This window comes from Lysinibacillus sp. CNPSo 3705 (assembly GCF_028674935.1).
GTDB lineage: Bacteria > Bacillota > Bacilli > Bacillales_A > Planococcaceae > Lysinibacillus.
Map to the genome: position 1 here is coordinate 1 of NZ_JAQZSD010000006.1, position 57,671 is coordinate 57,671.

Below are 57,671 nucleotides of genomic sequence, written 5' to 3' on the forward strand. Positions count from 1 at the left end.
ATATACGAGTAATCAAAAAGAGTCGCTTTCTTGCGGCTCTTTTTGTCTAAAATGTTTTTTCGAAACTTTTCATCGAATCACTCGTATACTAATTATACGCATCATGCATTTATACTATTATTTTGGAGGTAATTTAATGGATGACTTTAATGAAAGATCACAAGAAAGGAAAAAGGTTAATCCATTTTTGTCTATTTGGTTACACCCAAAGCAAACAACCCGTTACATGATAGAAGAAAAATCAATTGGTTTTGCTCTTCTTCTTTTGTCAATTGGTTATATTGGTGTTACACTTTCAGACCTTATTGATAAAATATCCGTGATAGACTTTTCTCCTTGGCTTATCTTACTATTTTGTGTTATTGCAGCACCGATTTCAGGAATAATCGGTACAGCTTTTCTTGCACTAATCGCTTGGCTGTTCGGTAAACTTTTTAAAGGAACAGGTACATACTCACACTTATTCAAAGGGTTAAGTTTAACTGCTATTCCATCTATAGTACTTATTCCTTTTTATTTAATTTGGTTATTTACATCACCTGAGTCTTTAATGGATCCTGACTTCGCCGGGCCTTACCCTTGGGTTATTTGGATTGCAATTTTATTATCGATTGTGGTTGCAATTTGGAACCTTATTATTACAGTAGGAATTATTGCAGAGGCACACCAAATAACCAATTGGAGGGCCTTCTTTACACTCTATATTCCAGGCATTCTTCTCATTGTCCTTATTATTCTGATAATTGTTCTCTTTGCAGCTATCGGCATTTTAGCCGGAACGTAAAAAATCTCCCCTCTCTCAATGAGAGTGGGAGATTTTTTCACGTTAAACAGAAAGCACTGTATTTTGTTGGAATAGCTCTGACACACCAGACTCCACAGCTGCTCCACTTACAGCTTGGGAAACAATTTCAACCACCCGCTCATCTAATGATTTAGGTACAATATATTCCTCCGTTAATTGCTCATCACTTACAAGAGCGGCTATCGCTTCCACTGCAGCTATTTTCATAGCCTCATTAATATCTGTTGCTCGAACATCCAATGCCCCACGGAAAATACCAGGGAAAGCAAGCACGTTGTTAATTTGATTTGGATAATCGGAGCGTCCTGTCCCCATAATACGTACACCCCATGCTTTCGCATTTTCATACGTAATTTCAGGATTTGGATTTGCTAGTGCAAACACGACTGGATCATCATTCATTGAAGCAATATGTGCTTCTGTTAATAAATTAGCAACCGATACGCCGATAAAGACATCAGCACCTTTAATGGCATCTTCCAATGTTCCATGTATTTTTTCAGGATTTGTTAAATGGGCCACTGTTTCTTTAATTGGATTCATACCTTCTGCGCGACCTTCATAAATGAGGCCTTTTGTATCGCACATATAAATATTTTTATAACCCATTTGCACAAGAATACGCAAAATAGCAATACCGGCTGCTCCTGCACCATTAATGACAACCTTCATCGTTGCCACATCTTTCTTCACAATACGATTAGCATTAACCATCCCTGCACCTACTACAATCGCCGTTCCATGCTGATCATCATGGAACACAGGAATATCACATTCTTGGCGCAGACGATCTTCAATTTCAAAGCATCTTGGCGCTGAAATATCTTCTAAATTTACAGCACCAAAAGTGGGAGCAAGCGCCTTCACAATGCTGACGATTTCATCCGTATTTTTCGTATCTAAACAAATAGGAAAAGCATCAACATTGGCAAAACGCTTTAATAAAATAGCCTTCCCCTCCATTACTGGTAATGCTGCCTTCGGACCAATATCCCCTAACCCTAACACCGCCGTACCATCTGAAACAACCGCTACCATATTCCCTTTCATTGTATAGTCGTAAACAAGCGATGGATTTCTTTCGATCTCTACACAAGGCGCAGCTACCCCTGGCGAATATGCGAGACTTAAATCATATGAATCTTGCACAGGTACTTTCGAAATCACCTCTAATTTCCCACTATAATACTCATGCATTTCTAAAGCCTTTTTCATAATATCCATTCAATCCCATCCTTTTCTTTTCGAATTATTATATATTCCAGAATCATAATACTTTGTGAAAATAAAGTCAACGAATTTTCTGTTAATTTTAATTTTCCTTCTAAATAACGCCATTTATTATTAGCTCCACTCATTTCACGCCTTGTTATCAAGTTCACAATCAATTATTTTAATATAACATTTACATCAATCAGCTTTGTAAAAAATGTACAAATACCGCCACTAAGCCTGTTCAACTTTTCACATAGTATTTTTCTTGTGTAAATGAGAAATTTTTCACAAACTAATGTAAGCGTATCCATTATTCCAGCTAGTTCCGTCACATTTTCTTCACATTTTTTCACAAAGTTTTTTATGATTCATCCTCAAGTATGAATCACTCGATTTCAAAGCCAAAAAAAGAGCCCTTATTTTAAGGACTCTTGCGTAAACTTATTTATAAAAGCAGTAATAATATGCTTGGAAGACCACTGTTCTTCCGATACTTTGGTAATCGGGTAATCACGAGAAAAGATTGATTTTGTTATTTCTTCTACCGAATAACCTTTATCAAATAATTGCTTTATATTGTGCTCCATTTCTTCTAAATAAGCAATTTTTTCTTGTATTCTCACCCGACCATCCGCTAAAAAGCCTGCATGACAGCAATAAACTTCTTCAAAATCATAGTTTAATATTTTCTTCAATGACGCCAAGGTATGTACGATATTTTCTTCATCAAGGACAACCTTAGTTTTCGTCTGTATATACAGATCACCTGTAAACATAGCACCTGTTTCTCGATTATAAAATGATACATGATCTGTCGTATGTCCTGGTGTTTCGATTACATCCCATGTAGCTGATTTCGTTTGTAATGTATTGCCTAACGGTTGTGCAATAAACGCTGGTCGCTCACCCCATAATGCCTGCCGATAAAAAGGATACTCGCCATCCTGTGCACAAAGGCCCACCGAATCACGATGAACATAGATAGGTACACCCTTATGTTGCTGAATCCATGCTGCATTTCCTGAGTGATCCTCATGAGAATGTGTGAGCGCCAATTGTTCAATCGGTATTTCGTTAAAAAAGGATTGGAACTCCTGTGAAAGTGAATATGAGCCTGTATCAATTAGTAAACCATCCACAAAAAAACTATAAACACTCATTCCTATCCCATGAACTGCCACTTTACCGTGAGCACATTGCACATCACGATTTTGTTGAATCTCAATACTTTTCTCTCGTTTAATCATCCTTTTCCCCCTTTGTAAAAAGAGTGTAGCATAAAATGAATAGCCAGTCATTTTATGAATACATCACAACTCGTATTGTTATTACTCGCTCTGACGGGGCTATCCACGATTTTGACGATTCTATCCACGATTGGGGGGCTATCCACGTTTTTGACATTTCTATCCACGATTTGAGCGGGACTATCCACGTTTTTGACGATTCTATCCACTTTTTGGTGGGACTATCCACGTTTTTGGATTTCTATCCGTCGCTCTTGCCTTTCTATCGTCGCTTCGACTTTTCTTTCCATCGCTCTGACGGGTCTATCCACGTTTTGGTGGGACTATCCATCATTTTGACAATTCTATCCACGTTTTGGGCGGGGCTATCCATCATTTTGACGATTCTATCCACGTTTTGGGGGGCTATCCACGTTTTGGGGGGCTATCCACGACTTTGGATTTCTATCCGTCACCTCGGCTCTTCTTTCCGCCGCTTCAGCTTTTCTTTCCGTCACTCTGATTTCTATCCGTCACCTTGGCTCTTCTTTCCGTCGCTCTTACCTTTCTTTCCGTCGCTTCGGCTTTTCTTTCCGTCGCTCTGATTTCTATCCGTCACCTCGGCTCTTCTTTCCGTCGCTCTTACCTTTCTATCCGTCACCTCGGCTCTTCTTTCCGCCGCTCCTACCTTTCTATCCGTCGCTTCAGCTTTTCTTTCCGTCACTCTGATTTCTATCCGTCACCTCGGCTCTTCTTTCCGCCGCTCCTACCTTTCTATCCGTCGCTTCAGCTTTTCTTTCCGTCGCTCTTGCCTTTCTTTCCGTCGCTTCAGCTTTTCTTTCTCGTCGCTCTGATTTCTAACCGTCACCTCAGCTCTTCTTTCCGCTGCTCTTGCCTTTCGTTCCGTCACCTCGGCTCTTCTTTCCGTCGCTCTTGCCTTTCTTTTCTTTCCGTCGCTCTTGCCTTTCTTTTCTTTCCGTCGCTCCGCCCTTACTCCCCTTTCCACTCCAATAAAAACAAAAAACGCCCACAAAAGTGAGCGTTTCTTCCTCAATCATTTATTCATTAGTTCCTTTTTCTACATCATATTGTGTAATCCAGTCGCTAAAGCTACCTACATACAGTTGAATATTTTCATATCCTTCATCTGCTAGTACTGCATACAATGGCGATGCTGTAACACCGCTGCCGCAATACACAACAACGTGCTCGTCTTGAGAAACCTTGCTGCGTAACTCATCATTCGCTTGTAGACGACCATCTGATTTTAATTGTTCCCAGTCAAAGTTTTTTGCCGTTGGTATATGCCCAGCCACCATATCAAGAGGCTCTACGTCACCACGGTAGCGAGCTGCTGCACGTGCATCAAGCAACGTTGCTTTGACTTCTCCATCGACAATGGCTTTTACTGCTTCACGTGGAGCATACAGTTCATCTCGCCAAACAAATTCAATCGTAGACGGTGGGTATTTTATAATGTCTTTTGTAAAAGATATTTTTTCCTCGAGTGCAGGTGCACCACCATTTACAATCACTACATTTGGAAAGCCCGCATATGTCAGCATCCACCAGGCACGTGGTGCAAATGGTGCAGCGCCTTGATCGTAAACGACAATTTGATCTTCATAATGTAATCCTAATCCCTGAAATAATGCCGATAGCTTTTCTTTATTTGGCATAGGATGGCGGCCATTGTTAGACCCCATATCTGATAGATCCTGCTCTAGATCGATATAAATCGCTCCTGGTGCGTGTCCCTCTTCAAACAGTTTATTCCCCGCCTCTTTGTTTTGTAAATCAAAGCGAGCATCTACGAAACGGACTTCATCTAACTGAATTTCCTCAACTGATTTGAATACTTTTCCCAAACGAATCACCTCATGCGTATTGTAATTGTTCGTAAATAGCTTTCCAAGAAGCTAAACGACTTTCTTCTTGAAGTGCAAGTCTTTCTGTTGCAATTTGTTCAAGTGCCTGATGGTAAATATGCAGACGTAATTGCTCTGCCTCCTCAGCAATATAGGTAATAGCCCATGTCATAAGGGATACTTTCTGTGAATCTAAATAGTTTTGTGCATCTGGTTTTGTTAATATTTCAAGCGCCTCACTTAGCTTCACTTTTTCATTCTTCTCAAAGAATGCCTTTTGATTGCGGAAGTGTGATTTAACACCCGAATATTTTGCGATATCTGTAAATGGTCCTTCAAAATCAAGTAAATCTGGCTCGGAAGATTCAAACGCTAGGAACGAGAAGCTACGGTTTAATTCTTTCAGCTCACGTACTTCATCTTTAAAGCGTAATTGCATCTTCTTATTAATAAACTGTGATAAACGGAAGTTTGTTACTCGCATTTCTTGTGTAAAGTCAAAGCGTAAACTTTGCATGACTTCTTTTAAAGCATGCTCTAATGCTTGCTGAGCTGGCATTGCTGCAAATGTTGAAGGATTGTAGCCTTCCTTAAAGAACTCTGGGTAACGATAATACACACGCTGAAGAACATAATATAACAATTCATCAAGTTCTTGCTTCGTTTCACTTTCTAACATACTTGTATTAAGTGAATTAAACTTCGAAGTTATATGCTGTTCAAGAGTTGTTAATTCCTCTAAACGCTCATCCTTACGCTTTAAGTTCTCTTCAGTCTGCGCAATTAAATCACCTAAACGTTGCTCCGTTTTATCAACTTCCTCTGCAAGTGCCTGAACAGCCAATGCACTTAATTCATCATTTAAGAATGTGTGGAAGGCATCTTCGAAAGGTAGCATACCTGATGTTAAATCAGCACCCTCTACTTTTTCCTTCAATGCTAATAAGCTTGATACACCGTAAAGTCGAGGGAAGCGAATGCCAAAGCGTTGTAGCTCTGAACGTACATAGCCTTTTACATCTTCCTGCTCTTCTTCTGTTGTCGCTAAATCAATCGCGTTAACAATAAAGAACATCTTATCAAGTTCGAAGGCATCCTTCACACGTCCTAGCTGAATTAAAAACTCACGGTCAGCTTTAGCAAAAGCATGATTATAATAAGTAATAAACAAGATTGCATCAGCATTACGAATATATTCAAACGCAACTCCTGTATGACGCGCATTAATAGAATCTGCTCCTGGTGTGTCAACGAGTGTGACACCCATGCGTGTTAACGGACTATCATAATAGAAATCAATATTATCGACAAAGCATGATTTATTTTCCTGCGCAACAAATTTTTCGAACTCTTCACGGTTAACACGTAATACTTTTCCAAGCTCAGACTTAAATGTTGGGAATCCTTCTTTATATGCACGAATAAATGATTTATGCACATTTAAGCGTTCGTCCGATAGCTGTACCGCAAGCCCTTCATCTGCACGAGTAAATGCCTCTTCTAAAGAAGAAACTGATAAACCAACTGCTGCATATGAAGCTTGAATATCCTCTAGCATTTGGTCAGCTGTTTTTAACAGTACATCGGCTGTTTCATGCGGATGCTCTGGTGTCACAGGACGAATTTTATTAATAGCCGCTGTAGTTGGGTTTGGTGATACTGGTAAAACTTTAGCACCCATTAACGCATTAGAGAATGAAGATTTCCCTGCACTAAATGCACCGAAAAGCGCGATTGTGAAATCTTTTTTCTGTAATCGTTCTACTTTATTTTCTAAGTAAGTTGCTACTTCCGCAAAGCCTTGTACATCCTTTACCGAGTTTGCCGTATGAAGTGCACGCTTCACTACACCCTCAATAGGTAGGCTTGTTGCACTTACTGCTTGCTGTGCCTCTTCCTGTTGTAACGCTTCCTCTTTTGGCTTTAACATCGATTCATCAAACAATCGAATATCTGCTAAATCTTGTTTAAAGGCTTGATTCCATTTTGTAAGTTGTTGATTTGCTAGCTGACGTATTTCATTGCTTGCCTGATGCATAATACTCGCACTATATTGTTGATAACCCTCGATTTCAAGCACTGCCTGAATAGCATCAACTTTCGCTTGCATCCCAGCCATTTTTAATTTAGATGGTGCAGCTATTTCAGTAGCCACTGCTTCTAAAATTGTCGCTTGTGCATCCTTCCAATTATCTGTTTCCTGGATGAAGTAGCGTTTTGTTGCCTCTGCTACACGGTTTGCGAAGTTTAGAACGGCATCTCCAGTTAATAGAGCACCAACTTGTACCTGTTGCTCAATAAGGGAGAATGGCAATTCAAAGGCATAGGCATCAATAGCGGTAGCACGTTCTTCATTTAATGCACTAACATCCTTTAAAACCTTTTTCATTAGCCCTTTTAAATGTCCAGTAATTTGTGCATGCACAACATTTTGATAGGCACTATAGGCATCCTCTTTGCGGCGGTTACGCTCTTCCTCAGTTTTTTTCTTAGCAGTAAATAAGCCTCCTACCTTGAAACCCTCTTGCTGACTCTCTAAATATAGACGTAATTTATCGCGTAAATCAGCCGGCATAATGGCAGCATTTGTAAGAAGTTCTTTACGCTGGTCCTCGAACGTTTCATTCCATGCCTCAAACGAGAACAATTCAACTTGACGATTTAGCTTATTGTACTGCTCTAAAATATCTTTATGGTTTGCCCAGTCATCGGCACTTAATACATCTTCATCGATGTCTAAACGATCTTCTCTTTCTTCTGATAAATAAGTGTCATGTTCACTTTGTAATAAACGCAGTGTATTTGATGCTGTCTGTACAAGTTGATCCTGCCAATCATTCATACTATCCATAACAATTTTTTTAACAGCTTTAAAATCGTTATAAGGGTGCTCAGGCTCTCTTAATGAAGTGAAAAATACACCTTTAGGAACTACTCCCCAAGCTGCAAAGGAATTGTGAACAGTTGCTTTAAATTCCTCGAAGCTTAATTCATTTTCATTATGCTTATCAATCATATTTACGATTAAATAAACGTTTGGATTGTACTTCATTAATTGCTTTGTAAATTGAAAATTCAATTCTGATTGCACGTGATTGTAGTCCATTGTATAAAATACGATATCAGCAATATGAAGCGCTGACTCTGTTGACATACGGTGTGCATCATCTGTCGAGTCGACACCTGGCGTATCCATCACTGTGACGCCTAACGGTAATGTCGATGTACTATGACCAATTTCAATTTGAGAAACTAGGTCCCCATTTTTACTAAGCTCTTTCACTGTTTTAAAATCATAACCCGCTTCAAATTTTACAGGTTTTTCATTGTGCATATAGACAATCGCAAAGTCTTCATCTGATTTATGGACTTTGACGATATTGGCACTCGTTGGAATAGGACTTGACGCAAGTAAATCTTCACCTGATAGCGCGTTAATCATACTAGACTTACCAGCAGAGAAATGGCCAGCAAAGCCGATAACATATTCTTTTTGCTGTATTTTACGCGCAAAAAGTGATGTCTTATCCATACGCTCTGTATCACCATTATGCTGATAAATTATGTATTGTAACGAAGCTTGCTTTAATAGCGCCTCCAACTGTTGTTCAAAATCATTCATAAAACCAGTAACCCCTTTATTCATATTAATCAATTTCGCCTTGGCGTAATTGCCGCTGTCGCGCCGATCAACAATGCACAATTTCATTCCTTTAAAAATCCATGACATCCGCAGGAGAAAGCAAGTGCTAACGCAACGGCAACAACACGATGTTGGTCACTCAGTCATTGCTATAGGACGTGACGTTCTTAGACTGAGTTCCTCTATTACAGTAATGTTTAGAAAGTAACAATATCCGCATTCATCTTACCACTTCAGAGGTGGTATTTTTCAGAATGAAGATAGTCATAATTAGTATTCTACCTTATTCGACAAGCAAAGTATAACACTAATTTACTTTGAAAAGCATATATATAAAGGTTTCAGACGCCATATTCATCCATATCGTCCTGTTTAATCAAAAAAATGCATTATTCAGGTTCACTCTCAAAAGGTGTGGTTGATTTCCGTTCCAACTGGGCGCTTTGTTGCTGTCGCTTCGCTTTCGCACAGGTAAAACATTGTTGCTGTCGCTTCGCTTTCGCACAGGTAAAACATTGTTGCTGTCGCTTCGCTTTCGCGCAGGTAATACATTGTTGCTGTCGCTGCACTTTCGCACAGGTAAACCATTGTTGCTGTCGCTGCACTTTCGCACAGGTAAACCATTGTTGCTGTCGCTCGCTTTCGCATAAGTAAATCATTGTTATTGTCGCTCGCTTTCGCACAGGTAATACATTGTTGTTGTCGCTGCACTTTCGCAGGTAAACCATTGTTGTTGTTGCTACCGAGCAAACCTTCTTGGGGGCGTCCGATAAGCCGCTTCGCTCCAGAGTCTCTAACAAAGGTAGGCCATTTATTAAACTACTAGTTTCTATTCCACAATGGTTGCACAACTCAGTAAATAATAATTTTCTCCATATTTTAAGGTAAGGAAAATTAAAAAGAGATATTATGCGATTGCTATACTAAAATTTCTAAATGCAGTGGAAATTATAACTACAAAACGAAATGAGGGACAAACAATTAAATGAGGTGATAAAAAAATGGTGAATTATAGGGGTCACGGTAAAATCGAGCAAGAATGTAAATGTGGGTGTGAAGATCGGTTTATTTGGCCTCGAATAAAAGCTAGTACCATTCCTTCGGTAGAGCCTCCCCCGGTTATTAAACCTATTGGAACTATCATTCCAACAGTAAATAGATATTTCTTTATTGCTACATCAGATATTCATTTAACGAATGGGGCGACTCTACCTGCTAGCCAATTTTGGGATGATGATGGAAACCTAGCAACTGAATTTAAGATTTTTAATCCGAATGGTTACGTTAATCTTTATATTAATGCCGTAATGCAGGAAGGTGGCATTTATACTATAATCCCAACCTCATTAACCTTAAGTCCAGATAAATCGACAATTTATAAAGGAACTCCAATCATCATAGAATCATTAGGATTTACTGCAATGTAAGAAACAAACCTGAAAGGGGGTGAAAATAAGTGGCACTTTCTATTATTAATATTCATGTCAATGTTACAGGTACTTCGACTAGATTTTTCAATGTTTTAGCTACACCTTTAACGATCTCTGATGGTACAACGGTTGCAGCTACTACCTTTTTAAATGATAGCGGTTCTGCTGCGACTACTTTCCCAATCGTAACAAACGGGTACTATAATTTATATATAAATGGGGTGCTTCAGGAGGGTGGTTCCTATTCAGTTTCTGCAACAGAAGTAACATTCCAAACTGTTACAGGCACTTTACCAGCAGGAACACCAATTATTGTTGAGGCTGTTGAATTAGTGACTACACTTTAATCAGCTTGGGGAAATTAGGAAGAGAAAGAAATGGGTTGTTATACGAATCTAAAATAAACTTCATATAATGACAATAATGGATGCTTTAAAAAATTTAAGAGCATCCATTATGTTCATTTTGATAATCCAGTTCACTCCGCAGCAATAGCAATTTTAATTTCCTTTTGCTATACTGACATCACTTATGACATGTACAAGCCTGATTGAATCTATGCATTTGATTGAAATAGAATCACTAATAAGAAAGTCAATCATTTGTTGCACGAATTGTCTCCTCGATACAGAGCCTAATAGACGTTATTAAATCTTGAATATTCCATCCCGGGATTTTTCCATGCTGAATCGCCAAATCAAATGACGCAGGAATATGAATAAATCCAGCGCGGACTCCTTTATGTTGCTTTGCGTAAACTAGCCCTTCATACATAATATTGTTGCATAAATAGGTACCCGCCGTATTTGATATTTCCGCTGGATACCCCTCTTTGCATAATCGATTCACCATATTTCTAATAGGTAAATTCGTTATATACGCGTCTTCACCGCCATCATAAATGCTCTCATCTGTTGGTGTATAACCATTATTATCCGCTTCGCCATCTTTAATATTAATCGCTATGCGCTCAGGTGTTATTTTAAAACGTCCTCCAGCTAAGCCTAATGAAATAATGATTTCTGGCTTTATCTCAGCAATATATTGTTTTAGCTGCTGAGCAGATTGCTGAAAATCTACTGACAAAATGCGTCCTATAATTTCATAGCCATCCATCATTTCTCCATGTAAGTTTTCTACAATTTGCATTGTTGGATTAATTTTATACTCAAGAAATGGTACAAACCCTGTTAACAATATTTTTGTCATGTTATCTTCACCTTAATTTCTATAGGACGTCGCTTGATTGCCCATCCTTTTTTATTATTGTTATTTCTAGTGCGAATTCTGTAACCTAAATAACGATTGTATTCATCAATGACCCACATTGCACCATATAACTAATTTTTTTAATTCTACAAAAAGCGACTTCCATTTACAATATATTTCAGAAAAAACAAACAACTCCCCCTTGTTATGAAAGATCAATAAAAAAAGCATGATCTCAAAATTACTTAGACCATGCTCTACCTATATAATAATTGTCTTAATTGATATCCTCTTACTTCAAATGTGCAGTCGCCTGTTTCATAACGTGTTTTCCCACTCCAATATAGATAACCACTGCCGCTCCAATAAATACGAATGTCATCGCTAACCGCTCCTTTTAATAAATAAATATTTGTATTCGAAAAGACTTAACGTTCATTTATTGATTTTGAAAATCATTCTCATTAATATAATATAAATTTCCCATTAATTCGTCAAGACATACTTTCATCTTACCCATTTAACATGGTAAGATGTAGAAAAGTCGGAAAAAGGATGCGGTAAAAATGAGTAATTCGAAGTACTTTCAAACTATTTTAAACGGGACAATTCACGCTTTAAAATCGATCCTTCCTATGGATATAGAGGTGAAAACACCTAGTATTATTTCTGAACCATTTCAACAACAGGAAATGGGTGTTTTAATCGGTTTAATAGGAGATTTAAAGGGCCGTGTAATCATTGATTCCTCTCCTGAAATTTTTAGTGGTATCGGCAATATAATGTTTGGTATGCCTCTTGAAGGAGAAATGTTGGAATCCTTTACAGGGGAATTCGGAAATATGATTGCTGGAAATTTATGCACTACTGTAGGACAAGAAAGCTTAGAAATTGATATCACACCGCCAACAGTGATGGTTGGCAACACGAAGTTATACGGCTTTGAAAAGGCATTTATACTCCCTGTTACAATTCCAAGTGTTGGTCCGCTGACAGTTCTTTTAACAATTGAAGGAGAATAGAGTACTAGAATATCAAACTATTCCAAATGATATATCCTATGCCAATTCATTAAACATTTATGAACACACTTTGTCATTCTCTATAATTAACAGTGGATACCCCATTAGGCTTAAGTCCAAAATACAATTAGTAAATTTTCTTGAAAATAAAGATATTTTAATAATAATTCCTCTAATTTTAACCAATAAGTGGCTATCTCAATGACTATTGAGTTAGCTATTTTTTATTCCACCCTCAATTCTTCACATTTTTTTCACATATTTCGGCAATATATGTGATTTTTTTCACATCTAAAAGAAATTTATTTATATATCATGGCAATTAGAAAGACACAATAAAAGCGTAGGAGGAGCAAAAATGGCAAATAAAAAAAAGTCAGATGAAAATTTAAAAGGTTCACTCTATGCGGTATTTGGAGTAGGAATCATCATTATCTTGCTTTGGGTGTACTGCTTCGATTTGTTCATCAATCGTTTTTAACTTCTTTCAGCAATTGTTTTTTGTAGCAAAAACGAAGCGTCAGGTACAGAAGTCTTCACCTCTATAAGTGGTGGATGAATGCGGATTTTTCAGCGAGTATTCAAACGCCCGCTGAAAGAAGTTAAAGCCTCCGGCGGATGTCACGGAATCGTTTGTGCAAGCACAAAGCCGATTTCAGAAGCATTGTTTATCTGCGCGAAAGCGTAGCGACAGCGGCAATTATGCCGAGGCATAATGATTATACTAAGAAAGGACAGAGACATATGCACTTACATAAGTATGAAAAATATTGGCTTGTGTTTGGAGTTACTACTTTAGTAGCATTCCTTATCATTCTAGGCATCGGTGCATTCCATCAAGGCTCACATCCGAACAATGGTAAAAAAACACTAGATTATGAGAAAGTAAGAGAATTTGCACCCTTCGATAACCCAGGTGTACATAAAGTAGAAGGTAAAGATTGGGATTACGAAGTAGTTGTTTTAGCATCAGCATTTAACTACAATCCTCCAGAAATTGAAGTGCCACTTGGAGCTAAAGTGAAATTTATTGCAACGAGTGCAGATGTAATGCACGGTTTTGAGGTTGCAGGTACAAATATTAATATGATGCTTGAACCAGGTTACATTTCTGAATATGTAACGACCGTAAATAAAGAAGGAGAGTTTTTAATCGTATGTAATGAATACTGTGGTACAGGACATACGATGATGCACTCTATGCTAAAGGTGGTGAAACCAAATGAGTCTCAACAATAATTTGACAAAAGTGGATCGTCGTGATGCGAAGCTAGCGATGGCACATATTTATGTGGCATTCATCGCATTGTTATTAGGGGGTCTTGCTGGTTTATTACAAGTTTTCGTTCGTTCTGGTCAATTTACATTACCAGCAGGCATTGGTTACTATCAAGTTTTAACCGTACATGGTGTTTTACTCGGTCTTATTTTAACAACATTCTTTATTTTTGGTTTCCAAATTGCTAGTGTTAGCCGTACGTCAGGGACTTTTTCAGACGGTCAACGTCGCCTTGGCTGGATCGGCTTCTGGTTAATGACTATCGGTACAGCAGCAGCTGCAACAATGGTTCTACTTAATGAGGCATCTGTTTTATATACGTTTTATGCTCCATTGAAAGCTCACTGGATATTCTATTTTGGTCTTACATTAGTCGTTGTTGGTTCTTGGGTTGGCGGCGCGGGTCAAATATTACGCTATACACAGTGGCGTAAAGAAAACAAGGGAAGCGGACAACGAAGCCCATTACTATCATTTATGGTTGTTGTCAATAATTTAATGTGGTTTGTAGCAACTCTAGGTGTAGCTGCTTCTGTTCTATTCCAGTTACTACCATGGTCCTTAGGTTTTGTTGAACGTGTCGACATAGCACTATCCCGTACATTATTCTGGTATTTCGGTCATGCGCTTGTTTATTTCTGGTTATTACCAGCATATATGGTTTGGTATGTTATTATTCCGAAGGTTATTGGCGGGAAAATTTTCTCTGACTCTTTAGCAAGACTATCATTTATGCTATTCTTAATTTTCTCTGTACCAGTTGGCATTCATCACCAATTAACAGAGCCTGGTATTACTGGCACATGGAAATTCATACAAGTTGTTTTAACATTTGCCGTAATCGTACCATCCTTAATGACTGCCTTTTCGATGTTTGCCATGTTTGAATTACGTGGTCGTGAATTAGGTGGGAAAGGTCTTTATGGCTGGTTCAAAAAGTTACCATGGAAAGATGCTCGTTTCTTCGTGCCATTTATCGGTATGCTAGCGTTTATTCCTGGTGGCGCTGGCGGTATCATCAATGCTTCTTACCAAATGAACCAATTAATCCATAATACTATTTGGGTTACAGGGCATTTCCATTTAACAATTGCAACAACAGCCGTTTTAACTTATTTCGGTGCGGCATTTTGGTTAATTCCATATTTAACAGGTCGTACATTGACTAAATCTTTAAACAATCTTGGTAATTTTGCTGCTATTTTATGGGCAACTGGTATGACAATTATGTCTTCCGCTATGCATATCGCAGGTCTGTTCGGTGCACCTCGTCGATCTGATTACTCTGAGTATGGCGGTGCTCAACAAGCATATGATTGGATTCCTTATCAAATCGCTCAAGCTGTCGGTGGTACAATACTGTTCATCGCTATCATCATCATACTTTATATTGTGGTGAAATTAGCATGGTTTGCACCAAAAGGTGAAGAGGAATTCCCAGTTGGTGAAGTACATGAAAATGGTGGTACTACTCCAGCTATTCTGGAGAACTTTAAAGTATGGCTTGTTATTTTAGTAGCATTAATTTTATTCGCTTACACTATTCCAATTATCGATATTATTTCTAATTCCCCTCCAGGCTCTAAAGGCTATAAACTTTGGTAACAATGTTTTGCATCTTCTTAAAAAAAGCGATTTCTCTAGCTGGGAAATCGCTTTTTACTTTGTTTTTCGATATTATGAAAAGCGATTCCTCTACTACAGAGAAATCGCTTTGTCCTTTAGAGCTGATACAGCTTTGTATACTTTTCTTGTAAATAGTTTGCTAAGTATTTTGCATTTAGGCCTTCCCCTGTTGCTTCCTTTAGCAATTCGAACGGCTTCTTCAGCGCGCCGTATTGATGGACTTTGTCTGTTAACCACTCTCGAATTGGTAGGAGCTCTCCCTTTTCTAACAGCTCATCAAAGTTTGGAAGATCTTTATCCATTGCGTGCTTCCATTGTGCAGCGTAAATCATTCCTAAAGCATAGGATGGGAAATAGCCAAACATCCCACCTGACCAGTGCATATCTTGTAGTACCCCTTTTGCATCTGTGTCAGGACGAATGCCTAAATATTCTTCGTATTTATCATTCCATACTTGTGGAAGATCTTTCGCTTGAAGATCGCCATTGAATAAATCACGTTCAATTTCATAGCGAATCATAATATGTAGTGGATACGTTAACTCATCTGCTTCAATGCGAATAAACGATGGCTCCACCATGTTAATTGCTCGCAGGAATTCGGCTAATGCTACATCCCCAAATTGCTCAGGTGAATACTTTTGAAGTCGCGCGTAGTTATGCTCCCAGAACTTTTCGTTTCTACCTACAAAATTTTCATAAAATAAAGATTGGGACTCATGTATGCCCATAGATGTACCTGTTGCTAACGGTAAACCATCAAGCTTGACATCGATATTTTGCTCATACATAGCATGTCCACACTCATGGATAGTTCCAAAAATTGCTGAGCGGAAATCATTTTCATCATATTTCGTTGTAATACGATTATCTCCATGATTTAAGCCAATCATAAATGGATGCACACTTTCGTCTAAGCGACCTGCATCAAAGTCATAGCCAAGCTGTGCTAACATTTCTAATGATAATGCACGCTGAGATTCACGAGGGAAATGCTTAAATAAAATACTTGTAGCTGGTTTATTTGGTGAAGCTGCAATCTTTTGCACAAGCGAAACAATTGTTTCACGTAATTCACTAAAAACTTGATCTAAAACATCAGTCGTCATATCCGGTTCATATAAATCTAGTAATGTATTGTACGGAGAACCGTTTTTAATCCCCCAATATTGAATGAATTTCTTCTGCCAGCTTATAATCTCCTCTAGATAAGGTAGGAATAACGCAAAATTATTCGTCGCTTTTGCTTCTTCCCATGCTGTTTCCGCTTTAGATTGTAAAATGACAAATGTCTTATATTCATCAGCCGGAATTTTTTTATTTTGATCATACTCTTTACGTACTTCCTCAACTAAACGCAGCGTAACATAATCAAGATCTGCCTTTTGCCCCTCTAGATCTGTTAGTAATTGCCCTAACTCTTCACTAGTTTGCATGTCAAATAAGGCGGCAGATAATGTTCCAACTACCTCTGAACGCTGAGCTAATCCCTTCTTAGGTGCACCCGTGCGCATATCCCAATAAATCACACTTAATGCTTCTCCGTAGTGCTTCATTTTTTTTACATAGTCAGTAAATTGTTGTACGGTCATGCTAACATCCTCCTTTTCACGCTACTAGTTTATCATATTTTCGAAAATTTTGTATATTATGGACTTTATAGTATTTTTTATAGGAATAGTAACTGTTCACAATTTTATTTCTACAAAACTATTCCATTGCGAATAGCATATACAACCGCTCTCGTTCGATCAACTGCACCAAAAATAGAGAAAGAAATGTTTTAAAATCCATATTTTTCATCCAGTAAGTTGTTTGTATCTCCTATAAATAATAAACCGACGAGCACATACACTACCAAGCGGTATAAACATAAGAGCATTCGTTAAGGATATGACAGCATGCTCTTTTCCCCATTTTACTGCAAGTAGGCGCAACATAAGAATTCCTAGAAATACAATAACTCCAGCGATAGAGCTTTGTGTAGTTACGATTCCTCTTTCATGAACACGGATCTTTTCTAATTTTCCTCTCCAAATTCCGATACCTATGCCAATTGTTAAACAAATAAAGTACAACATATAGCTTCTCGGTGATAATTTATCTGAACTCAAAATAGAAGTACACGTAATCCCAATTAACAAAATTGGTAGTATCCACATTCTAGTTGGTTTAACTTTTTTCTCCCTTAACATAAGAAGAATCATGACTATAAGGACAACCAAGTAGCTACTCATTTCTTCCCTCTCTTTTTAATAAATTTTTAGTAAAAGTAGCATATCATTATGGCTCGGCAGAAGGCTTTAGGTCAATACGAAGTGGGTCACTCAGTTATTGCCACAAGACATAGCATATTTAGACTCAGTTCCTTTATTTAAGCGGATGTTTGAACACCCGCTCCAAAAGTGACTTAAAACCGCATTCTTCTTTCCCCCAATAGAGGTGGTAAACTTCTGCTGTCACTTTGTTTTCGCTATAGAAAATTATTGCATTTTTCCTGATAATAAAAAAACCTCCCCGTTAGGAATGTAAAAGACTTTCGCCACCTTTTCATTTCTTCTCGGAGAGGATTAACTTAATTGTAAGATTGGTTTAAGTAGATGTTATTTTGATAACTCATATACCTACTTTTATGTACAATAGAAAAATTATAATACCGCTGGGATTATATAGTCTTTTATTAATGGCCATCTATCTCGTGGATTCATAATGAATTGTGAACTAATTGCTACAATCATATTCATGTTTGGTATACAACAAATCATATTGCCTCCATCCCCTATTGCTGAAAAGGTAGAAAGTCCATCTTCTTGCCGTAGCCACCATAAATAACCGTAATTGTGATAGTTCATCTCCGTTGATTCTCGAATCCATGTCTCTGAGAGGACCCTATTATTATTCCACACGCCATTGTTTAAATAAAGATAGCCAAATCGTGCCATATCACGTGTAGTTAATGTTAGCCCCCATCCGCCTGTCGAATGACCGTTTGGATCATGGACCCACCCCTTAACGTTTTTTCCGAATAAATCATCAAACCCATATGCGTTCATTTGATAGTCAGGAATTTCTTTCATGCCAAGCGGTGTAAACAAATGTTCATTAGCGAATGCTCGTGCACTTTTGCCTGTACTTTCAGTAAGAATAGCTGACAATAAATGTGCTCCAGCTGTGGAGTATTTAAACGCGCCTAAATCCCCATTTTCACCTATTATATCAAGTGTATATTTTATCCAATCCTGCTGTTGACAAAGAATATCTAGCGGTTCATGCCAATCTTCATAAGGATATGGTACTGTCATCGTGAGAAGATGTCGTATAGTAATCTGTTGTTTCTGCTTATTAGCATCAGTAATATATTTAGGGAAAAAATCTACCACCTTTTCTTCAACGCTTTTGATATATCCTTTATCGATAGCGATGCCTATAAGTGCAGATAGTACACTTTTCGTTACAGATGCTACATGTTGACAATCATCAGGACTTTTCCCATTAAAATATTTTTCATATGCTAAATTACCATTTTTAATGATAACAATACCATTTATATTGTTATATTCACTTTTTATCGTGTGCTCTAGCTCGGAAAGCTTTTCATTGTTCATATATATGCTTTCAGGCTTTACCGTGTGCCAATTTATTGTTGTTTGCATAAGAACCTCCTAATGGTCGTTTTGTCATTTTTTCTTTACAGGAAAATATACCTCAGTCATATAATCCTCAGGAGAGTTTGCTTGATCTGGATCTGTTATATATATTTCATATGGTGGCAATATCAATTCATAACCCTCGTCTTCAATCCACTTCATCAAATTAGCATAGACAGATGTTAATTCAGGATATGCTCCTTTTAAAACGGATTTCGCACAGAGACTACCAGGTAAATCTCTCGTCCCTTTAACAGACTCAGCTATTGGAATAGCGAACTCAGTATCATTACCAGTAGGGTTAAATTCAGGGCTGTGGTAAATCGTCATCGGCTTACCGAGTAAAGTGAGCTGCTCCGTCGCAATCTTTTCATATAGCTTGTTAAAATAGTTACCGTATCCTGATGAATAGTCATCACTGCTCATTATTTGACGCTTAAAAAGAATATTTATTGGCTTTGTTTCAACTAGCTGTACTTCGATATCGTCAAGGTACGACATGATTGGCATCCCCTTTTCTAAGTTTGCAATATCATGACTTAGTTGTTTTACAAGATATTCAAAAGCCTTTAGTTTTTCTTGCATCTCATTTCTTTTATGCTTAAGCGCAGAAAAAAGCATTTCTTCGGATTGATCTTCTTCTAATTCCAACATTGCTTTAATTTCTTCAAGAGAAAAATGATAGGATTTTAAACGGTTGATATAAAGCATCCTTTTTAGTTGATCGATGGAATAATACCTATAACCGCTTTCAGCATTAATCTCATCTGGGTTAATTAATCCAATTTCATCGTAATATCGAAGTGTTTTTGTCGAGACACCACATATTTTTGAGAATTCTCCTATTGATAGCACAAAACCACCTCACTTATTAATTTGTTACTTGCTACCATTCCTTTATACACCTTCCCCTTAGGGCAAAGTCAATCAAGACCTTTGCTTTATTCTAAAATCTTTTATTGACCGTTTAGTACAAAAAAAGATATTCTAGTAATGTAAATGAGAGGAGGATCAATTTGAATAAACGAGGCAGACCCCGAGAGTTTGATTATTCCTCAATTGTAGATGTCGCGATGAAAACTTTTTGGATAAGAGGGTATGAGGGGTGTTCTACACAGGATTTATGTAATGATACTGGACTTGGGAAAGGAAGCTTATACAATACTTTTGGTAGCAAACATGAACTATATCAACAAGTATTAGAACGCTATCATGAGTTTGGAATTAAAGAACAGCAAAAATTGTTAAATGCTCCAATTGCATTAAAAGAACGGTTAAGTAATTTTTTCGAATGGGCATTAAAGGAAGATTTTGAGAATATTGATCAAAAAGGTTGTTTGTTAATCAATGCCAGTGTGGAAAGAGCTAAGAATGACGAAATGGTTCAAGAAATTTTCTCAAGGCATGTTGAGCTCCTTAGACAAGCTATTGAAAAAGTAATGGAGGAAGGATTGCAAACTGGCGAAATTTCAAAAAATCAAACAGCCGAGGAATTAGCTAGTCTATTTTTAAGCAGTTATTACGGGTTTCGTGTTCTTAATGTTTCGATGCAAAATCGGATGTTGTCTGAGCAGATAATGAACGGAACATTAGAATCTATTTTTGGCGCTTAGTGCGCTCTTTTTTAGCACAATTTTTGTACCGAACGTTACAATAATAAAATTAGGAGTGTTTTTATGCCATCAATTATTTATTTACTAGCTTTAGCAATTTTTTGTATGACTACTTCAGAATTTATGGTTGCAGGTATGATGAACGAACTTGCCCTTGCATTTCAGGTTCCTATATCTTCAATCGGGTATTTAATTACAGCTTATGCAGGAGCAATGGTAGTAGGAGGACCTATTTTAACTGCAGCCCTTCTACGAATACGCAGTAAACAAGCCTTATTATTTTTAATGTTTGTATTTTTAATCGGCCAATCGCTCGGAGCTATTGCTTGGAACTATGATAGTATGATGGTTTCACGAATTATTACTGGTATTGCTTCATCTTCAGCTTTTGGTGTTGCCATTTCCTTTTCCGCAACATTGGTTCCCCCTAATACAAGGGGAAAAGCTGCCTCTATAGTACTTGCAGGTTTAATGATTGCAACAGTCATAGGCTTACCTATAACAACGATTATCTCGCAAAACTTTGGCTGGCGTATTAGTTTTGGGTTTGTTTCTATTCTCGTACTAGTTTCCGGGATTATGATTCAGTCGTTACTACCATCAGTGCCAAACAAAGAACGATTAAAATGGAAAGATGAGCTTATGCACTTTAAGAACATTCATCTTTGGGCAGCGTACATAACAAGTATGTTTATTATAGGTGGTACGTTTGCAGCGTTCAGTTATTTTACGCCTATCTTCACAAATATCACAGGCTTTTCAAACGCAAGCATTCCCTATTTACTTGCTCTCTATGGTAGTGCAACAGTAGTCGGGAATATAGTGATTGGCAAGTTTGCTGATAAATATACAACGGAAACACTTTTGAGTGGATTGATTATTTTAATCGTAGCCATGTCTTCATTTGCTTTAGGAGCTGAAAATAAATACATTGCCGTTATTATGACTATTTTTATTGGCTTGACTGGTGTTGCAATGAACCCAGCTATGGTAGCGAGAGTGATGAAAACAGCTACTAATAGCACGATGATCAATACCATTCATAGTTCTTTTATTACGCTTGGTGTTGTTATCGGTTCATCACTAGGCGGTCTAGGTATTAGTAAGGGATATGGCTATACATCCCCACTATGGATTGGGGTTTGTTTAGCTACCTTTGGATTACTATCACTATTCCCTTATTTACATAAAAGAAAGGAACATTAATGTTTCTGCATTGTGAAGCCAAGCAACTTGTCTGTACCCGATAAAATAGGAACTATCGCATTTGGAATAAGCAATCAAAAGAAGCTCTCCTCATCATTTTCATGATTAAGGAAAGCTTCTTACTTTTATATAAATTAGGGGAAATTTTACTAGCTTTTAAGTGCAATGTTCGGTTTCCAATCAAACATTTTTAAGCGCTAAATTTTATAACAATAAATATATAGTTGGGGATCCTACATATTAAATGTTTTGACAAATTGTTAATACTTGTTTCACTGCTTCTGCCGATTGATGGAGCGCCGCTTTTTCTTCATTCGTCAGGTGTAATTCAATAACTGACTCAATGCCATTGCCTCCTAATATTGTCGGCACTCCTAAAAATAATTCGTGGTAACCATACTCTCCTTCTAAAAGAGCGATAGAAGGAATTATTTTACGTTGATCTTTCATAATAATTTCGACCATCTGTGCACAGGCAGCAGCTGGCGCATAATAAGCACTACCATTGCCTAACAAACTAACAATTTCTCCGCCACCTTTACGAGTACGTTCTACGATTAGTTGCAGTCTGTCTTGTGGAATCAATTTTTCTAATGGGATCCCTCCAGCATAGGAATATCGAATTAAAGGAACCATTTCGTCACCATGTCCACCTAAGACGAATCCTGATACATCCTCCGGTGCAATTTGCAATTCTTGTGCCACAAATGTATTAAAACGTGCTGTATCTAACACACCTGATTGACCAATGATACGATTTTTTGGAAAGCCTGTTTCCTTATAGCAAACATAGGTCATGGCATCGACTGGATTGCTTAATATAAGGACTATGCTGTTCGGGGCATACTGTTTTATTTGTCTAGATACTTGTTGAATAATTTTTGCATTCGTCGTCACTAAATCATCTCGGCTCATGCCTGGTTTACGAGGAATACCAGCTGTAATAATGACAATATTTGCTCCAGCAATATCCTCATAATTGCTCGTTCCTTTAATAGAAACATTAAATTTTTCTATTGGTCCTGTTTGTAATAAATCTAGCGCCTTTCCTTTTGTCGGATTCTCCGCTTCTGGAATATCTAACAGGACAACATCTCCTAGCTCTTTTTGTGCCAAAAATAAGCTTAAAGTTGCACCAGTATGACCAGCACCAATTACAGCAATTTTACTTTTTCGAAATGTCATTTTTCATCACCTCGATTGTCAGTGGCTGCTGCTTCCGTCGTTTTTTTAGCTCGTGTGGCTGCTATTGGCTTTTTCTTCGGTACTTCCGGTCCTTTAATCATCTGAAAAACCTCTTCATCTGGTCTTGGAATTACGTGAGCACCTAATAGTTCTCCAACACGCTTAGCCGCCTCTTTCCCAGCATCTACAGCTGCTTGAACGGATCCAACATCACCTTTAACTACAACATTAACGATGCCACCATCAACAAATTCTTGTTTGACAATGGTCACATCTGCCGCCTTTATCATCGCGTCTGCTGCCTCATAAGAACCAACTAATCCTTTCGTCTCAATCATTCCTATTGCGCTACCCATTTTCCTCACCTCGCATCACTTCCGTAGAATCAATAATACCTATAACGACAGCATCGATAGGCAATGGATTTTCTTTCATAATATATCGGGATGATCCACCACTTGTAATGAGCACATCATCTCCAATTCCTGCCCCGATACGGTCAGCTGCTACAATCTCTGTTCGAATCGGCTGTTGATTAGAATCGATTGGTTGAATAATTAATAATTTTAAGCCATTCAACCCTTCTTCTTTACGTGTTGCCCATACACTACCGATAACTCTTCCCATCTGCATGAACTTCACCTCTTTATGGACTATAATTAGTCAGCGCGAATTGTTAACGTCTTATTGAGCTCTCGTATTTTGTCATAAGCCAATGCCGTCACAATGGTTTTCTTCGGAACAACAATTTCCTGTGCTTCTATTTCAAGCACTTCTACTTGCGAAAGCAGTTTCTTATCAAATAGATAGCTTAACGGTTTTTCAGCTTGACTGGCGATTGGCGGAAGTTCTTTGACGTTTATTTTTTCCTTAGTTTGAGCATGGACAATTTCTGCGAATGCACCCTGTTGAATTAAACCTGCATTTGCCTCATCAGTATCGATATGCATCTCCAATCGATAACGCTCTGAAACACGAATCATTACATTTGATAAAATAATCGGTCTTATACCTTCTACTTTAATTTGTACCGATTGTCCGTCCACTACTTGGAACCGAGCACTGTCAGTCGGTGACATATGAATATGTGCTTGTGCTATAATGAGTCCCTCATTTAGCACGACACTGCCCTTTGGACCAATAAGTGTAACGGGGCTAGAGCCTTTAATATCTCCGGATACCCTTAAAGGTGGCTTAACCCCTAATTTCATCGCGTCTGTCCAACTAATTTCTACTTGAGATAATGAACGAGCTGGACCTAAAATGCGTACTCGTTCAATGGATCCCTTCGGACCAGCAATAACAACCGTTTCCTCAGCAGCAAACTGTCCTGGTTGTGAAAGCTCAAACTTAGGTGTTAATTGATAGTTTTCACCAAAAAGCTGCTCCACTTCCGTTTGAGCAAGATGTACATGTCGCGCTGATACACCGACAGGAATTTTTCCGTCATGATGAGAGGAAGGCTGATTTTTCAAAACTTGCTGTAACACTTCTTCAACAATTTTTTGGATTAAATTTTCCTGCATCTAACCTCCTCCTTATGTCAATGATCTGATAATTTTTCCTTCGGCTTGCTGTTCAATAAAGCCAGCATTTGCTTCATCTGTATCGATATGCATCTCTAAACTAAACTCGTTTGATACACGAACTACAACCCCACGAAATGTCACAGGTCGCTCACTATCAACTTCAACAGATACTAATTCATTATTTTGTACGTCCAATGCTAATGCATCTTTTTCTGTCATATGAATATGTGCCTGTGCAATAATGACTCCCTGCTTGATGATAATTTCTTGTTCTTGATTAATTAATTTGATGCCAGCTGAACTTTCGATATCACCCGATTGTCTCAAAGGAGGGGTTAATCCTAATTTCATTGCATCTGTTCGACTAATTTCCACCTGTGTCGCCGCTCTTACTGGACCTAATACACGAACATTGTGAAGAACACCTTTTGGTCCCTCAATAGAGACACGCTCTTTGGCTGCAAACTGCCCCGGCTGCGAAAGATCAAAATCCTTCGTTAGCGTCGCATTTGGACCAAAAAGTGCCTGCAAATCCTTTTCACTGACATGTATATGACGAGCTGAAATGGCCACAGGAAATGTTTTTGTTGCTGTATTCAAGTTAGCCACCTCTATATCTATTTCGCTATATTGTTATTGAAAATGAAGCAGGATGAAGCGCAACGCAATGTGTAACATCCTGCCCTTTCTTTTATGATGTTCTTTCCGTTGCTTTGACTTCCTTCCGTCACTCTGGGGATTCTTTCCGTCGCACCGAGGATTCTTTCCGTCGCTTTGACTTCTTTCCGTCACTCCGAGGATTCTTTCCGTCGCTTCGATCTTTCTATCCGTCGCTTTGACTTCCTTCCGTCACTCTGAGGATTCTTTCCGTCGCTTCGGTCTTTCTTTCCGTCGCTTCAGCTCTTCTTTCCGTCGCTTTGACTTCCTTCCGTCACTCCGAGGATTCTTTCCGTCACTCCGAGGATTCCTTCCGTCGCTTCAGCTCTTCTTTCCGTCGCTTCGGTCTTTCTTTCCGTCGCTTCGGCTCTTCCTTCCGTCGCTTTGACTTCTTTCCGTCACTCCGAGGATTCCTTCCGTCGCTTCGGCTCTGCTTTCCGTCGCTTCGGCTCTTCCTTCCGTCGCTTTGACTTCTTTCCGTCACTCCGAGGATTCCTTCCGTCGCTCCAGCTCTGCTTTCCGTCGCTTTGACTTCTTTCCGTCACTCCGTGGATTCTTTCCGTCGCTCCGTGGATTCTTTCCGTCGCTTCGGTCTTTCTATCCGTCGCTTCAGCTCTTCTTTCCGTCGCTTCGACTTCCTTCCGTCACTTCGACCCTTCTATCCGTCGCCCTTGTCCGGAACGACATAAAATTAAGCCTCTGCTTTTGGTAAAATTAATTCTAATTCATGGTGTGGGCGTGGGATTACATGAACTGATAGAAGTTCTCCAACACGTTGGGCCGCTGCTGCACCTGCATCAGTAGCTGCTTTTACTGCGCCTACATCACCACGAACTAATACAGTGACAATACCGCCACCAACATGTACTTTTCCTACTAAATTAACACTAGCAGCCTTCACCATTGCATCTGCTGCTTCAATTGCTCCTACTAAACCTTTTGTTTCTACCATTCCTAATGCTGTACTCATTTGTCATTCCTCCAAATTATTTATTTTGTAATGTTATTTGTTTTAATACTTGATCAACAATTTGTTGAACTACTGCTGTATCCAAAGATGGATCTTGTGCCTTGATATTGTCTACTACTGGTTTTGCTAAAAATTCTGGTTTTGGCACTTCTACATCTTTAATGCCATAAGCCATGCGTTTAATATTCAATAAATGTCTCGCTGTAATGTTATCGGACGTAATATTGCCACCAAAAGTACCACACCCTAATGTAAAGGATGGGGCCAATCCAGTAGTTCCACCAACTGCGCCGATGGATGATAATGTATTAACAACAATTCTAGACACCGGTAATTCCACTGAAAACTGCTCAGCTAAAGCTGTATTTTCTGTATGAATCGAGCATGTATGCCCGCGTCCACCTATGTTGAGTAAATCAATCATTACTTGTTTTGCCTCTGTACTGTCCTCGACAGTGTATAACGCAAATATCGGTGATAGTTTTTCCAGTGAAAATGGAATGTTCTTGCCAATCATCGTTTCCATACCAACTAGGACTTTTGTATCTTCCGGCACGGTAATACCGATAGAATCTGCTAAGCAAGCTGCTGACTTCCCTACAATTTGAGGATTTACCTTCCCAGGGACTGGAGAAATCAGCTTCTCCATCTTCACCTTCTCTTCATCACTCAAAATATAAGCATTATTTTTCTTAAGCTCCGTTAACACTTGCTCTGCGATGACTTTATCTACGATAATTGATTGTTCTGTAGCACAAATTGTGCCGTTATCAAAAGACTTACTTTGCACAAGCTGGCGAACGGATTTGGATATATTCGCCGATTTTTCAATGTAAGCTGGAACATTTCCTGGTCCTACACCGTAAGCAGGTTTGCCCGAACTATAGGCTGCTTTTACTAGAGCACCGCCACCAGTCGCTAAAATTAAGTGAATATCTGGGTGCTTCATTAATTGCTGCGTAGCTTCCATAGAAGACATTGTTAAACAATGTAGCAATCCAGCAGGTGCTCCAGCTTGTTCTGCAGCTACTCTACAAATCTCTAAAGCTTCCTTTGTACAATCGACCGCATATGGGTGTGGGCTCAGTACGAGACCATTTCTAGTTTTCAATGAGATAAGTGTTTTGAAGATTGCTGTTGATGTTGGATTTGTCGTTGGTACGATGCCAGCGATGACTCCAAACGGACTAGCAATCTCTGTCACTTTCTTCATTCGATCGAAACCAACGACACCAACAGTCTTTAAATCTTTAATATCTTCATAAACATCTCTAGAGGCTACCTCATTTTTCATTTTTTTATGATTAGGTATGCCCATCCCTGTTTCCTGAACGGCCATATTTGCCAAACGTTCTGCCTCTTTAAATGCAGCATCTGCAACAGCCTTTACGATATGATCTACTTGCTGCTGTGAATACTGCATGTAAGCAGCCTGGGCAATATTGGCATGTCTCACCGCGTCTCTCATTTCTTGAATTGCTAATAAATCTTTATCTAGTGTGGCCACTAAAGCCCCTCCTTTCTAAACAACTGGGTTTCTCGCTAAATTTTCAATAGCTTCTCTAAAAGCATTTGCAGCAGCTTGGCAGGAAGATTGGCTCCCACTTAATAAACCGCCACCGAAATTGGTTTCAGATGGTGGACCAAAGAAAACCTTTAGTTCTACATCTGCCGCCTTTAATGCTGCATCTAAACCGACTACAGCCTCAAGGGGCGGTGCTATTAAATAAGCAAGGGCTGTTCCAACCTTAACGTTGGCTAGCTCAGCCAGATACGTACCACAGCTCGCTACAGTATGTGCAAAAAGAGCGTGGCTTTCATTTTGAAGAATGGCTTCAAAATACGTATCAAACTGAATTTTCTGCTGAATCGCATCTAAACCACTGCGTATTTCATCCGGCGAGCTACCAGCAATGATGCCAATGACCTCACCAGATAATGGCCCAGATGCATGTGCCGCTCCAGCATAAAAGCTTTTCGCATAAACAACATCAACATCTGCTTTTTTCGTAGCCTCGTCCAACGCTACATATCCAACATCATCTATTGTTAGCGTTACGAGGCCAATGCTATTGTGATATGGCTTTAAAGCTAATTGCTCTGCTAATTCATTATTCACTCTTGGAATGATTTGCATGGCCAAAATTTCTGCCATAAGTTTTTGAGGATTCATTGTTTGCCCCCTAACCTTCTTTTGCCACAAGACCTACTCCACTTGCCTTGTAATGCAATATTTTTTGAACGACCGTTCCTAAATAAGCACCTGCCTCTAATGGCGGGATACCACCTTTATGAATGTTCGAAACGACCATTCGATCAGCTTCTACTGTGCCAATTCTAGGTTGATAGCATATATAGGCACTCATAGACTCAGCAGATACAAGTCCAGGGCGCTCACCGATTAAATAAACGATCACTTCTGCTTGTAAAAGCTCCCCAATTTCATCCATAAGAGCAACACGCCCTTTATCAATATAGAACGTAGTTCCTATTTCAATATTTAAATTGCGGAGACTTTGCTGTAATGCTAAGTAAACGTCTTGCACATTTTCTTCAATCGCACTTGCACTTAATCCGTTAGAAATAATGATTTGTACTTTTGGATTTTTTGTACATTTAGCTTGAATAAGTGTCTTTGCTTCTTCTGATAAACGACGACCTAAATCCGGTCTAGTAATGTATTCTTCTTTATCTGATACTCTTGTTGTTACTTGAAAGACTTCAAGCTTTTGTAGTAGCTCTTCTGTCACTTCTCCATATACCGCATCTACTGCCGCTGCATGATCAAGTCGGAACTGTAGCCAAGTTTTTGTTTTAGGCCTTGTCCCAGCTCTGCCAACACCAATCCTTGCTGGTGTATGCTTTTTTGCAGCTTGAACACTTTCAGACACTTTATCCTCTTCAAATTTAAATTCTGTGATAGGTACTGACGTATAAGTCGATTCATCATTACTTGCGCTGTAATACGATTGTTCATCATTACTTGATTCAGTATGATAAAGCTTAATTAATGGTTCAATTGATTGTTCTATTATGCTTGGGCTTGCTACTTCATCAGTACCATTAGCATTAGCTACCGTATTGTGAAACTTAATAAGTGTTTCCTTTTGGTTTTCTGTTGGCGCAGCTGTGTCATGAGAAGACTTTTCTGACGCATTATTGCCCATCTTTTCCATAACGAGCTGTGTAATCATCGATACTAATTGTTCATTCAATGGATTCACCTACCTTTCAAATATAGATAAATCGCCGGCTCTTGCAGATAGACGACCATTTTCATAGATGCCCATTTTTTCTAACCACGCTAGATATTCAGGAGCTGGTTTTTTACCAAACGTTTGAAGTAATGTTGCGACATCATGGAAGCTCATGGACTGATAGTTCAGCATGACATCGTCGCCCATAGCGGCAGCGATAATAAAGTTGACACCAGCTGCTGTTAGCAAAACACTTAAATCTTCAATATCATTTTGGTCTGCCTTAATATGGTTTGTGTAACAAATATCTACGCCCATTGGGAGACCGTGCATTTTACCCATGAAATGATCTTCAAGGCCAGCACGTATTACCTGTTTGTTGTTGTATAAATACTCAGGTCCAATAAAGCCAACAACCGTGTTCACAATATACGGATTAAAATGTCTAGCAAAGCCGTAATTGCGCGATTCAAGTGTTACTTGGTCAATACCCATATGGGCCTCAGCAGATAACTCCGAACCTTGTCCTGTTTCAAAATAGAATAAGTTCGGGCCTGTTCCTGTTCCGTGCTTTTTCACAAGCTCTTCTGCTTCTCTTATTAGGTCAGCAGAAATGCCGAACGAGCGATTGGCAATTTCCGTTCCAGCAATACTTTGGAAAATCATATCGGCTGGCGCCCCTTGTTTAATGGCTTTCATCTGTGTTGTAATATGTGCTAACACACAGTTTTGTGTAGGAATTGACCAATCATTGATAAACTCCTTTGTGGCATGCAATACTTTTTTTACACTTTCAACTGAGTCATCAACTGGGTTAATACCTATGACTGCATCGCCAATGCCATAGGACAATCCTTCTTTTAAGGAGGCAATAATACCGTCGATATTGTCTGTTGGATGATTTGGCTGCAATCTCGAGGAAAGTGTGCCCTTTTGCCCAATCGTAATATTGCAAGTCGACAGTATTTCTACTTTATTGGCAGCATGGACAAGATCTAAGTTGGACATTAGCTTTGTTACGGCCGCAATAATTTCTGAATTCATGCCCTTGCTTAAGCGTTTTAATTCCCGATCGCCTGTTTCATTGGATAAAATATATTCTCTTAGTTGTTCGATACGCCAGTTTTTAATTTCTTCATAAATTTGCTCATTAATATCACCTTCAATAATGCGTGATACTTCATCATTTTCAGAAGGAACTAATGGATTTTCTCTTATATCCTTCACTAGTAGCTCACTTAAAACGGCCTTGGCCGCAATTCGTTGCTGTACAGATTCAGCCGCAATCCCCGCTAGCTGATCTCCTGATTTTTCTTCATTGGCCTTAGCCATTACATCCTTTAATGACTTAAAATTATATTTTTCTCCACCAAATATCACCGATAGATTCACATTCATCCTCCTTACTTTGAGTGGAAAGCAAGTGTTTTTACAACGATTGGGACAACACCTGACGGTAGCACTTGCCCAATGTCAATATAATCACCTGTTTCTACTTTGATTTGATCGATGCAAATGATAGGAACTGTTTGATTGATCGCTTGTATCGTTTGCCCAATAACTTTTGCATAATCTGATTGAATGACTATGATAATTGGTATTTCCTTGGAGCTTCTCGTCGCTAAATGCTTCAAAATAGCCTCACATAATACACGAACATCCTGAAAGCTTAAATATGGTAACTGACTAAAATAGAGTGCAAACGGCGAGCGATTCTCCTTGGTAGAAAATAGAGCATCGGCTCGTTCAATGGCTTTTTTCACCGCATCGTCGAATTCTTTGCTGTGCGTATCTATATGGCAATTGAAAACAGGTACATTTTTTAAAGGTAATACTTCCGCATCTACTTGAATCGTTGCACCACTGATCTCAGTTGTTTGCGTCCCCGCACCCGTCACTGTTGCCCTTGCTGTTTCCTCAGGTTTTAGCCACAAAAAGGATTGTAGCTGTTCATGCTCTAAAAGCTTTTTTGCCAACCTTTCACCGATATCATCATACTGACGATTTGTACATTCATTTTCATAAATACAGGCGGCTACCCCACCGGAAAAAACGAGTGCATCAATCGGATTATCCCAAGTTGGCAAATGTCCTAGCAATAAAGGATGCCGTTCGTCTGTTAATTGTCCGCTTAGCGTCATCGCTACGATATCCGCCATTTCTTGGATTAATTGTGTAACACGTACATCCTCTGCTGAATCACCAACCTTTAATGGCTTCGGCCATCTCTCCATTAGTTTCATAATGGGTGGAGAAATCGATTGGACAAGGCCATTCTGAAATTCTATAAGTCTTCCACCGACATGCAATGTACACGTACCCATTACTTCGCCAAACTGCATTACCGCAATATTTGCAGTACCACCGCCGATATCGATGTTAGCGATAACTTTGGCAGTATTTTTTGATTGCTGTAATGTACCTGCTCCTTTTGCTGCAATGATGCCTTCTAAATCGGGTCCAGCAGTAGCAACTAAAAAGTGCCCGGCTGTATCTGCTATCGCATGAACAACCTCGCTGGCATTTTCCTTCGTGGCAGATTCGCCTGTAATAATAATGGCACCTGTTGAAATATTTGCTGGTGCAATTTGGGCCAATTGATATTGCTGAAAAATAAATTGCTCGATTTTTTCCATATCGATAATTTCTTTATTGATAAACGGTGTTTTAATAATAGGACTTTGATGGAGAACTGTTTTTTCAATAATTTCTATTCGGGGCACATGCGTTAAACCTGCAACGTTTTTCAATAGAAAACTACTGACCACCATCTTTGTTGTACTTGTACCAATATCAATGCCTGCACTATAAATTTTTTCTGTCTTCAACTTACTCTCCCCTCTCGCCACTTAAGGGACAATACATGAGATAAGGACTGTCACGATCCTTTACAAACTGACGAATTTCTTCGTCAGAATGGAGCTGAATAAGTGGCGCAATAAACTCAATACCAAGCTTTTGCCACGAAGAGGTTTTCACAATCGGACCATGCGTCATGACATTTTGTAATAACGCTTTTGCTCTTTCTACATCTGCATGTGGTGCATCAATTTTTGTGATAACACCAATTTGGTATTTAGGAATTCCTAAGCTAAATTGCGGAGGAAAAACACTCTTTGATGAGGTGGCATCCTGCAAATAAATCACATGTGTCACTTCAAGCGATGTTGCCATAATGTTTCTGTAATACATCGGATTTTCTATATATTCTCCGGGTGTATCGACTATCCAGTCATCATAAACAAGCGCCTGTGTTTTATTGGCTTGTCTATCTTTCCCCAATAACGCATTCATCAGCGTCGACTTACCTGCTTGCACACCACCTATAATCATTACTCGATTTTTCATATGGCACATCCTATGACTTCGTTATTTTTGATGGCGTATACCCTAGCATCTCTGATAGAAAACGATTAATCTCTAACATCGCCATTTCAACCTCGGATACACTTCCAACAATAACGAGACTGCCAGTAAATCGATCTAGAAATCCTAGTTTTACATTGGCTGCCTTTGTCGCTAAATCTCCTGCGATAATAACCGTCTCACTCGGTGTACATGTCATGATGCCCAGTGCACCTGCTTCTTGAATGCCCAGCTTTTGAAACATATCAGGATCAGGATTTGCTATTAGATGACTCAATGTTAGTTGCTTACCTGGTACAAATTCTTGAATAAACCGTTTCTTTTCTTCACTCACACGTCATCACCTCTTTCAACATTGTTATCTGTTAAATATTCACCTTCTTTAATAATGCCTGCCTTGCGATCCTCTTGTTCTAGTCTTAGAGCCGTTGGAACAGATAGCTTGTAAGCTAAAATAATAGCGATCACACCAGCTAAAAACTTACCAGCAATAACAGGTAAAATAATTGTCGGCTGGAAATTAGCCGTAAACGATAAATGGTCTCCTAGAAGGAATGCTGAACACACTCCAAAGGCAATGTTAATAACCTTATCTTTAGGTGGCATATATCGAACGAGTGTAAACATGGCTAAAATATTAGCAATTGTCGCTAAAATACCTGCGCTTCCTACAGATGATAAGCCTAATTTCCCACCTACTGCTTCTAAAGGTTTCGATGCATATTTTCTAATTAAGTACACCATCGGGAATGCTCCCGCTAACATAATACCGATATACCCAGCAGTTTCTAATGCCCGGAATTGATCGACTTTATCTGCCATGATTGGATCAAAGCCCCATGCACCGAAAATCTTTGTAAAAATACCTGTGAAAATTTCTACAATCGAGAACACTAGTACTAGTTTGATAGCAGCATCCATCACGCGTCCAAAAATCATGAAGCCTTTGATCATGCCGTTTGGAACTAGCTTGAGACCTAACGCGATTAATACTACGAAAATAAATAAAGGCAATAAATTGATTAATATTTGTAAAACTGAAATGGCAAAAACATATGTTGGTTCCGCTGTTGTACTAATCACTTCACGTACATCTGTATTAAATGTCACAATCATGATGGAAGAAATAAATGCTCCAATCGGAATTGTTAAAACCCCCGCCATAATACCTAAAGCCATATATTTATGATCTCGCTTATCTAACATGGCAAGTCCCATCGGAATAGAGAACACGATTGTTGCGCCAGACATAAATCCGACAACTAGAGCCATCACCCATCCTTCATACGACTCTTTTAATGCATTCGCTAATTGGTATCCTCCCATGTCCGAAGCTAAAATCGTCGTTGCTGCAATAGCTGGATCAGCACCAATCATTTCAAAAATCGGACTAATAAAATGACTTATAAACCACGTTAAGTAAGGTATAGCAGCCATGATCCCTGCAGCAGGTACAAAAATATGTCCAACCGTATGAATACCATTCATAAACTCTTTCCCGATTCCATATTCAGCATCTCGAATTGCTCCGATTGCTCCTAAAACTGCACAAATCATAATAATATAAACGATAACCGTTCCTATCATTGCCATCCTTCTCATCACCCCTTTAGTTTTGCTAAAAAATTTTGTTATTATAAAAAAAAGACGCATTAAAGAGGAAATCTCTTTAAAGCGTCTTTGCTTTAACTATTTACTTGTAATGAATTGATAATGCGCCTTGCAATAAGCACCATTTCCTGTTGAGTCTGCATACTCTCATTGCGAATTTTTTTATAAGCCTCGTCCTCACTAAGGTTTTCTGACTGCATGAGCAAACCTTTTGCTCGTTCGATTATTTTTCGCTTTTCTATTTCTGTTTGTTTATGCAGCAATTCCCCGTTTAAGCGGTTGAACTTATCAATCTGGTGAAATGCCACCTCCAACGCCGGAAGGACATTCTTCTCAGAAAACGGTTTCATAACATAGCCTAAAATATTGTCCTGCTTCATGTACAGTAACAATTCTTTTTCACTATAAGCTGATATAAATAGGACCGGTATACCGAGTTGCTGTTCAATAATTTTGCTTGCCTTTAAACCATCCAGCTTTGGCATTTTAATGTCCATTAAAATTAACTGTGGCTTATGTGTAAAAGCCAACTCAATGGCTGATTCTCCATTATTTGCTTGCGCTACCACTTCGTAGCCGTTATCCTCTAGCATAAACTTCAAATCAATTGCAATAAGCGACTCATCTTCGACAATCATAACTTTCCTAGTCATTTAAGATAAATACCTCCTCACTTACAGGGAACTGAATATGAGTATGTGTACCTTGTTCGCTAGGGATAATTGAAAATGTGCCAGCTAAATCATATTCAACAAGCCTTGTAATAATCTCCATTCCAAATGATGCTTTCACCTCTTGCATTCCAACGCCGTTGTCAGAAATATAAAGTGAAATAGAAAAAGCATCCTGTTGAAATTGAATATCGATTGTACCCTCCTCACGACCAATAAAAGCATATTTCAGTGCATTTTGCAGTAGCTCACAAATGATTAATGCGAGCGAAACAGCTTTTTTAGCATGACAAAATAACTGTACATTATCGTCATGAAAGGTTAATTGAATAGATGATGTGTTGGATGTCCCAACCATTTTATGTCCAATTTTTTTAGACAATGCGATAACGTCTACTTTCTCTTCAGCGTTATCTTCATTTTCTAAAATAAGTTCATAAACAGATGAAATACTATATATTCGGTTTAATGCCTCTTGAAATGCACTTGCACTAGAAGCTGACAAGTCATTTCTCATTTGCAGCCGCAATAGACTTGTAACGGTCTGTAAATTATTTTTCACACGGTGGTGAATTTCTCGTATAGCAAATGTTTTCATCATTAGTTCATTTTCTTTCAGCTTTAGCTCTGTAAGATCGTGAATAATGAGGAGTGTCACTTTATCGTTTTGATCACGAATAGGAATTTTCTTTACAATAAAGGATTTACGATCAATCGTAATTTCTAAGAAAAAGACATCATCGCCTTTATCATAGACCTCCTGTAAAAAAGGTAAAATCTTATTCAATGCAACATTGTCAAAACGTTCTAGCCCTGATAGTTCCGATATAAATCGGTGACCCGCAGGATTGCTATAGATCACTTTGTTTTCATGATTTGTGAGAATAATGGATTCTACGAGCAAATCAGAAACTACTGGAATCGGTTGAGAATTTGGCTCAACAATATGCTCAATTAATGCAAAAGGCATATGTCGAAAATCATCTATTGGTGTTGTTTGCACTTCCACCTTTTTTTCCTGGATTAACACTGCAATCACCTGTTGTTGGTCATTAAAGAGAGGGACAACGTTTTGTTCAACCGTTATACCTTCCTGTGTGATTGCCCGAGTAATTGATGATTTTTCTTTATTTTTAAACGCAGCAAATACTGCTGGTTCGAAGCTTTCAAATACAAATTTGCCAATTACAGATTTTTCGTATAAGCCACTTTTTGTTTTTGGGAAAGCCTCTGCCACTACAATTGCATGTGGTAAGTTTTCCAGCATACAATCTATGAACATATAACAATCTGTCAACTCAGCATAATACGATAATGTAGCTTCTATTTCTATTAACTTTTCTACATCTGTTGCAGACAAGCTCGTATATTTTTGGCACACCGATTGAATGTTCGACAGGCTCAACCCCCCTATCACGGAATAACCAAATGTTGATTTTGATTATTCTTAAAATTTCTTGTCATCATTATAAACCTTTTGCAAAATTATTTTCAATATAAAAAATAATTTATTTTAATAATTTTCGTTGCATTACAAAGAACTATATAGCTTAAAAGAGAAATATTCAACACTTTTTTCAACTTCATCATTATCTTGCGATAGAAATATTATTTTAATATACAAAAAAAGCGAGCTTGCATCAGATGCAAACTCGCTTTTTTCTACTTAATTTCTGGTGTAACGGCTAATATATTTTCAAATGTTTCACGTTGCTTTGCTTCTTCTTCATTTAACAAAATATGAATATCTCCATGATCGTTGGAAGTACGAATTAAACGCCCCATTCCTTGCTGTAAACGAAGTTGCATAAACGGTAATTCCACTTCTTCATATGGATTTTCAGCAAATGTACGTTTCGCATCAAATAATGGATCATGTGGAGGGAAAGGCAAATCATAAATAATAACTCGTGTTAATGCCTCCTCTGGCAAATCTAGACCTTCCCATAAATGATAGGAGCATAATGTTTTGATCGTGCCTTCTTGGAAATCACGCACAATTCCAGATAGTTCACGGTCCCCCTCAAACGCTACATACATCCGTTCCATAAGAGGTAACTCTGCTTTGAAATCTAACATCGCTTGTTTTGATTTAAATAAAATTAATGTTTTTTCTCCGTCACGTAATAGCTGTTGAACACGTGCCGTTTTCCCTTTTTGTGATAGCTCATGTAAATAAATTCGCATAACTTCTTCATAATCGAATGGTGATGGAACAGAAAATGATTGATAATCACGGATTCCTAAGCTATAAGCAATATAAGAAAAATCTTTGTTGACAGATAATGTTGCTGAAGAGAATATTATTGGAAGTTTTTTAGAGAATAATTTTTCTGCTAAAACTTCTGTGATGAGGCGCGGCATAATTACGAGCGTTTCCTCTCCATCAGTTTCCTCTAACCAATCGACTGCATCTCCCTGCGCTATGAAAATACGTAAGGATGCCTCGTATTGTTCTAAATACTCCTCTGCCATATTTAATTCATATTCTGGAATCATATACATTTCAGATTCAAAGACAAATTCCTCGAGTAATGTTTCAACATCAGCAATAAGCTGTTTACCGTATTTCAATAAATTGGGCGATTTATTAATACGTTTACGCTCTTCTTCAGAAGCTACTAGATCATCTCGTAGCTGGTCAAAAAATAACTCATGGTCATCTTGTAATTTTTCCATCGCATATAATGTACGTTCTCGCACACCATCTACCATTAAACGCTCTAACAATGTAACAATTGTTGTCGCCTGCACTTTATACGTCATTGCTTTTTGTGCGGCATATTCTAATAAATGGCCTTCATCTAGCACCATCATTGACACTTCAGGCAATAAAGCTAATTGCCCTTCACGTTCACGAGATTCCTTTGTAGCTAAATGTTCCATTAAAAAATCTTGTGAACAAATAATGAGATCCGCCGATTTACGATAATGTGCACGATGTAATGTTTGACCACATCGATTACGTAGGTCACATACAGAACACTGCATAATCGAGTTGTAGTTTACTTTTTGCCAATCTTCATCACTGACTGTTGGATAATCACTACGCTCACCATAAGGTTGTATAGCAATCATCGAGCCCTGTGCATATACGCCATCAGGTATAGAAAACGCAATATCGTCGATCCATTCATCGGACACCACTTTTTCCGCTTCCTCAAAACGCTTTAAACATAAATATTGATCTCGTGACTTTGCTAAGCGAACATCAATTTCAAGACCTAATGTTTTTTGTAGCTTATAAATATCGCCGCCCTCTTTTACTAGCTGATCGATTAATGTTTCATCAGCACATGCGATCAGGGCTGGTTTTCCAGTATAACGTGCATAGGATACAGCTGGTAGTAAATAGGCAATTGTTTTTCCAGTTCCTACACCTGCCTCAGCAAAAAGCACGTTTTTCTCTTTTAGAGCTTGCTCAATTTGATATGCCATAAAAATTTGTTCATCACGGCATTCAAAGCCCTTTTCTGGTAATTCATCGTAAAGGACGTCCCCCATCCAGTCACCTAATGACTCAAAAAATGAGCGGTCCTTCGTTAATACAAATGGTAAAGATTTACGCAATTGACGTTCCCCCTCTAACTATCTGCTCCTATTATACGCGACGAAACGGAAGATAAGAAAAAATCTTATCTTCCGTTACCGTTTGTTAATCTCTTTTAGACTTTTGTCCCCAGAACTGGTAATAATTTGTTTCAATAAAGCCATTGAATAATTTACGCTTCTTCGTCGATTGACGACCGTACAATTCCTCAAAGTTTTTCATTGAAGACAGCATGTATACAGACCAAGTCGGATAGTTTTTCATGACTTTTCCTAAATCACGAATGACCTGTTCCACGACTTCGATGTCACCAATACGCTCTCCGTATGGTGGATTACCAATCATAACACCATCTGTTAGCTGTGTTGTAAAATCACGTGCTTGCATTTGCTTGAACGTAATCATATCACCAAAGCCCGCTTCTAATGCATTTTCTTGTGCAATACTCACCATACGATGATCTATATCAGACCCGATAATTTCTAATGGCTGATCGTAGTTCGCTAAGCTATCCGCTTCATCTCGCACTGCATCCCAAATTTTTGCCTTCATCCATGGCCAATTCTCTGAAATAAATTCACGATTATAGCCTGGTGCAATATTTTGGCCAAACATCGCCGCTTCTAATGCAATTGTCCCTGAACCACAAAATGGATCAACAAATGGTCGATTCGGATTCCACTTTGAAATTTGTACAAGTGCCGCTGCTAATGTTTCTTTTAATGGTGCTTCGCCCTGTGCTTGACGATAACCACGCTTATGCAAGCCAGCACCCGAAGTATCAATAGTAAGTGTCGCCACATCTTTTAAAATTGAAACTTCTATTTTATACGTTGCACCTGATTCATCTAAAAATCCTAAACGCTTGTAATGTTGTTTCATGCGCTCTACAATTGCTTTTTTAGTAATTGCCTGACAATCGGGTACACTAAATAATTTGGATTTAACAGATTTCCCCGATACCGGGAAAGCTGCATCGACTGGTAAGTATTTTTCCCAAGGTAGCGCTTTTACACTTTCAAATAATTGTTCAAAAGATTTAGCAGGGAACTGTCCTACAACGATTTTTACTCGGTCAGCTACACGTAGCCATAAGTTTGTCCGTGCAATGGCCGTTTCGTCACCATCAAAATACACTTTGCCGTTATCGACTGTTGTTTCATATCCTAATGCCTGTACCTCTTGTGCTACAATCGACTCTAGTCCCATTGCTGCAGTTGCTACTAATTTATAGTTTGCCATACACTAATTCCTTCCTTGATGTTCAATTTCCCAATACTCCATAAACTCAATAAGTTCGTGAAGTGGCAACGGTTTGCTGTAATAATAACCTTGAATTATATCACAGTTCATTTTACGTAGTATATCCACTTGTTGTGCTTGTTCTACACCTTCAGCAACAACTTTCATTTTTAGACGATGCGACATTTGAATAATTGCATCCACTACAGCCTGTTTTTCATCGAGTGAGCCAATATGCTGAATAAAGCTTCGGTCGATTTTTAAATAATCCAGGGGGAAGCGCACCAAATAACTAAGGGATGAATAACCTGTCCCAAAATCATCAATAGAAATTTTAAAGCCCATTTTCTTCAGTTGTACAAGTTTGCTAACCGTTTCATTGGCACTGTTCATCACAGTACGTTCTGTAACTTCGATTTCAAAATTGTTAGCAGGCGTGTTATAACGCTCTAATATTGACTGAACAGAGTCTAAAAAGTTTTGTTGCTTAAAGTGAATACTTGAAATATTAATAGCAATTGGCGTTTTGTAGCCACATTGACGCATCTCTATAACTGCCTCACAAGCTTTTTCTATGATCACTTCACTTAAAGGAATGATTAACCCTGTTTCCTCAGCATACGGAATAAATTCTGCTGGAGAAACAAATCCCAGTCTTTCACTATTCCAACGAACAAGTGCCTCTAACCCTTGAATTTCATCATTTTCCATAGATACTTTAGGTTGGAAGTGCAGATCAAATTCCCGGTTTTCGATTGCTCTTCGTAGTTCTGAATCTAATAATAAAACACGCTGAGAGTCAGTCTTCAATTCATCAAAATAAAAAGCATAGTCGTTAAGGCCATTCTTTTTTGAATATGTCATTGCCTTGTCAGCACAATGAATCAATTGCTCCGTTACTTCACCATCTAATGGATACATACTAATACCAATACTCGTAGAAATAAAAATATCTTGACCATTAATATCCAAAGGTTGTTCAATAATCCCAATAATTTGTTCAGCAAAATTTGCGGCTTCTTTGGCATTCTTCACGTTTGTTAACGTTATAATAAATTCGTCACCGCCATATCTAGCAATGATATCTTTATTTTTCAATAATGTTTTTAAGCGCTTTGCCACTTCTACTAGAATGGTATCTCCGACCGCATGACCTAACGTATCATTAATATGCTTAAATCGATCTAAATCTAAAAAATAGACTGCATGCTGTACTGAATGAGAAATAGTAGAAGTTGATTCTAGTAGATTATCCATTCTTTCAATATATGCAAATCGATTTGATACTTCCGTTAATGAGTCCGTTAATAAACGCTTTTCTAGTTCATTTTCTACTATTTTTCTCTCAGACAAATCTGTGAAAATGCCACAGTAATTTGTAATTTCTCCTTCATCATTGGTTATACCAACAATTGTTAACCATTCTGGATATACGTCTCCTGTTTTACGACGATTCCATATTTCCCCCTGCCAATTGCCTTCTTGTCGTATCTTTTGCCACATATCTAAATAAAATTGCAATTCGTGAACACCTGACTGTAGAACCGCTGGCGTTTTTCCAATCACTTCATTACGCTTATAGCCGGTAACAAATTCAAATGCAGGATTGACCAATTCTATTCTTTTCTCTTTATCCGTAATCATAATGCCTTCAGATACATTTTCGAAGATTTTTGTCATTAAAGCAGTAGGATATTTGGAAATCGAATTTAGCTTCTCCAGACTATCGTTCACTCCGTTCATGTTTCCGCTCCATCCTATCTCTCTTTACTACCCTTATTTTTCAGAAAAGCGCTTTTGCGTCAGTCTACTCGTATGTAGACAATATGTACATCGTTGCGATAATAGTTTATTAGATGTTTATGTTTTGAATCGTAGGGACAGGGGCATGACCAATAGTGTACAGCCTTATTCTCAAACGTATATCGCGCATGTCTAGACATGATTAACAAGTAACTTTTTCTTACTGTATTCAAAAGAAAAGCTCTCCACCAAATTGGAGAGCGCTTGTCATTTCATAATAAGCATCAATAAAATTCCATAAGCCATGTTTTGTTCCCGAGTACTCAAACAGCTATCGCCTCGTACGACCGGGTAGTAATCATCTATCTACAGAGTAAGCTCTGTCCCTCTATCCGTTCAATTCCTTCAAGAGAGTGCCCCTACCATAATTTGGGTTTCTCACTCGTGGGGTTTACCTCGTTCCACCTTGCATGTTTCCAAGCAAGCTACGTCACTGTGGCACTTTCAGGAAGTTTCAACCATATCATTAAGACTTAGGTTTTCCTTCCGCCGTCAGCCTTTACAGCTGCCTTACCTTATTTTTTCAGTAAGCACGAACACTACGGTCATCTCAGAACCGTGCGAGCATGGACTTTCCTCTACGACGTCTAGCGCCGCAGCGATTACCAGAATTTCATGATGATAAAAAGATTATACTAGAGTTTTATGATAAATACAATATATTTGACAAAAAATTATTCGTACAACTTACTACCAAATACGTGTTTCTCTAAATTTGAAAGACGTTTTAAAATATCAAAGTTTGTCGTACCAGTGGCAGATGCAACAGGTTGTCTCTTAGGAGTATTATCAATTTCTTCTTTTAACTGTTTATTTTCTTCACGAAGTTGGGCCACCACTTTTTCAAACGTTTCATAGTCTTGTATTATTTCATCAAGAAATGAATCGACCTCTTCAACATTGTAGCCTTTAAAATTTTTCTTAAATTCCTTTTCAAGGATCATTTTTGACGTTAATTTAATATCCATTCACATCGCCCTTCCTCACACTACATACGTTACATTATAGCACACTTCATCATATTATATCGTTTGAAAACATCAAATGTAAGGCTAAACTTGTCGTTTCTTGCGCTTACCCGGGAAATTATTTCTTATTTCCTAATCTGAGTAACCTCTTTTCCCAAGAAATTTCCCATTTCTCCTTTTGTTCTACTCTCCATTGCTCATTCTTTTTAATTAATTTTATGCCCTCTTGCGTATAATAAATGGCCTGGTTATAATCTTTCATTTGATGTTCATATATCATAGCGAGCTGTTCTAATACATGCAACTTTTTTCGTGAATCAACGAAATGAAGAGCAGCCACAAATGCATCGATTGCTTCACTAAACTTTTTATTTCTTTTATGCTGGATTGCTAAATAATATTGTGCATTTCCTGCTTCAAGTGCATCAAATTGGGTCGTTACCTTTTCCAAAACTTTTACGCTCTGTGGACCCTCTTTTAAATCAGCATACCATTTCCCGATATTTGTAAACGTTTTTGCCGATTCTTCGCTTGCCTCCTCAAATAGCAAATTTGTAGAATGGACATAAAGCGTAATCAGTGAAAGTAAATCCCATTCATTGTGAAGAAGGACTTTCATAAGTGCATCTGGTACACCGCTTTTAATGGCATCTAAATAAATGATTGGTGCTAGATATCCAGGTATATCTCCAATACGGGAAAAGCCAAGCTTCTCTTCTTCCACAGATTTTAATTTCATTCGTTCCATATCATTTTTCCATAAACGCTTTGAACTATGCAACAAATCAATTTGCCGCTGTGTACGCAATTTAGGTAATTCTTTTTGATGGAGTGTCCAACGGGTTTCAAGTTGCGGCCAGTCAAAGCTTTTTCCATTGTAGGTAATCACCGTTGCTGTTTTTTGCCAAAGCTTCGATTCAAAAAGTAACGCGGCCTCATGAGCAGGATCGGCTAGAATAAATTGCGTTAAAATAAAGCTTTCATCTTCTTTTGACACTTCTAAAAAGCCCAGAAGAAAAATTTGTGTACCTACACCCTTTAAGCCAGTCGTTTCCGTATCAAAAAACAAGACTTTTTCATTCATTGCTAACGCATATGGATGTTCGAACTTTGCCTTTTGCCATTTTCCTAATGCATCAAAAAATGACTGCAATTTATAATGACCATGCTGATAACTAAATGGATAACGCACTTGTCGTTTAAAAACAAGACCGAAATCATTTTCTACAACCGTTAAGCCCGCTTTTTCCCACCGCTCTGTATAGCTTGGAGCAATAGGCTTTTGAAAAACAGGTTTTTCCTCTTTTTTTATAGTTGTTGTCGTTTTTTTACCGAGCATTTTTTTCATTTGTAAAATTTTATTTTCGTAAGACATTTCCTTCACTCATTTTCTGCATGTAAAATTTGTGTACGTTTTTCTTTGCTTGCTATAAACTATTTTGAGTTTTTACCACAAGTATATCTTATAGTAATCATAGTGCAACTTTGAGCTATTGCACAAAAAGGACGTGATTTTTAGAAGGGCTAGACGAGTATTCTTGTCGTTTTGATTTCGTCGTAGAGTACAGGTGAATTTTGTGGATAAAGTTAATCATATAATAATTGAAATCTATTTCGCTAAGAGTAGATTTTTCCCGTGAATTGATTTATACACGAATGAAAGAAGAGGACTTAGGAATAGTATTAGACTTTTTCCTATCAAGCCCTCTTTGTACTTTAATTTAAAACTTGAAGCAGCTCTATTACTTTCTTCTTCCCCTGCTGCAAGCTATCTTGAGCTCCTATACACGATGGACAACCTGATTCACAAGCACAGCTTACTACATGGTGCTGAGTTCTCGATAATAGCTCTTCCCATAGTTCATAAACTTTTTCACTCAGACCAATACCACCAGGATACTTGTCATAAACAAAAAACGTCGGTTGCTCATTATGAGTTGCCTTTACTTGTGGGACAACTGCTACATCACTACTATCACACTGAATAAACAAAGGTATGAACGCATTCATCGCATAGGCAGCTCCAGTCATGGCATCCGTAAGTTCCGCCTCCGACCATTTTTCTAGCGCAGAGAATGATAGCCACGATGAGCTTGTATGCATTTCGTCTGGTGGTAAATGAATAGGACCAGAGCCGATATTATCGTGTGTACCGAAGCGTATTTTTTTAAAGATCGTTGCCTGTGCGACTAACCCAACATCACCGAAGCCAATAACTCCACCCTGATAATTTCGGCTCCGATCTTCTTCTAGCACCTTCATCTCTACTGCTAAATTTGCATCAGTATAGTAATCGACATCTACTTCACGTACAAAGGCTTTCTTTTCTTCCCAATCAAGTTTTTCTACTTGAAATTGAATGCCCTGATGCAAATAGATCGCTTCTTCATGAAGTAATGTCATCGCACTATGACGATCCATTTCACCGATAACCTTTGTTTGTGCAGGAACAGTCATATCAATTATCACTACATTTTCTTGTGAAGCAGAACGAAGACTAATGTCATGTGCCGGGAAACGGTCACTCATCCAATGCCACTTCTCACTCGTTTTAAAAACAACGCCTTCCTCCGCTAAATAGGCCAGTAGCTCCTGAATCTCATATTCACCATACATATCATGTACGGAAAATGGTAGCTCAAACGCTGCACATTTCAAATGATCCATTAAAATCAACATATTTTCAGGATAAATACGCGCTTCCTCTGGTGCACTGCCAAGTAAAAAAAGTGGATGGTTCACTACGTACTGGTCAAGTGCTGCCGATTGCGCTACATAAATGATTAGCGCCTCGTCCTGACGACGACCAGCACGACCAGCTTGCTGCCAAGCACTAGCGATATTTCCCGGGTATCCTGTCATGATACATGCTTGTAATTGGCCAATATCAACGCCTAATTCCAGTGCATTTGTACTAACCACCGTTTGAATAGTACCATCGCGAAGCCCTCGTTCAATAACACGTCGCTCAGAGGGTAAATAACCACCTCGATAACCTCTCACCGATTCATCTAAAAGCTTATTACGTGTAAGCTCCTTTAAATACGTCACAATCATTTCTACTCGCACACGACTTTTGGCAAAAATAATCGTTTGAATTCCGGCTGTATATAATCTTTTCGCGAGGTCACTTACTTCCAAAACAGCACTTCGACGCACGCCAAATGTTTTATGGACAATTGGTGGATTATAAAAAAGAAATGTCTTTTTCCCAACTGGCGCTCCAGAATCGCTAATTAAGGCATGGCTTTCATTCGTTAAAGCTTCCGCTAACTCTTTTGGATTTTTGATCGTTGCTGATGTACAAATGAAAATCGGCTTACTGCCATAAAACTCACAAATACGTTTTAATCTTCGAATAACGTGCGCAACATGCGAGCCAAACACACCTTTATATGTATGCAACTCATCAATGACGATATACTGCAAATTTTCAAATAGTGAAACCCATTTCGTATGATGTGGCAAAATCCCTGAATGAAGCATATCAGGATTTGTCATTACAATATGCCCTGCCTTACGAACCTTTTGGCGAATGCCAGGCGCGGTATCCCCATCATACGTATAACTTAAAATTTCCTCACCGCTTTGTTCGATTAATTCATTTAAATCATTTTTTTGATCCTGCGCCAAAGCTTTCGTCGGAAATAAATAAATCGCGCGTGAATTTTTATCATTTAATATTTTTTGTAGTACCGGTAAATGGTAGCAATATGATTTGCCAGAAGCTGTTGGTGTAACGGCAGTAAAAGAAACACCCTCCATCGCATAATCAAACGCCTGACGTTGATGGGTATACAGTTGTTCTATCCCTCTTGTGCGAAGAGCCTTTACAAGTGAAGGATGTAAATTCTCTGGTAAAGGTGCATATTTAGCTTCACGCCCTTCAAGCGTTTGCCAATGTATAATGCGTTCCTTTAACTCCTCATCATACCTCCACTCGTTTAACAGTTCACTAATGGTCCTTTTTTTCGATAACATCTGTTTCGATCTCCTTCACTAACCTTTCAAAAATTTTTAATGTATAAGACGTTGAATGAATCGCATCTAAAAAACGCTTTTTACTCGTTTCTTTATAAAAGGATTGCACAACAAATTGCTCCATCGATTCCACCGCTGAAGCAATTTGTTGTGTATGCATATATTTTGGCTGATTTTTTTGAATCCACTTATTCGCCTCTTGCTGCCATTCCTTTAAAAGCTGGTGAATGACATCAGCGTGTGGCTTAACCTCCACAAAAAAGTCAGGAGAACGATTCTCCTCACGCATTTGCCAAAAGCGTGAAACACATTTTTCACATTCATCTACTAATTTGGAAGTTTGCTGCAGTAACAACAATTTCGCACCTCATCTCATTAATGAAGGCTCATCATCATAAAGTTGGGTTGTATCCGTTTCGGCTAAGCACTTTCCTAGGGCGTCCGAATGGAACAATCAAGGTTCTTCTGTGCGGAAGCGTAGCGACAGCAACAACCGAGGTTCGTTTGATAACCTCTAACGCATTACATGTCACATGTTTCAACACAACTTTTGGTGATGAACCTTAGAATTTTATCGTATTTAGGTTGAATCCATCCTTACAATAAAGATTCACCTGCATTTACATGAGCGCAAGCGAACCTATTATTCTAAATTTCGTTCTACCTTAGTCTACAAAATTATTTATATTATATGAGTTATATTACTCCCAATGATGAATAAAAGCTCTATTTATGGCTCATCACCATAAACTTGGGATTGATTTTCGTTCGACTGTGGGAAGAGCAACGACAGCGCACAATGTTGGTCTTAAAAGAGCTATCACAGGACATATAATGTTTTTAGTCTTGTCCACTACTAGCGCATTCTCGAGGTCTTACCAGTGACTAAAGCCTAGTCATCACATCAATCTGCCCATATAAATGGCATATCTTTCAAGAAAACAACATCCCTTGCTTTTGGTGATGAGTACTATTTAAGGTACATCACTCATTGTGGTAGATAATGTATGAAAAATACTCATATTGGGTTATTTATATTGCATATGAGATAAGTGTACCAAAGTCTATCATTTTTCACTACTAATAGGCGAACAAGCATTCTTTACTTGCCAGTTCTTTTCTGCTAAGCTTACTTTCTGGCTAACAGATTTAAGCTGCATAAAAAAATTCATGCTCTGTGCGTTGTTTTCCAAAGACACTCTCGTTAACAGTAATTGATTGACCAGATCCAACTGCGCAACTAATTGTTTTAACTTGTTCAAAATAACGCCTCCTTTGCTTTAATTTATGTATTCCTCGCATGTATAAAATACCCTTCATGCGTGACAAAATAAGCGTAAGTTAGCTGAAAGAAGAAGTATTTCGATAAAATTTAAGTGTACTAGTCTATTTTCGTAGTCTTCAAAATCGTCTATTAAGTAGAGAAACTAACGTAGAGACCAGTTTTTTCTATAAATTCGTTTGGAAATTTCATCAGTTATTTTGACGATTCTCGAGTTATATTACATGATATTTTTCGACTTTAAGAGGCGAAAATTGCCCAAAGATCGGTTATTTAATGGTAATTTAAACCACCGCTAATCTAGCATCAATCATACTATTATTGGAAGTGGAGAACTGCTACTTAATCATGGTAAACTATTGTATAATAGCAGTATTATAGAGGGTGAACTAAGTGACAATTCGTTATCCGAATGGGAAATTATATTCCCCTAATCCAACTGTTCAAAAAACAGCAAAAAAGGGAAAGGACAAGGATTTTTCTTTTAGTAATCGAGGGAAAACACTAGAAGATGAAATTAATGAAGCAAATGATTATTATGTAAAAAGACGACTTGCTATCATTCATAAGAAACCTGTTCCCGTGCAAATCGTCAAAGTAGAGTACCCATCACGAAGTGCTGCAGTTATTCGTGAGGCTTATTTCCGAACGCCGTCAACAACAGATTACAATGGTGTTTGGAATAGTCATTATATTGATTTTGATGCAAAGGAAACTGCTTCAAAGACCAGCTTTCCCCTAAAGAATATTCACGTACATCAAATGACACATATGCAGCAAGTGACGGAACAAAATGGTGTGGCTTTTATTATCGTTCGTTTCTCAGCTTTTGAACGATATTTTATCGTGCCATACGATGTTTTACAAAAGGCCTGGCTAGCGATGGAAAACGGTGAACGTAAATCGATTCCCTTTACTACTATAGAAAAGGAAGCTTTTGAAATTCCTACAAGCTATTATCCACGGATCGATTATTTACCGATTGTTCAAAAGCTAATTGAAGCAAAAAGCCATGGTTCTGAAAGTGAGGAGATAGTAGAATGACTGAACGTCGTCCAACACGCGGTGAGCATCAAAAGGCTCTCGCTCAAAAAAATAAAAAAAGCGCTCCGAAACCATCGAAGAAAAAATGGTTCAAGCGCATTACGTTAACAATAGTAGCTGTTATAGCTGCATGTTTTATTGGAGGTGCTGGGTTATTCGCCTATTATGCAAGTAGCGCACCTGAACTAGATGAAAACTTACTGAAGGACCCAGTTTCCTCAGAATTCTATGATAAAAACGGTGATTTATTTGCAACAATTGGTGCAGAAAATCGTAAATATGTAAAATATGAAGATATACCAGAGGATATGATTAATGCGATCCTTGCAACGGAAGATGTACGCTTTTTCGAGCACGGTGGTATGGATTTTTATCGCCTGGGTGGTGCAATACTCGCTAACTTCCGTGATGGCTTCGGGGCACAAGGGGCTTCAACATTAACACAGCAAGTTGTTAAAAACTCATTTTTACAAAATGAGAAAAAATTAAAACGTAAGGCACAGGAAGCTTGGCTTTCCTTCCAATTAGAACGTAAATATACAAAAGAAGAAATTTTTGAAATGTACTTTAACAAAATGCTGATGTCAGGTCGTGTTTATGGCTTCGGTACAGCAGCCCAATATTTCTATGGAAAAGAGCTAAAAGATTTAACTTTAGATGAAGAGGCATTACTTGCAGGTTTAGTACAACGTCCAAATGCTTACAATCCATTGAAAAATCCTGAACTTGCAGAAAAACGTCGTAATACAGTTCTAGGATTAATGTATCAACATGGTAAAATTACAAAAGCTCAAATGGAGGAAGCTAAGAAAGTAAACGTACAAGCTGGCCTAGCTGACGATGCGACACGTCAAAAATTCTCTGGCTCTAAATATGATGCCTTCCTTGATGTTGTTATTAATGAACTAGAGGATAACGGTGATGGTAGTGCAATGGCAGAAGGTATTAAAGTTTACACAACTCTTGATCCGAATGCTCAGCAAATTGTTGAAAATATTATGAATGATGACAGTAACTTCCCATCAAAAGAAATCCAATCGGGTGTGTCTGTCATTGATACGAAAAGTGGACAAATTCAAGCAATCGGTGGCGGACGCAATTACGGGGCTGAACGCGGTTGGAACTATGCATATGACATGCATCATCAACCAGGCTCAACTATGAAACCATTACTAGATTATGGTCCAGCAATTGAAAATTTAAAATGGTCAACAGGTCAAACACTTGTGGATGAACCTATGAAATACTCAGGTTCCGATCAAACTATCACAAACTGGGATAATAAGTATATGGGAGCAATAACAGCACGTAAAGCTTTATATGCTTCACGTAACGTTCCAGCTGTGAAAGCATTACAAGAAGTTGGTATTGATAAAGCTAAAGAATTTATTGGCCGTTTAGGTATTGATGCTAAAAATGTTTACGAATCTGATGCGATCGGTGGTGGGGATATTACGATGTCTCCTACGCAAATGGCTGCTTCCTTTGCAGCATTTGGGAATAATGGTGTTTACACTGATCCTCATTCAATTATAAAAATCGTTTACCGTGACGGTAAAACAACAAAAGACTACAAACCAGAGACTAATGTAGCAATGAGCGATTATACAGCTTATATGGTGACAGATATGTTACGTGATGTTGTCGGTAATAAACCTGATGCGTCAGGTACTGCAGCCAATGTACCTGGATTAGATATCGCAGGTAAAACAGGTACAACAAACTATTCACGCGCTGATTTTAACAAGCATAATTTACCGGCTACAAGTGTGCCTGATTCATGGTTTGCTGGTTACACATCAAACTATTCAATCGCTATTTGGAGTGGTTATGAAAAACACTTTGATCCTATTACAACTTGGGATGAACGTCGTTTACCACAACATTTATTTAAACAAATTATGAAAGAGATTTCGGCGAACGTTGAAACACCACGTTTCAAAAAACCAAGCTCAGTTGTGGAAGCTACAATTGAAGTAGGCACAAAGCCACTTAAATTAGCAAGTAACTTTACTCCAAGTGAGAAACGTCGAACAGAGCTATTTGTCCGTGGTACAGAGCCTAAGGATGTTTCAGATGAATACGCAATGCCGGAACTTGCTTCACCTTACAATGTAAGTGCAAACCTTGATATAGAAGGTCAATCAATCAATATTTCTTGGGAGCATGATGCAATGCTTAATCCGGAAACAAATGAACCGCTACCAACTACCTTCGAGGTATCTGCTAAACGAGAAGGCGGAAAAACTATTTCTCTTGGTACAACGGAAAGCAAAGACTTAACAATTAGCAGCAAAGAACTAGAAGATGGCAATTACACGATTTCTGTCGTAGCAGTTGTTGAGGATACACGCAGTAAACCAGGTACAGCTACCTTCCAAATAGCAGGTACGACTGATGAAGAGGATAAAGATAAAGAGCCAGATACTCCGGATAAACCTGATGTTGAGGAGCCAACAGCACCTGATGAAAATGGTAACAACGGGGACAACGGTAACCACAATGGTAACGGAAATGGTAACAATGGCAATAACAACAACAATGGTAATGGCAATGGTAACGCCGGTGGGAACGGTAACAGCGGCAATACAGGAAATAACGGTACCCCCCCAGGTAACAACGGCAACAATAATGGTAGCAAGCCACCAACAACGCCAACTGAACCAACCGCACCGGATGATGGTACCGGTAGTACTGAATAAAATAAAGCAGAGTAGCATAACGCTACTCTGCTTTTTTGTTGTTGAAAAACTATATGTCTTTAAGTCAAAATGTCAAAAAAAGTATGTCGCTTCGTCGGTCGCTCCCCCACCAATCAACCACATGATATAAAAATGTTTCTTTGGCAATCAAATTTATAGTGATAAATTGAAACTTCAAAAGATGCTATTTTTGCGCGAAAAAAAGCGTAGCAACAAACTGTGGAACTGGCTCAACACTTTGACCACAGAAAAGCGCAAGAAATCAACATTTTAAAAATGATTTCTCGCGCTTTTAAAGTTTTGACTAGTTATGTACCAGCCTTTTTTTATATCTTTTTAGATCTATCTGTCTGTATTATTTTTTTGCAGCCTGCAAGCGTAGCCGTGCTGCTCGCTTTTTTGTTTCCTTAAATAATTCATCGAGCTGACGATAACAGGCATATTGGCCAGGCTTTGCTTTTATAAAGGTTAAGCGTTCGACACCATTAATAGGCAACACTTCATCCCCTGCATCTTGCACTAAGCGCTCAAACAATAAAATAGCCATTTCCATCAATCCTTGTGCCTCACCATTCCTTGTATCATGAGCTGCATGAATTTTGCCTTCTAGTTCTGCCCACTCTGCAAACCAAGCATCTACTTTCTCTTTTTCGAGTGCCTCTACATTCACGCTTCCTTCACCAACCCTTTCTTTAAACGTTTTTGCCCTTCTCTACAATCATCAAGTAAAGGGCAAGTGTGACAGTTAGGGTTTTGAGCTTTACAATGATAACGACCGAAGAAAATTAGCTGGTGATGTGTTTTCGACCATTTGTCCATCGGTGTTTTTTTCATAATTGTTTCTTCGACTTCAAGCACTGAATCCTTCCACCGACAAAGCCCCAATCGCTTAGAGACGCGCTCTACATGTGTATCTACTGCAAGTGCAGGAATTTCAAAAGCAACAGACAACACGATATTAGCAGTCTTACGACCAACACCAGGCAATGTAACTAGTGCTTCTCGACTTGCAGGTATTTCTCCCTCGTATTCCTCTAATAGCCTTTGACATAATGCTTGAATATTCTTTGCCTTATTTCGATACAAGCCAATGGAGCGAATGTCCTGTTGTAGCTCTTCTAAGGATACAGCTAAGTAATCTTCCGGCTTTTTATATTTTTGAAACAATGTTTTCGTTACTTTGTTTACAAGTACATCTGTACATTGTGCCGATAATAACGTGGCAATAGTTAGTTCAAACGGATTGTCATGTACTAACTCACAATGTGCATCAGGAAACATACGATCCATTTCCGCTAGACAATGCTCCCATTGTTTTTTTGTTAACATGTCGGAAGCCTCCTATTCTCTTTCTTCTAACCAATTATAAAATGGTACTTTATTTGTCGACTGCGTTTCTTGCTGCATTGTTCGGACTGGCGGTCGGTTAAATGTTTGTTTTTCCCGGAACTGCTCGCTTTGCTTCTGTGCTGCCTGTGGTGTCACAATATTTTTCTTTTTCCACTCCAGTAATATTCGATCTATATAACGAATACTTAGCTTGCCAGCAAATACAGCCTCCTTAAGCGCCTCCTTAATAAGCGCCGGACTGTGCTTATCCTCATCTAACCAAGATCCGATTTTTTCTAGCTCTAAAGGAGATAAAAGACGCCCCATTTCCTCTTCAAATAATCGGAATATTTCACCCTCTTCTTGTCGAAGTGATGCTGCTGATTTTTGATGTTCCTTCATTTCAATCATCTGCATAATACGCTCCCAAAGTGGGTAAACCGAATATTTTTCATATAGTTTGCCATTCGCATCGACATCGCTTGTTATTTCAAGGAAACCTTTTTGCATTAATCGCTGTAGTCGTGAAGTAATGTCATTGCCAGGCATTGTCAGACGATTCATCAGGTCATTAGGCGTAGGAAAATCATTCCCCTCCATATGGAACGCAAGTAAATGCATCACAATAAGTGCCTCATCATCCTCAATATTTAACTCCTTATAAAACTGAAAAAACAGCTGAGGAATTTGGATCATTCTCTGCTCAGTCCATGTACGGAGTCGATCGTTATTTGTGCTCATATTATACTTGACTCCTTTTTCTATCGTAAGTAGAAAAGCCGCGTAGACACATCACTACGCGACTTTTTTTAATTTTAACTGCTTTGACGTGCAGCAAAACCTTAAACAAAACTAGGTATTACTTATGGATATAAGCGATTTAGTAAACGTGGGAATGGAATCGTTTCACGAATATGCTCCGTGCCAGAAATCCAAGCCACCGTACGTTCCAATCCAAGACCGAAGCCTGAATGTGGTACAGAACCTTGTTTACGTAGCTCTAAATACCATGCATAAGCATCTAAAGATAATTGATGTTCTTCAAGACGTGATTTCAATAAATCATAGTCGTGAATACGCTCAGAACCACCAATTATTTCACCATAACCTTCTGGTGCAATTAAATCTGCACATAATACTACATCATCACGGTCAGGATGTGGTTGCATGTAGAATGGCTTAATGCCTACTGGGTAACAAGTGATGAATACAGGTTTATCAAATGAATTAGCAATTGCTGTTTCATGTGGTGCACCGAAATCATCGCCCCATTCAATATCGTCAAATCCTTGCTCATGTAATAATTTAATAGCATCATCGTAAGAAATACGAGGGAATGGTGCTTTGATATTTTCAAGTGTTGAAGTATCACGACCTAGTCGCTCTAATTCTAATTTGCAGTTTGCCAGAACTGATTGCACAATGTGCGCTACATACTGTTCTTGTACTTCTAGGTTTTCTTCAAATTCCACAAATGCCATTTCTGGTTCAATCATCCAAAACTCGATTAAGTGACGACGTGTTTTAGATTTTTCTGCACGGAATGTAGGACCGAATGAGAACACTTTACCTAATGCCATCGCAGCCGCTTCCATATAAAGCTGACCAGATTGAGAAAGATAGGCATCCTCATCGAAATATTTTGTGTGGAATAGCTCAGAAGTACCTTCTGGAGCTGACCCAGTTAAAATCGGTGGGTCCATTTTTGTAAAGCCATTGTCGTTGAAAAACTCGTAAGTTGCACGAATAATTTCGTTACGAATTTTCATGATCGCATGTTGCTTACGAGAACGTAGCCATAAGTGGCGGTTGTCCATTAAAAACTCTGGACCATGTTCTTTTGGCGTAATAGGGAAATCAGTTGCAGCATGTAGTACTTCAATACCAGTTACAGCAATTTCACAGCCAAAGCTTGAACGCTCATCTGCTTTAACCTCGCCCGTAATGTACATTGAAGTTTCTTGGGACATACCTTTTGCAATGGCAAAAATTTCTTCGCCTACTTCTTCTTTTACAACAACGCCCTGAACAAAGCCAGAACCATCACGTAATTGTAAGAAGGCAATTTTCCCACTTGATCGTTTGTTTGCTAACCAAGCTCCTAGCTTGACGGTTTCACCGATATGCTTTGGCATATCTTGAATCATAATTTTTTTCATAGAAATCCTCCAAAGTTCAATCAATTGTGCCTTGGCATAATGGAATCGGCTTTGTGCTTAGGCCTGCATGACGCAGGTCAGTTAGCCGTTATCGCATGGATGCGATGGTTTTAGGCTAACATCCCCTAAGAACTCCTTTCCGATTCCATGACATCCGCCGGAGGCTTTAGGCCAACAAGATGTTGGTCACTCAGTCGTTGCCACAGGACGTGGCGTTCTTAGACTGAGTTCCACTATTTCAGCGGGCGTTTGGACCCCCTCTGAAAAATAGCTTACATTCGCATTCATCTCACCACCTATAGAGGTGGGCGACTTCTGTACCTGTCGCTACGCTTTCGGTACTAAAAAGATCTGCTGAAAGATGTTAAAAGGATTAGTCTTGCCATTTTGATTTTACAAATGTATCAATTCGACGGACTGCCTCTTCTAATAAGTCTAAAGATGTAGCATAAGATAATCGCATTGTAGTTGGTGCACCAAAACCAGAACCTGGAATCACTGCTACGTTTGCTTCTGTTAAAATATCCGAAGCGAATGCATCTACTGAATCATAACCAGTGTGAGCCATAGCTTCTGCTACATCTGGTAATAAATAGAATGCACCCTGCGGTTTTAAAACGTTGAAGCCAGGAATTGCACTTAACTGTGGATAAATTTTTTCAAGACGAGATTCGAATGCTTGACGCATTTCTTCTACAGCGTCTTGTGGTCCATTATACGCTTCCACTGTTGCATACTGTGCAGTTGTTGTTGCGTTCGATGTAGAGTGCGATGCAAGATCGGTCATTGCTTTAATAATGTCCGCATCCCCTGCAGCATATCCGATACGCCAGCCTGTCATAGAGTGAGATTTTGCAACACCATTTACAACGATTGTACGTGCTTTCACTGCATCAGATAGCTGTGCAATTGAAAAATGCTCAATACCATTGTATACAAGCTTCTCATAAATTTCATCTGACACGATTAAAATATCTTTTTCTTCTGCAACAGCAGCAATTTCAGCAATCTCTTCACGAGAATAAATCATACCTGATGGGTTGCTAGGAGAGTTAATAATAACTGCTTTTGTTTTATCTGTCACAGCAGCTCTTAATTGATCCGCAGTAATTTTATAGTCTTGCTCACGTGTTCCTTCAACATAAACAGGTACACCGCCCGCTAATTTTACTTGCTCAGGATAAGATACCCAATAAGGAATTGGAATAATAACTTCATCGCCCTCGTTTAAAATCACTTGGAATAAAGTATACAGAATATGTTTTGCTCCAACACCTACAATTACTTCATTCGGCTTGTATGTAAGATCGTTGTCGCGTTGAAGTTTATCAATAATCGCTTTCTTAAGTACTGGAAGACCGCCAGCAGGTGTATATTTTGTTAAACCTTTTTCCATCGAGTCAATGGCAGCATTTAAAATATTTTGTGGCGTGTTGAAGTCAGGCTCACCAGCACCTAGACCAATAACGTCAATACCTTGCTCTTTTAATTCCTTTGCTTTCGCAGTAATTGCTAAAGTTGAAGAAGGTGTTAAAGTTTTTACACGGTTTGCTAATAAATTTTTCATACGAGATCTACTCCTCTTATAAATTCGTAATGCGCTTCCACCAGTCGCCGTCCTTAAACATAATATAGACATAGTTGAGCTTATCGCGATCGTTTAGGTATGTAATTTCCCAAACAGCACCTGGCTCCTCATAGCCTAATTTGATATTAAGGACTTTTTGTACATTGCCTTCTTTTTTCAAAACCGATAATGCCTGCTTTTCCGTAATACCATCTTTTAAAAGTACTTCCTTAATTGAATCTGCTTTTAGATTCGTCGGAACAAAGACAGCTTTTTTATCACCATATTCATCTGCCCCGAACACAGTGACATACGAATGTTTGCCATTATATGTGTAAGACTCCGAGACAATCGCGAGGGCTTTGGCATCGAGTGCCAACTGTTCAGCCTGCTCTTCAATTGAACGGAATGGAGCCTCGGCTTTCCAGAGTACTAAAATACTAATGACAAGTGACAATGAAACTATAAAGACAGAAATGAAAATCAACCAGTTTTTCATATATTCACCTTAAGTTTCACATCTAGCGTATTCTTTAACACGATTGCCTGATGCTTCTGCATGTCTATAACTGCGTATACATTCATTTTGCTTTCCATTTTTGCCAACCTGCTTTCTTTCCTCATACCACAACATTATACAACAATTTTGTGCTGTCGTGTTTCTTAATTTCATATATTGTACGTTGATAGAATAACGTTTTCAAATGATTCGGATAGTAATTTTTTCTTTTTCGTGTAGCCCTTAAAAAAGAAAACCCTTTCAATGGAAAAATTCCTATTCACAATTGCAAATAGGAAACAAAATTTATCGCTAAAATCCTATGATAATCCATAAAAAAACAAAGTAGGACGACGGTCATTTAGCACTGTACAAGCATTGATATAAAAGTTTTTTGTAATTGATACAAACGCGCATGCCCACACCTGTTGCTGTCGCTTCGCTTTTACACATAAATTGCCACAGGACGTGGCGTTCTTAGACAGCGTTCTTCTATTTCAGCCTATCCCTCGCTTTCGGCACAAATGATATTTGCTGAAATAATTAAAATGGAGAAATTTTTTTATAAGT

General features: G+C 38.5%; 54 protein-coding genes and 1 other RNA gene. 12 read left to right on the forward strand and 43 right to left on the reverse strand.

What is annotated here, in order from left to right; translation table 11 throughout:
* The first annotated feature begins 136 nt into the window (after positions 1 to 136).
* The gene (locus tag PVA17_RS03555) at positions 137 to 784 is read left to right on the forward strand and encodes a Yip1 family protein (RefSeq protein WP_132358978.1); all 648 of its coding nucleotides are present in this window, start codon (positions 137 to 139) and stop codon (positions 782 to 784) included.
* A gap of 42 nt (positions 785 to 826) precedes the next feature.
* Here the strand turns inward: PVA17_RS03555 and PVA17_RS03560 are convergent, their stop codons facing one another.
* Both PVA17_RS03560 and PVA17_RS03565 read right to left on the reverse strand, forming a co-directional pair.
* On the reverse strand, positions 827 to 2,029 hold the full coding sequence (locus PVA17_RS03560) for an NAD(P)-dependent malic enzyme (RefSeq protein ID WP_274066903.1): 1,203 nt from the start codon (positions 2,027 to 2,029) through the stop codon (positions 827 to 829).
* Between the two features lie 407 nt (positions 2,030 to 2,436).
* Positions 2,437 to 3,267, reverse strand: a complete 831-nt coding sequence (locus PVA17_RS03565; RefSeq protein ID WP_274066904.1) for an MBL fold metallo-hydrolase — start codon at positions 3,265 to 3,267, stop codon at positions 2,437 to 2,439.
* Positions 3,268 to 3,302: 35 nt separating this feature from the next.
* On the opposite strand from PVA17_RS03565, the gene PVA17_RS03570 reads away from it, so the two are divergent.
* The gene (locus PVA17_RS03570) at positions 3,303 to 3,851 is read left to right on the forward strand and encodes a hypothetical protein (protein WP_274066905.1); all 549 of its coding nucleotides are present in this window, start codon (positions 3,303 to 3,305) and stop codon (positions 3,849 to 3,851) included.
* 161 nt (positions 3,852 to 4,012) lie between these two features.
* On the opposite strand, the gene PVA17_RS03575 is transcribed toward PVA17_RS03570, so the two are convergent.
* The 4 genes from PVA17_RS03575 to PVA17_RS03590 form a co-directional block, all read right to left on the reverse strand.
* Positions 4,013 to 4,279: a hypothetical protein gene (locus tag PVA17_RS03575; protein WP_274066906.1), complete on the reverse strand. Its 267-nt coding sequence runs from the start codon at positions 4,277 to 4,279 to the stop codon at positions 4,013 to 4,015.
* Between the two features lie 25 nt (positions 4,280 to 4,304).
* Positions 4,305 to 5,114: a sulfurtransferase gene (locus PVA17_RS03580; RefSeq protein WP_274066907.1), complete on the reverse strand. Its 810-nt coding sequence runs from the start codon at positions 5,112 to 5,114 to the stop codon at positions 4,305 to 4,307.
* A gap of 10 nt (positions 5,115 to 5,124) precedes the next feature.
* Positions 5,125 to 8,736, reverse strand: coding sequence for a dynamin family protein (locus tag PVA17_RS03585; protein ID WP_274066908.1), 3,612 nt, complete (start codon positions 8,734 to 8,736; stop codon positions 5,125 to 5,127).
* A 410-nt stretch (positions 8,737 to 9,146) separates the two neighbouring features.
* Positions 9,147 to 9,416, reverse strand: coding sequence for a hypothetical protein (locus tag PVA17_RS03590; RefSeq protein ID WP_274066909.1), 270 nt, complete (start codon positions 9,414 to 9,416; stop codon positions 9,147 to 9,149).
* Between the two features lie 342 nt (positions 9,417 to 9,758).
* On the opposite strand from PVA17_RS03590, the gene PVA17_RS03595 reads away from it, so the two are divergent.
* Together PVA17_RS03595 and PVA17_RS03600 are read left to right on the forward strand one after the other, a co-directional pair.
* A complete protein-coding gene (locus PVA17_RS03595; RefSeq protein ID WP_132358996.1) occupies positions 9,759 to 10,184 on the forward strand; it encodes a DUF4183 domain-containing protein in 426 nt (141 codons plus the stop codon).
* 29 nt (positions 10,185 to 10,213) lie between these two features.
* Entirely contained in the window at positions 10,214 to 10,534 is a 321-nt protein-coding gene (locus tag PVA17_RS03600) for a DUF4183 domain-containing protein (RefSeq protein WP_274066910.1), read from the forward strand.
* Positions 10,535 to 10,781: 247 nt separating this feature from the next.
* Here PVA17_RS03600 and PVA17_RS03605 read toward each other — a convergent pair whose 3' ends face one another.
* Positions 10,782 to 11,396, reverse strand: coding sequence for a pyroglutamyl-peptidase I (locus tag PVA17_RS03605; protein WP_248718539.1), 615 nt, complete (start codon positions 11,394 to 11,396; stop codon positions 10,782 to 10,784).
* Positions 11,397 to 11,962: 566 nt separating this feature from the next.
* Here PVA17_RS03605 and PVA17_RS03610 point away from each other — a divergent pair.
* From PVA17_RS03610 to PVA17_RS03625, 4 genes are all read left to right on the forward strand, one after another.
* Positions 11,963 to 12,418, forward strand: coding sequence for a chemotaxis protein CheX (locus tag PVA17_RS03610; RefSeq protein ID WP_132359005.1), 456 nt, complete (start codon positions 11,963 to 11,965; stop codon positions 12,416 to 12,418).
* A 358-nt stretch (positions 12,419 to 12,776) separates the two neighbouring features.
* The gene (locus tag PVA17_RS03615) at positions 12,777 to 12,899 is read left to right on the forward strand and encodes a hypothetical protein (protein WP_255505077.1); all 123 of its coding nucleotides are present in this window, start codon (positions 12,777 to 12,779) and stop codon (positions 12,897 to 12,899) included.
* 263 nt (positions 12,900 to 13,162) lie between these two features.
* Positions 13,163 to 13,657, forward strand: a complete 495-nt coding sequence (locus PVA17_RS03620) for a cytochrome c oxidase subunit II (protein ID WP_132359007.1) — start codon at positions 13,163 to 13,165, stop codon at positions 13,655 to 13,657.
* On the forward strand, positions 13,641 to 15,302 hold the full coding sequence (locus PVA17_RS03625) for a b(o/a)3-type cytochrome-c oxidase subunit 1 (protein WP_132359010.1): 1,662 nt from the start codon (positions 13,641 to 13,643) through the stop codon (positions 15,300 to 15,302). The genes PVA17_RS03620 and PVA17_RS03625 overlap by 17 nt, the downstream gene beginning before the upstream one ends.
* A gap of 116 nt (positions 15,303 to 15,418) precedes the next feature.
* Here PVA17_RS03625 and PVA17_RS03630 read toward each other — a convergent pair whose 3' ends face one another.
* From PVA17_RS03630 to PVA17_RS03645, 4 genes are all read right to left on the reverse strand, one after another.
* Entirely contained in the window at positions 15,419 to 16,915 is a 1,497-nt protein-coding gene (locus PVA17_RS03630; protein WP_274066911.1) for a carboxypeptidase M32, read from the reverse strand.
* A gap of 207 nt (positions 16,916 to 17,122) precedes the next feature.
* Positions 17,123 to 17,560, reverse strand: coding sequence for a CcdC protein domain-containing protein (locus PVA17_RS03635; protein ID WP_274066912.1), 438 nt, complete (start codon positions 17,558 to 17,560; stop codon positions 17,123 to 17,125).
* A 411-nt stretch (positions 17,561 to 17,971) separates the two neighbouring features.
* Entirely contained in the window at positions 17,972 to 18,976 is a 1,005-nt protein-coding gene (locus tag PVA17_RS03640) for a serine hydrolase domain-containing protein (RefSeq protein ID WP_274066913.1), read from the reverse strand.
* Positions 18,977 to 19,000: 24 nt separating this feature from the next.
* The gene (locus PVA17_RS03645) at positions 19,001 to 19,825 is read right to left on the reverse strand and encodes a MerR family transcriptional regulator (RefSeq protein ID WP_274066914.1); all 825 of its coding nucleotides are present in this window, start codon (positions 19,823 to 19,825) and stop codon (positions 19,001 to 19,003) included.
* Positions 19,826 to 19,986: 161 nt separating this feature from the next.
* On the opposite strand from PVA17_RS03645, the gene PVA17_RS03650 reads away from it, so the two are divergent.
* Both PVA17_RS03650 and PVA17_RS03655 read left to right on the forward strand, forming a co-directional pair.
* On the forward strand, positions 19,987 to 20,583 hold the full coding sequence (locus PVA17_RS03650) for a TetR/AcrR family transcriptional regulator (protein ID WP_274066915.1): 597 nt from the start codon (positions 19,987 to 19,989) through the stop codon (positions 20,581 to 20,583).
* A gap of 63 nt (positions 20,584 to 20,646) precedes the next feature.
* Complete coding sequence (locus tag PVA17_RS03655) at positions 20,647 to 21,789, forward strand: MFS transporter (protein ID WP_274066916.1); 1,143 nt, start codon at positions 20,647 to 20,649, stop codon at positions 21,787 to 21,789.
* Positions 21,790 to 22,029: 240 nt separating this feature from the next.
* Here the strand turns inward: PVA17_RS03655 and mdh are convergent, their stop codons facing one another.
* The 26 genes from mdh to PVA17_RS03785 all read right to left on the reverse strand — a co-directional run bounded on the left by mdh (position 22,030) and on the right by PVA17_RS03785 (position 47,781).
* Complete coding sequence (gene mdh, locus PVA17_RS03660; RefSeq protein ID WP_132359025.1) at positions 22,030 to 22,974, reverse strand: malate dehydrogenase; 945 nt, start codon at positions 22,972 to 22,974, stop codon at positions 22,030 to 22,032.
* A complete protein-coding gene (locus PVA17_RS03665) occupies positions 22,971 to 23,330 on the reverse strand; it encodes a BMC domain-containing protein (RefSeq protein ID WP_274066917.1) in 360 nt (119 codons plus the stop codon). Before PVA17_RS03665 ends, mdh begins: the two co-directional genes overlap by 4 nt.
* The gene (locus PVA17_RS03670; protein WP_132359031.1) at positions 23,323 to 23,607 is read right to left on the reverse strand and encodes a EutN/CcmL family microcompartment protein; all 285 of its coding nucleotides are present in this window, start codon (positions 23,605 to 23,607) and stop codon (positions 23,323 to 23,325) included. Before PVA17_RS03670 ends, PVA17_RS03665 begins: the two co-directional genes overlap by 8 nt.
* 26 nt (positions 23,608 to 23,633) lie before the next feature.
* Positions 23,634 to 24,500: a phosphate propanoyltransferase gene (locus PVA17_RS03675; RefSeq protein WP_274066918.1), complete on the reverse strand. Its 867-nt coding sequence runs from the start codon at positions 24,498 to 24,500 to the stop codon at positions 23,634 to 23,636.
* Positions 24,501 to 24,512: 12 nt separating this feature from the next.
* Positions 24,513 to 25,103: a phosphate propanoyltransferase gene (gene pduL / locus PVA17_RS03680; RefSeq protein WP_483307998.1), complete on the reverse strand. Its 591-nt coding sequence runs from the start codon at positions 25,101 to 25,103 to the stop codon at positions 24,513 to 24,515.
* A gap of 352 nt (positions 25,104 to 25,455) precedes the next feature.
* On the reverse strand, positions 25,456 to 25,644 hold the full coding sequence (locus PVA17_RS03685) for a hypothetical protein (protein WP_274066920.1): 189 nt from the start codon (positions 25,642 to 25,644) through the stop codon (positions 25,456 to 25,458).
* 207 nt (positions 25,645 to 25,851) lie between these two features.
* Positions 25,852 to 26,130 (reverse strand): BMC domain-containing protein, encoded by a 279-nt coding sequence (locus tag PVA17_RS03690; RefSeq protein ID WP_053482447.1) that lies wholly within the window; start codon positions 26,128 to 26,130, stop codon positions 25,852 to 25,854.
* 16 nt (positions 26,131 to 26,146) lie between these two features.
* Positions 26,147 to 27,637, reverse strand: a complete 1,491-nt coding sequence (locus PVA17_RS03695) for an aldehyde dehydrogenase family protein (protein WP_274066921.1) — start codon at positions 27,635 to 27,637, stop codon at positions 26,147 to 26,149.
* A gap of 15 nt (positions 27,638 to 27,652) precedes the next feature.
* Positions 27,653 to 28,303 (reverse strand): ethanolamine utilization microcompartment protein EutL, encoded by a 651-nt coding sequence (eutL, locus tag PVA17_RS03700; RefSeq protein WP_274066922.1) that lies wholly within the window; start codon positions 28,301 to 28,303, stop codon positions 27,653 to 27,655.
* Positions 28,304 to 28,313: 10 nt separating this feature from the next.
* Positions 28,314 to 29,345 (reverse strand): ethanolamine ammonia-lyase subunit EutC, encoded by a 1,032-nt coding sequence (gene eutC, locus PVA17_RS03705; protein ID WP_274066923.1) that lies wholly within the window; start codon positions 29,343 to 29,345, stop codon positions 28,314 to 28,316.
* A gap of 9 nt (positions 29,346 to 29,354) precedes the next feature.
* Positions 29,355 to 30,725, reverse strand: coding sequence for an ethanolamine ammonia-lyase subunit EutB (locus PVA17_RS03710; RefSeq protein WP_248718525.1), 1,371 nt, complete (start codon positions 30,723 to 30,725; stop codon positions 29,355 to 29,357).
* A 5-nt stretch (positions 30,726 to 30,730) separates the two neighbouring features.
* Complete coding sequence (locus PVA17_RS03715) at positions 30,731 to 32,155, reverse strand: ethanolamine ammonia-lyase reactivating factor EutA (RefSeq protein WP_274066924.1); 1,425 nt, start codon at positions 32,153 to 32,155, stop codon at positions 30,731 to 30,733.
* A gap of 1 nt (position 32,156) precedes the next feature.
* Complete coding sequence (locus PVA17_RS03720; protein ID WP_248718523.1) at positions 32,157 to 32,675, reverse strand: EutP/PduV family microcompartment system protein; 519 nt, start codon at positions 32,673 to 32,675, stop codon at positions 32,157 to 32,159.
* Positions 32,676 to 32,685: 10 nt separating this feature from the next.
* Positions 32,686 to 33,027 (reverse strand): ethanolamine utilization microcompartment protein EutS, encoded by a 342-nt coding sequence (eutS, locus tag PVA17_RS03725; protein WP_024363381.1) that lies wholly within the window; start codon positions 33,025 to 33,027, stop codon positions 32,686 to 32,688.
* Positions 33,024 to 34,286, reverse strand: coding sequence for an ethanolamine utilization protein EutH (gene eutH, locus PVA17_RS03730; protein ID WP_274066925.1), 1,263 nt, complete (start codon positions 34,284 to 34,286; stop codon positions 33,024 to 33,026). Before eutH ends, eutS begins: the two co-directional genes overlap by 4 nt.
* 92 nt (positions 34,287 to 34,378) lie before the next feature.
* Positions 34,379 to 34,957, reverse strand: coding sequence for an ANTAR domain-containing response regulator (locus tag PVA17_RS03735; protein ID WP_274066926.1), 579 nt, complete (start codon positions 34,955 to 34,957; stop codon positions 34,379 to 34,381).
* The gene (locus PVA17_RS03740) at positions 34,950 to 36,380 is read right to left on the reverse strand and encodes a sensor histidine kinase (protein WP_274066927.1); all 1,431 of its coding nucleotides are present in this window, start codon (positions 36,378 to 36,380) and stop codon (positions 34,950 to 34,952) included. Before PVA17_RS03740 ends, PVA17_RS03735 begins: the two co-directional genes overlap by 8 nt.
* Before the next feature lie 257 nt (positions 36,381 to 36,637).
* Positions 36,638 to 38,545 (reverse strand): ATP-dependent DNA helicase, encoded by a 1,908-nt coding sequence (locus PVA17_RS03745; RefSeq protein ID WP_274066928.1) that lies wholly within the window; start codon positions 38,543 to 38,545, stop codon positions 36,638 to 36,640.
* Positions 38,546 to 38,630: 85 nt separating this feature from the next.
* Positions 38,631 to 39,767, reverse strand: coding sequence for a THUMP domain-containing class I SAM-dependent RNA methyltransferase (locus PVA17_RS03750; RefSeq protein WP_274066929.1), 1,137 nt, complete (start codon positions 39,765 to 39,767; stop codon positions 38,631 to 38,633).
* 3 nt (positions 39,768 to 39,770) lie between these two features.
* Complete coding sequence (locus PVA17_RS03755) at positions 39,771 to 41,510, reverse strand: GGDEF domain-containing phosphodiesterase (RefSeq protein WP_274066930.1); 1,740 nt, start codon at positions 41,508 to 41,510, stop codon at positions 39,771 to 39,773.
* Between the two features lie 293 nt (positions 41,511 to 41,803).
* An RNA gene (gene rnpB, locus PVA17_RS03760) (RNase P RNA component class B) lies at positions 41,804 to 42,184 on the reverse strand.
* Positions 42,185 to 42,244: 60 nt separating this feature from the next.
* Positions 42,245 to 42,538 (reverse strand): cell division regulator GpsB, encoded by a 294-nt coding sequence (gene gpsB, locus PVA17_RS03765; protein WP_132359074.1) that lies wholly within the window; start codon positions 42,536 to 42,538, stop codon positions 42,245 to 42,247.
* 118 nt (positions 42,539 to 42,656) lie between these two features.
* Positions 42,657 to 43,913: a ribonuclease H-like domain-containing protein gene (locus PVA17_RS03770; protein WP_274066931.1), complete on the reverse strand. Its 1,257-nt coding sequence runs from the start codon at positions 43,911 to 43,913 to the stop codon at positions 42,657 to 42,659.
* 341 nt (positions 43,914 to 44,254) lie between these two features.
* Entirely contained in the window at positions 44,255 to 46,519 is a 2,265-nt protein-coding gene (locus PVA17_RS03775; protein ID WP_274066932.1) for a DEAD/DEAH box helicase, read from the reverse strand.
* Positions 46,494 to 46,877 (reverse strand): YppE family protein, encoded by a 384-nt coding sequence (locus PVA17_RS03780; RefSeq protein WP_274066933.1) that lies wholly within the window; start codon positions 46,875 to 46,877, stop codon positions 46,494 to 46,496. Before PVA17_RS03780 ends, PVA17_RS03775 begins: the two co-directional genes overlap by 26 nt.
* 709 nt (positions 46,878 to 47,586) lie before the next feature.
* On the reverse strand, positions 47,587 to 47,781 hold the full coding sequence (locus PVA17_RS03785; protein WP_053482465.1) for a hypothetical protein: 195 nt from the start codon (positions 47,779 to 47,781) through the stop codon (positions 47,587 to 47,589).
* A 413-nt stretch (positions 47,782 to 48,194) separates the two neighbouring features.
* Here PVA17_RS03785 and recU point away from each other — a divergent pair, with 413 nt between their 5' ends.
* Both recU and PVA17_RS03795 read left to right on the forward strand, forming a co-directional pair.
* Positions 48,195 to 48,845: a Holliday junction resolvase RecU gene (gene recU, locus PVA17_RS03790; RefSeq protein WP_132359086.1), complete on the forward strand. Its 651-nt coding sequence runs from the start codon at positions 48,195 to 48,197 to the stop codon at positions 48,843 to 48,845.
* On the forward strand, positions 48,842 to 51,547 hold the full coding sequence (locus PVA17_RS03795) for a transglycosylase domain-containing protein (protein ID WP_274066934.1): 2,706 nt from the start codon (positions 48,842 to 48,844) through the stop codon (positions 51,545 to 51,547). The genes recU and PVA17_RS03795 overlap by 4 nt, the downstream gene beginning before the upstream one ends.
* Positions 51,548 to 51,902: 355 nt before the next feature.
* Here the strand turns inward: PVA17_RS03795 and PVA17_RS03800 are convergent, their stop codons facing one another.
* From PVA17_RS03800 to PVA17_RS03825, 6 genes are all read right to left on the reverse strand, one after another.
* Positions 51,903 to 52,217, reverse strand: a complete 315-nt coding sequence (locus tag PVA17_RS03800) for a YpoC family protein (protein WP_132359090.1) — start codon at positions 52,215 to 52,217, stop codon at positions 51,903 to 51,905.
* The gene (gene nth, locus PVA17_RS03805) at positions 52,214 to 52,876 is read right to left on the reverse strand and encodes an endonuclease III (protein ID WP_274066935.1); all 663 of its coding nucleotides are present in this window, start codon (positions 52,874 to 52,876) and stop codon (positions 52,214 to 52,216) included. The genes PVA17_RS03800 and nth overlap by 4 nt, the downstream gene beginning before the upstream one ends.
* A 12-nt stretch (positions 52,877 to 52,888) precedes the next feature.
* Positions 52,889 to 53,617 carry a DnaD domain-containing protein gene (locus PVA17_RS03810; RefSeq protein WP_274066936.1) on the reverse strand — a complete coding sequence of 243 codons (729 nt, stop codon included), beginning with the start codon at positions 53,615 to 53,617 and terminating at the stop codon, positions 52,889 to 52,891.
* Between the two features lie 122 nt (positions 53,618 to 53,739).
* Entirely contained in the window at positions 53,740 to 55,035 is a 1,296-nt protein-coding gene (asnS, locus tag PVA17_RS03815) for an asparagine--tRNA ligase (protein WP_132359094.1), read from the reverse strand.
* Positions 55,036 to 55,408: 373 nt separating this feature from the next.
* Complete coding sequence (locus PVA17_RS03820) at positions 55,409 to 56,602, reverse strand: pyridoxal phosphate-dependent aminotransferase (protein ID WP_274066937.1); 1,194 nt, start codon at positions 56,600 to 56,602, stop codon at positions 55,409 to 55,411.
* Between the two features lie 16 nt (positions 56,603 to 56,618).
* Entirely contained in the window at positions 56,619 to 57,101 is a 483-nt protein-coding gene (locus PVA17_RS03825) for a cell wall elongation regulator TseB-like domain-containing protein (protein WP_248718511.1), read from the reverse strand.
* Positions 57,102 to 57,671: the final 570 nt, after the last annotated feature.

Coding starts and splice junctions, on each gene's coding strand:
- PVA17_RS03555 (WP_132358978.1), top strand. CDS start 137: ATGGATGACTTTAATGAAAGATCACAAGAAAGGAAAAAGGTTAATCCA.
- PVA17_RS03560 (WP_274066903.1), bottom strand. CDS start 2,029: ATGGATATTATGAAAAAGGCTTTAGAAATGCATGAGTATTATAGTGGG.
- PVA17_RS03565 (WP_274066904.1), bottom strand. CDS start 3,267: ATGATTAAACGAGAGAAAAGTATTGAGATTCAACAAAATCGTGATGTG.
- PVA17_RS03570 (WP_274066905.1), top strand. CDS start 3,303: ATGAATAGCCAGTCATTTTATGAATACATCACAACTCGTATTGTTATT.
- PVA17_RS03585 (WP_274066908.1), bottom strand. CDS start 8,736: ATGAATGATTTTGAACAACAGTTGGAGGCGCTATTAAAGCAAGCTTCG.
- PVA17_RS03590 (WP_274066909.1), bottom strand. CDS start 9,416: ATGATTTACTTATGCGAAAGCGAGCGACAGCAACAATGGTTTACCTGT.
- PVA17_RS03595 (WP_132358996.1), top strand. CDS start 9,759: ATGGTGAATTATAGGGGTCACGGTAAAATCGAGCAAGAATGTAAATGT.
- PVA17_RS03605 (WP_248718539.1), bottom strand. CDS start 11,396: ATGACAAAAATATTGTTAACAGGGTTTGTACCATTTCTTGAGTATAAA.
- PVA17_RS03610 (WP_132359005.1), top strand. CDS start 11,963: ATGAGTAATTCGAAGTACTTTCAAACTATTTTAAACGGGACAATTCAC.
- PVA17_RS03615 (WP_255505077.1), top strand. CDS start 12,777: ATGGCAAATAAAAAAAAGTCAGATGAAAATTTAAAAGGTTCACTCTAT.
- PVA17_RS03620 (WP_132359007.1), top strand. CDS start 13,163: ATGCACTTACATAAGTATGAAAAATATTGGCTTGTGTTTGGAGTTACT.
- PVA17_RS03625 (WP_132359010.1), top strand. CDS start 13,641: ATGAGTCTCAACAATAATTTGACAAAAGTGGATCGTCGTGATGCGAAG.
- PVA17_RS03630 (WP_274066911.1), bottom strand. CDS start 16,915: ATGACCGTACAACAATTTACTGACTATGTAAAAAAAATGAAGCACTAC.
- PVA17_RS03635 (WP_274066912.1), bottom strand. CDS start 17,560: ATGAGTAGCTACTTGGTTGTCCTTATAGTCATGATTCTTCTTATGTTA.
- PVA17_RS03640 (WP_274066913.1), bottom strand. CDS start 18,976: ATGCAAACAACAATAAATTGGCACACGGTAAAGCCTGAAAGCATATAT.
- PVA17_RS03655 (WP_274066916.1), top strand. CDS start 20,647: ATGCCATCAATTATTTATTTACTAGCTTTAGCAATTTTTTGTATGACT.
- mdh (WP_132359025.1), bottom strand. CDS start 22,974: ATGACATTTCGAAAAAGTAAAATTGCTGTAATTGGTGCTGGTCATACT.
- PVA17_RS03665 (WP_274066917.1), bottom strand. CDS start 23,330: ATGGGTAGCGCAATAGGAATGATTGAGACGAAAGGATTAGTTGGTTCT.
- PVA17_RS03670 (WP_132359031.1), bottom strand. CDS start 23,607: ATGCAGATGGGAAGAGTTATCGGTAGTGTATGGGCAACACGTAAAGAA.
- PVA17_RS03675 (WP_274066918.1), bottom strand. CDS start 24,500: ATGCAGGAAAATTTAATCCAAAAAATTGTTGAAGAAGTGTTACAGCAA.
- PVA17_RS03690 (WP_053482447.1), bottom strand. CDS start 26,130: ATGAGTACAGCATTAGGAATGGTAGAAACAAAAGGTTTAGTAGGAGCA.
- eutL (WP_274066922.1), bottom strand. CDS start 28,303: ATGAATCCTCAAAAACTTATGGCAGAAATTTTGGCCATGCAAATCATT.
- PVA17_RS03710 (WP_248718525.1), bottom strand. CDS start 30,725: ATGAATGTGAATCTATCGGTGATATTTGGTGGAGAAAAATATAATTTT.
- PVA17_RS03720 (WP_248718523.1), bottom strand. CDS start 32,675: ATGAAAAATCGAGTAATGATTATAGGTGGTGTGCAAGCAGGTAAGTCG.
- eutH (WP_274066925.1), bottom strand. CDS start 34,286: ATGGCAATGATAGGAACGGTTATCGTTTATATTATTATGATTTGTGCA.
- PVA17_RS03735 (WP_274066926.1), bottom strand. CDS start 34,957: ATGACTAGGAAAGTTATGATTGTCGAAGATGAGTCGCTTATTGCAATT.
- PVA17_RS03750 (WP_274066929.1), bottom strand. CDS start 39,767: ATGGCAAACTATAAATTAGTAGCAACTGCAGCAATGGGACTAGAGTCG.
- PVA17_RS03755 (WP_274066930.1), bottom strand. CDS start 41,510: ATGAACGGAGTGAACGATAGTCTGGAGAAGCTAAATTCGATTTCCAAA.
- gpsB (WP_132359074.1), bottom strand. CDS start 42,538: ATGGATATTAAATTAACGTCAAAAATGATCCTTGAAAAGGAATTTAAG.
- PVA17_RS03770 (WP_274066931.1), bottom strand. CDS start 43,913: ATGTCTTACGAAAATAAAATTTTACAAATGAAAAAAATGCTCGGTAAA.
- PVA17_RS03775 (WP_274066932.1), bottom strand. CDS start 46,519: ATGTTATCGAAAAAAAGGACCATTAGTGAACTGTTAAACGAGTGGAGG.
- PVA17_RS03795 (WP_274066934.1), top strand. CDS start 48,842: ATGACTGAACGTCGTCCAACACGCGGTGAGCATCAAAAGGCTCTCGCT.
- nth (WP_274066935.1), bottom strand. CDS start 52,876: ATGTTAACAAAAAAACAATGGGAGCATTGTCTAGCGGAAATGGATCGT.
- PVA17_RS03810 (WP_274066936.1), bottom strand. CDS start 53,617: ATGAGCACAAATAACGATCGACTCCGTACATGGACTGAGCAGAGAATG.
- asnS (WP_132359094.1), bottom strand. CDS start 55,035: ATGAAAAAAATTATGATTCAAGATATGCCAAAGCATATCGGTGAAACC.
- PVA17_RS03820 (WP_274066937.1), bottom strand. CDS start 56,602: ATGAAAAATTTATTAGCAAACCGTGTAAAAACTTTAACACCTTCTTCA.
- PVA17_RS03825 (WP_248718511.1), bottom strand. CDS start 57,101: ATGAAAAACTGGTTGATTTTCATTTCTGTCTTTATAGTTTCATTGTCA.